We start from the raw sequence: 57,671 nt of genomic DNA on the forward strand, positions 1-57,671 counted from the left end.
GCCAAGTCCTTGCCATAATTTTAGAACATCATTTTCGTTAGCATTTGCTAGATCAAAAACTGTAGGGTAATTAGCGATGAAAGACTCATAATAAGGTAGGCCTTGTTTAACTTGAGTTTGCTGTAAAATTATTTCTGATAACCAGATATAATAAGGGTTTGTTGTTGTTCTCCAAGGGAGATTCCTCTTATTGTTTGAGTACCAGTTGATTAGGTTTTTTGAAAATATCATGAAATAATTAAATAGAGCAGGTAAAAATAAACGTTTATAATATTAAATTTTAGTGAATTAGGTTTGAAATATTGAATATTAAATGCATATATTTGCATCCCTTTTAGAATTAATAGTAACCCAATAAAATATTATAGTAAAAATGACGAAGGCTGATTTAGTAGCAAAAATTTCTGAGAAATTAGGAATTGAAAAAGGAGATGTTCAAGCAACAGTAGAAACATTCATGGAAGAAGTAAAAACTTCTTTAGAAGGTGGTGATAATGTTTATTTAAGAGGTTTTGGAAGCTTTATTATCAAAACAAGAGCTGAAAAAACTGGTAGAAATATTTCAAAAAATACTACCATTAAAATACCAGCTCATAATATTCCTGCATTTAAGCCTGCAAAAGTTTTTGTAGAAGGCGTTAAAACTAATGTAGACGTTAAATAAAAAATTTAAACGAATTATTAATTTAAAAAGACACTATTTATGCCAAGTGGTAAAAAACGTAAAAGACATAAGGTAGCGACGCACAAACGTAAGAAACGTAGACGCGCTAACCGTCACAAAAAGAAAAAATAAATCAAAAAAGTAGTTAGAACAACTACTTTTTTGATTTTAAAAACAACAAGTTCTTTGAAATGAGTTCATCATATTTTTATCACCTTATAGGTGTTTTATGAACTCCACGGATTTAAAATCCTGTGAAAAATAATGTATAATCCATCTGTATAATTTGGCAAGCAATATTTTGTTCATAGTTAGTAGTATTATGCTGTTAACTGAATACCAAAATTGCATGCTAAAGCATATAGATTAAAATTAACACAATGGATAAAGAATTGATCATTCGATCTAGTTCCGATAATGTTGATTTTGCCTTATTAAAAGATGGAAAACTTATTGAATTACAAAAAGACGAGGATAGTAATGACTTTTCTGTTGGTGATGTGTTTATTGCCAAAATTAGAAAAGCTGTTCCTGGACTAAATGCTGCATTTGTTAATGTAGGTTATGAGAAAGATGCATTTTTGCATTATCATGACTTAGGGCCAAAACTACCTTCACTTTTAAAATTCACAAAACGTGTAAGCACAGGTAAGCTAAAAGATTTTTCTTTAAAAGATTTCCCATTCGAAAAAGATATTGAGAAAGACGGCAAAATTGCCGACGCCTTAAAATCTAATCAATCGCTATTAGTACAAATTGTAAAAGAACCAATATCAACCAAGGGGCCTAGAATAAGCTCAGAGCTTTCTATTGCCGGTAGATATATTGTTTTAGTTCCTTTTTCAAATCGCATATCTATTTCTCAAAAAATAGAAGACCGCGAAGAAAAAGACCGATTAAAACGTTTGGTTAAAAGTATAACGCCCCAAGGATTTGGAGTGATTGTACGTACCGTAGCGCAAGGCAAAAAAGTAGCAGAACTAGATAAAGATTTACAAAACTTGCTTAGTCGTTGGACGGCAATGTGTAAAAAGCTGCATAAAGCGCATCATCCTAGTAAGGTATTAGGGGAAATGAATAAAGCCTCGTCCATTTTACGAGATATATTCAATGACACCTTTACAGGTATTACTGTAGATGATGAAGAGCTTTATTATCAAATCAAAGATTATGTGCAGGAAATTGCACCAAAAAAAGAATCAATAGTTAAATTGTATCAGTCCAAAGTTCCCATTTTTGAAAAATTTGGAATTGAAAGACAAATTAAAACCTCTTTTGGAAAGACCGTTTCCATGACTAAAGGCGCGTATTTAGTAATTGAACATACTGAAGCGTTGCATGTTATAGATGTCAATAGCGGAAACCGCTCTAATAAAGCAAATAACCAAGAGGATACAGCATTAGAAGTCAATTTGATTTCCGCTACTGAAATGGCCCGTCAATTGCGTTTGCGCGACATGGGTGGTATTATTGTAGTAGATTTTATAGATATGACCAGTGCTGAAAACAGGCAAAAGCTATTTAATCACCTTCGTGAAGAAATGAAGGATGACAGAGCAAAACACAAAATATTGCCACCAAGTAAGTTTGGTTTGATACAAATTACTAGACAACGTGTTCGCCCAGAAATGAACATTAAAACCCGCGAGGAAAATCCGGACGGTATTATGAATGGCGCTGAGGTTGAAGCACCAATAGGAATCGTGCAAAAAATAAATCACGATCTTGAAAAATTATTTAAAAAAGACTATAACAAGGTGACCTTAAACACACATCCTTTTATAGCAGCCTTTTTAACTAAGGGTATTCCATCTATACGTTCTAAATGGTTTTTAGAACACAAGAAATGGGTAAAGATTTTACCAAGAGATGCTTACACATACTTAGAATATCATTTTTTTGACAAAGATGGTAATCAGATCAAATAAAGAAAAACCCTTACTTGAAAAAGTGAGGGTTTTTTGTTTTTATAACTAATACTAAATTGAGAAAATTGTATTGTCTTTCTCAAAAATATAAGCACTGATTATTTGTGTTTTAACTTAATTATGATGACTTATAAATCATGAAAAGTGAATATAATCACTACCACCAGACTAAAAATATTTTTTTTATGACACCAGTCTTAAATTTTACCCAAAGTAAAGACGAATATTGTTGTTCAAAAAAGCCTTTAATAGTCGTTTTAAATTCAATAAAACTTTGCCAATTTACATTGGGATGCGGGATTAACAACCAATCAATTTTTTTAGGAATATAAAACTTGCAATCTGTAAACTGATCAAGGTCATTAGTATTGATATAGTAACCAACAATGCAATCGTTATTTAATGTATGCAGTACATGTTTAGTATTGTTAAATGGTAAAAAAAGCTGCGCTTTAAAATACACCCGTTGTTGCATATTTTTACTTGATACTCCAAGGTTTTTTAAGTACGGTTTACAACTGTCTGAGTAGAGCAATGGTAGCTGTTTGTGTTTCAGTTTAATGAGTTTCTCGGTTAATGAATCTTTTCTATTTGGTCCAATAAAATGGTCAATCTCAGTCTCGCCTACGGTGGCGTCATACAAATAAAATTTATAAATAATTTCAAGGTGTATGGGCTTGTTGTTGAGTATTAAAATACAGTCCAATTCGCCCATGGTGCGCCTCTCTTGTTGTACCTGAATGTTTTCCGCTAAAACAGAAATATTATCTTGCTGTTTCAACTCAAAGGATACGAGGCGCTCTACATATTTTCCAAGACGAAGATTGTTTTCAATGTTAAAATTGGGTTGAAAGGGGATGGATTTTAATTCCAATTGAGTCAAACCAAAAACGGCATCATTATGCCATAAATATGGGGTGTCTAAAAATCCTTCGTACCGATTTCTAATCATTTGCTCTATCCTCTATTAAACCGTCAGCTTTTTGAGTTAACTTCATCTTTTTCTGTCGAAAAAGATGAAGTTAATATAGTTAAATTTCAATTTAGTATAATTAGTTTTAAAACTGAGATTTAAGTTTTTCTAACGCTATAGGGAGTATTCTTTCAACAAATTTACTGTATGCTAGTGCTGAGGGGTGCAATCTATCTGAAGCTACAAGTGCTGTATTATTTAATCCATCTCTTGTTATATCTGTAATGTTTACATAGCTAACGGAGATAGATTCGCAATAGTTTTCAGCAAAATTGTTATACCTGTCAATTCCATTTGATATATTGACATTGCCTTTCCCAAATGGTGTAAATGCATAATCTGGAATAGATACAACAATAACCTTATCTTTTTGACTGTTGGCTAGCCGTGTTGCAGTATTTACAAGTCTAATAAATTCATTTTCGAATAATGAAAAAGGTCTTCCTTGAAATTGATTGTTTACCCCAATAAGTAATGTTACTAAATCAAAATTATCTTTTGGTTTCTCAGCATTGATAGCTGAAATAAGGGAAGATGTTGTCCAACCTGTTTGTGCTATGACTTGTAGCTCAAATTCAACCTTAGTATCAAATTCAGATTTTAACGCGGTTTTTAATTGTTCTGGGAATTTACAAGTGTCGCATACACTTTCTCCAATGGTATAACTGTCACCCAAAGAAAGGATTCTAAACGTTTTCTTTTCATCTTCACTAGATGCTGTGCCTGTTTCTTCTTGGTCTTTGTTGGTTTCAGTTTTTGTTTCAGAATATTCTATTGTTTCATCAATTTCAGTATTTCCAGAACATCCAACCCACAACAACAAACCTAAGCTAAGATATAGCAAGGTAGATTTCAATTTCATTTTTTCTTTTAAAGATAAGACTTTGAGATGAAATTAAAAATTAATAAGTAGTTAAGACTTGACTTGCTCTTAACAATAGTATTAGATTTTACCTAAGGGTTTGTAGACCATAGAGCAGCACTTTTAAGCATAGCTCTTCTAGGAAGCTTCAGGCCTGCTAGGATTAATTCGGCAAAATCATCAGGTTGTAATACATTTTCTGAACCTTTTTCCATCATCCCTAACTCAAGTGTCAGGTCAGATTCTATGGTGCTTGGTGTTAAGGTGTTCACTCTTATGTTGTTTTTTCTAACCTCTTTCATAAGAGATTCAGACATTCCAATAACTGCAAATTTTGAAGCACTGTATCCTGATATATTAGGATTTCCGTTTAGGCCAGCGGTTGAGGAAACATTAATAATATCGCCGGCATTTTGACTTATGAGGTGTGGTAGCACTTCTTTCGTAACATAATACATGCCCATTACATTTACCTGTATCATTGCGCTCCACTCTTCTACAGGCATATCATTAAACGATCCTACGGTACAGATACCTGCATTGTTTACCAAAATATCTATCCCGTTTAAAGTGTTTATTAATGCTTTGATATTCGTTTTAACGTCTTCATAATTTCCAACATCAAATACAGCATAAGTGGCTTTAACACCTAAGGCTTCAATTTCAGCAACTGTTGCTTTTAAAGTCGCTTCGTTTCTACCAGTTATTCCTATGTCTATACCTTCTTTTGCTAAGGCCAAAGCTGTAGCTTTTCCAAGGCCTCTACTGCCGCCAGTTATGATGGCTTTTTTGTTTTTTAGATTACTCATTGTTTATCTTTTAATATGTTTATTTTTTAATTCTCAAAAGCTTTAACTAATATCTTAATTTACCCACGGATTAGGTGTGTTTTTAGTTTTAGAAGTTAGCCTCAATCCAAACACCAGGAATAACCGCATTGTCGATTAAACCTGAACCGCCAGGCCGGATATCATATTGAACAGCAGGTTGCAGCACAAAATGATTTGTAATCTGAAAACGATAGCCTAACTCTAATACAATTTCTGATGATAACTCATTCTCTTGTAAGATAGCCCACTCATCACTAAAAGTGCCAATAGTAGCAAAAAATAATATTCTATCCTGCTCTCTAGATTTGATTAATCCTTTCCAGTTGACACCTAAGCTACTTTGAAACGGTACTTTAGCGATTTCACCTTGCTGTGAGTAAGCCATGGTAAGAAAAGAATATAATCCATCTATAAGTTCTATATCAATATGCCCATAAAAACGTGCAAAATGTTCGGATTCACTTCCATGATCAAAATTAGAAAAAGTACCAAAAGCTTGATGCGTTCCTAAGTAAATTCTGCTATTACGACCTGCAATTTTTCCGAACCAATCATATTGAAAGAATATAGATAAATCATCCGAACTTCTAAAAGCAAAGTCTAACCCATGTTGCGTTTCGTCAAATACGTCTTTCCCCAATTGATATGCACCCAATTGAAATTGGTGCTTAGAACTAGCATTATATTTAAGCCTTGCCCCCCATGTTGGAAATGGAAAAGTGGTCATTAATCCATCTAACAACAAGGTTCTTATGAGGCCATTTACTGTATTATTAAGTGAATAATAATACAATGCAGAAACAGAGAAATCGTCGGCAGCAGTAGTACGACCAATTTTTAAGGAAAATTGTTTTCCAAAGTCTTTTTCAATACCTAAATCATACAAAAAAGTACTTTGTCCTCCAACGACATTCAATGGCTCAAAAACTGAACCAACCTCTTTCTCTAGCCCATTACCATGCCGGTTTATAATAGAAATTTTTCCTCGCGTACCTTTCCATCCGAACATTTTATCAAAATTAAATCTAAGTCCTGTATAAAGTTGCCCAGCGTAATTACTGGTTTGTTCCAACCCTCCCGAAACATTAACTGCTGCAATTGAGGCATAAGATAAAAAAGGATCGATGCCATTTTTTTTCCAATTTCCACTCTGGATGCTATCTGTTTCTTTTGCTTGCCCCAATAATATGTATGAAGAAAGAACAAAGAAGATTGAAATTAATTTCTTCATTTTATATCAAACTGCGTTTTAGGTACACTAGCGACTTTAAGATTCACTTTTTAAGCACCCTAGGAATTTTTAGCGCCATTATTCGATTTAATGATTTCTAAAACCTAACAAATAAGTAGTTAAAAATTATTTGTTAGGTTTTAAATCTAATTACGTAAGCCGTAATATTCATTTTACTTTTCTGCCCAATAATCCATGACTACAGCATCGGCAAAAAATGCAGCATAATTATTTAAAAGTGCGATATGAGCCTCGTGAAATAAGTATACTTCTCTGGCATGTTCGTCATTAAATGTTATCACAAAAGTATGGGTTAGTCCTTTGGTGTGCCCTTCGGTACTGTCATTTAATCCCCATTCAAAATCGGCAACTGTAGGTATTTTGTTTTTCAGGTCTATAAAAGCATTAACGGCTGCATTTATTTGCTCTTCAGAGGCATCTTCTTTATATTTTAGATGCACAATATGTTTTATGACTTTATCTCCTCTATCAATTTTAGGGGCAATTTTATAGCTAGCAACTTTTCGTAAATCTGATCTAAAAGAACCAGCAATAAGGAAGTTATCGTCACCAATTTTATGAGACCTTAAGCCGTAATAAATAGAAAATCCAGTTTCTAAATAATTTATTGGGCTTAGAATGCCTTCTTTATCCAATTTGAGCAATTGAATACTAGCATCATCTCTTGTCCCTACTGCTAAAACAGCTTCGTTATTATCTGTTGAAACAATTTCAATTCTGGTTTGTCCTTGAAGTTTTGTGTTTTCATCATCTTTTAGAACAAAATGCGGGATTAAAGCCCCTTTTTTATCCACTTTAAAAACACTTACACCATCACCGTGATAAACAAAGTCTGGTCTTTTAATAAAACCACCCCTCTTGTAATATTTATGATGCCTGTGACCAACCACCACATAATGATTTCCATCTAAAGTTGCACCGGTTACGGGGTATGCACCTGTTAAATATCTATCAGTGGTATTGTCACTTATATTATTAACGTTCTTAAACTTTCCGTTGTCGTAAACTCTAAAACTACTTACGCCATTATCTTGAAATCCACCAGTATATAAATACGTTTTTCCTTTAATTTTGTGAACAAACATACCTATGATACCATCTGTATGAATAGTCTCATCATCTTTCATAGACATCACATGAGTTAACTTTCCATCATCATGTATTTTAAAACTACTTAAACCAGGTGTTTCTTCTAAACCACCAATAAATAAATATGATGCTGATTTCATATGAATCACTTGCAATGTAATGGCAACACCAAGATGTGTTTCATCCGTATCTTCAACTAGGGAAACACGTTCTAAAGCGCCGTTATCTAAGATCTTAAAAGTTTCAATAACGTTTCCGTGCTTGTTGGCCACAAAAAGAAAATCTGTACCATTAATATTATCAGCAACCATACCTCTTGATGGTCCTTTTTCCATATGAAGCTTATGATTGCTAATTGGAGTAAGTTTCCCGTCTGCATCTAAGCTGTAAACATCCACATCACCAATACCGCCAGCATATACGTAGTGAGAACCATCTTTTTCATAGCTTGTAACAGATACGGTATTCTTGCCAGATATGTTTTTAAAATCTTTTCTGTAAAGCATTAAGTCATCAATGTTTTGCCCAATAGATATTTGAGCTATTAGCAACGCAACAAGAAAAACACCTTTTTTAATAGTCTTCATAATTTAAGTCTTTATTCTATCCTTTTTAAAAGTAATCATTTAATATAAAATGGCCTTGGCTCCTGCAGTAGCAATAGCTCTATCTTGATCAATTGTGCCACCACTTACGCCAATAGCTCCTATGATTTTGCCTTCTTTATTTATAATAGGCAATCCACCAGGGAAAGAAACTAAACCATTATTGGTTAATTCAATATTGTAAATGATTCCTCCAGGTTGTGTTAATTCGCCAAGTTTTCCGGTGTCTATATTGAAATAACGCGCTGTTTTTGCTTTTTTAATAGCAACGTCTATACTACCAAGGTAAGATTCATCCATTCTAATGAATGCTTTTAGATTGGCTCCGGCATCAACAACGGCTATATTTACTAATACTTTGGACTCTTCTGCATTTTTCTTTGCAGTCAGGAGGGCTTTTAGGGCTTCGTCATGTGTAAGGTCATTTGTTATTTGAGCATGAGATGCATTTGATGATATAGCGAGTATCATTACAAAGGCATATATTTTAGCGTTTTTGAGTATGTTCATAAAACCTGATTTTGGATGTTCTCTGCAAAAATCAGAAAAGATGAAGAGAATAAAGTTGAACAAGTTCAACTCAAAGAAAATAATTGAATTTATGCCTGTTTTTTTATTTTGCTTAAAAATTCATGTGTAATACCTAGATAACTTGCTATTTGTTTATCCGTTAGTTTTGTTGCTATATTGGGGTAGGTACTAGTAAAATGAAGGTAGCGTTCTCGAGCGGAATAGGTGTTATTTCGAATTAAACGACGTTGCCAAGCCACCAAAGCCTTTTGAGACATGACTCTGAATAGTTTCTCTACAATAGGAAGAGATTCATAAAGAGCTAACTTGTTCGTTCTATGTATTAAAAAAACTTTGCTGTCTTCTAATGCTTGAATATTTAAGTGGGAAGGTTTCTGATTCATAAAACTATCGATGTCCATAACCCACCAGTCTTTCGAAGCAAAATAAAGTACATTTTCGTTGCCTTTTTTGTCAATGGTAAAAACTCTAAAGCAGCCTTCTATGACAAAACCTTCAAACTTATAAATGTCTCCTTGTGTTAATAAGAATTCTTTCTTCTTTATAATTTGTGGTTTAAAGAAACTACAAATAGTATCGAGCTCCTCATTACTAATTTCGACGTATTTTTTTATGTTTTCTTTAAGTAAGCTGTACGGCATTTTGGAATCCATTAAGTATTAAACTAAAGTATAATATTTTATTGAGATTTTAATTGCCATGGTGAGCGAACTCAAAACATATAAATCATGTTTTCACGCCTAAAGTATGTTTTTTTTGAATAATTGATAAAATTAATAAAAGTGATTTCTTGGAAATAGAATAAAAAAAAGCCCCTTTTAGGGGCTTTTTTAATTTTAAATTAATAGTCTATTTTTTGTACAAAGGATCTAAACCAATGGTACCTACTAGACGCTTTAAGTAATCTTTAGATTTAAAATCACTATACGTTTTTTTAGTAGCTTCCAAACGTTCATTTAGCTGCAGATCACCTACTAAAATATCATTGTGGGGATCGTTTATAAACGCTTCTAAATAGTCTATTTGAGAAGCATAATAAGTTATATCCTTTTTCTGTTTTAGTGCTAATCTCTCTTTATACCAATCTGCATTGATGACATAATCTCTATCAAAATATTGTCTTAATTCTGGATCACTGATGTCTTTGCCTTCATAATGTCCATATGCCATAATATTTAATAGAATTTTTAAAGGTGGAATAGCTGCTTCAATGCTTCCATCTTCAAAATAGTTTAATGCCACCTTCTGTTGTGCTTCAACTATATTGTTTATACCGTCTACATAATCTTCTAGATTTTGTAATTCTGGCTTTAACATACGTTCATTAAAAACAGCAGTAGGTTCGTCAAACAATCTATTTAAGCATAATAGAGAAAATGTTTTTGTAATTCTATAGCCTAAACGACTAGCTAATATTTTCTCACCATTATGTTCAAAATCTTCAAGTTTTTCTAGAGAACCATTAGCAATTAAATTTGCGGGGTCTCTATCTTCTGGTGCCATTCTAGCCCAGATTTCCGGAATTAATAAACTAACATCATGATCAATTTTGTTTTCAGCACCAACATAACCAGCTGCGGTACTAAACCCATTAGACTCTGTTAAAATATGAGATAGTAAAGCATTGTTTAAATCGGTGGTTGGCGTCAACATATTAAACGGCGCCTTTGTTAATGCCCCTTCTGATCCAGCGCCTGTAGTTGAAGGCGATTTACCAGTTAAACTACAAATGAAGTCCATAAACAATTCAGGGGTTTCCTGATAGTGAATTGGGTTATAAACAGCTAATGGTCTAATACCTGCTTCTCTATCTGCTGGATTATTTCTTCTTCCGGGTAAAACAGCATTTACTGTATGAATTACAGGGTCACTAAGTTTAATCTTTCTCTTTAAACGAACACCCATGTCAGAGATGTATGATGCTTCGGTTTCATTATAAAATCTATTAGGTTCTAAATAACGAGGGTTTTTAGTTGGTAATCCATCTTCTATAATTCTAGGGTGAGATGGCAGTACAAACTGTATATTGTCATCATCGCTATCAATTATTTCTTTGATAAAGTCTTGAACGGGCTGCGTATACTTATCATAACTAATGGTGTCTTCATAGATTTCAATGGCATCCTGTTTAGTCAACATTTCATAATTTGTCAAGAATCTTCCATCTGAAATAATATCTAATTCAGCACCTTTGTCATACCCTCTAACAATGGCTTCATCAGGTCTTTGGAACAAGTGGGCCTCGCAGTTAACCAATACTTTTACACTAGAATTACTATACTCTGGATTTAAATCTTTGAGTAGCTCTTTAGGTAGCGTTATTGATGCAGTAATATCGTCTTCCGTTTGGATTTTTTCACTTGCAGAGAAATCTGAACGTAATTTATTAAGCATCCAATTTCCTTGTTCGTTGAACCCAATTCTCACATAACTACCTACTACAGGGTTGTTGTTGTAAAGTAGAGATGTTCCTTCAACACCATTTATAATATCTACAGACATCATGTCCTTCCAGTTAAGTTTACCTCCATGGGCTTGTCTAAATAGTCGTTTTACAAATAAGACTAAAGAGCGTATATGGACAGGGATGTTTTCTAGCCATTCATTAAACTCATCGGTGTTTTCGTCAGAAGGCGTTAGTAATTTTACAACAGAACCTAATGTTCTTTCTTCACTTAAAAATGATCTTGATTTTGGTCTGTTAGGGTCCTTATCTTTCCATCTTGTGGAATAATTAAATTCAATAATTTCATCGGCTTTTTTGAAATCTTCCTCAATATTATGAATGTTAAATCTTCCGTAAGTAATAGCATTCTGCATAGACTTAGAAATCTCAGATTTACCACCTCCTGAAACGGTACAAGGTTTATGACAAAATACACCTTCTGGATAGGTTTCTACAATTCGCCATAGGTCGATAGATTTATGTTTTTCTAATCTTAGTTTGTTTCCAGAAGGATGGACATAGGTTTTAAAAGGTGATAATTTTAGTTTTTGTTCCTTACCTTTAAAGTTCCATGTGATGCTATTTGTATTCGTATTGAAATAAGACGATTCCGGAATATAAACTATGTTAGGATAGTTATTGTCAACCGCATAATTTTCTGGTTTAACAGTAATGCGATCTCCTAGCAAAGTTTTAACATCTTCAAAGGTGTGGTCTAGGCCATAATAGTGATTATAGTCATTACAATTTACGGTGTCACCCATAACCCTTCTTGCATAGGCTATAGCGCCTCCTGCATGTTCTTCTTCAAGCATGCCATAGAGATTCGCAGAATAGCTAATCTGTGTTTTTATTTCTTTCTTAGAATATCCATAATAATTATCAGCAATAATGGTTACTACTACACCACTTTCATCTCTACAAGTGATTTTAAAAGCACCACCATCATTATAAAGTTCATTTTCCTCTATCCAACACATGCCATCTTTTTTCTGACGGTCTGTTGCATCGTCAAAATGTGGAAGTCCTACATCTTTCTTTTTAAGCTTTAACAAATGAGGTGCAAGAATGATGCATCCTGTATGCCCGGTCCAATGTTCAGGGTCTAATGCTGCATCATTATGTGCTAAATTAGGATTACCTGCATTGCCAAAAATGTTTTCAACGAAGTCTAAATTACTCACTAAAGAGCCTGGAGCAAAGAAACGAACTTCTAATCTTTTTTCAGAAATAACACCTTTTACTTCTGGGCATACCACTGGTCTTAGCAACATAGAGACCATAGTTAAGGCTTTCTCCTTTTGATTTGATGTAAACGGAAGTGTATTTAACTCGTCAGTAGGTTTAAAGGCTGCATTGATAAAATGAGCCAAAACCACTTTAGGAACTTCTTTTTTATCTAAGGGCACAGGAAGGGGACCTTCAACAATATGAAAGGTGCCTTTCGTTGTTCTTTTATCGTGTAAAGGATTGTTTAAAATGCCTTGCTTTAGTCGTTTAGAATTCACTAAATCACTTTCAAAAGAATTCCCATCAGGAGGTAAACTCGCTTCACGCGCTTGTCCCTTTTTTGATAGAATTAAAGTGTTATTGGGAAGTTTAAATGACTTTTCTATGGATACGTCCTTTAAATAGTTGTCAATAAAACTTTGAATTCTTGAATCAGCAGGTGATAAGTGATTTGCTAAAAGTCTTGATTTCTCTCTAAGACTCATAATAAGGGCCCGAGTAGTTTTTTCAAATTCTGGATCACAAAACTTTTCTTGGCTATCTTCTTTGTCTTTAAATACTGGCTGTCCTATAGCAGCTAATTGTAAATTGATAAATTGAACAATGTCTTTTCTTGATTCTTCCATATTATTAAAAGTTAGAATACCCATAGTATTCTGGTTCGCTTACAAATTTAGTATGTGATTTCAGTAAAAAACCTGTCAAAAGTCAGTCTACCGATAATTTTATTCGAAATCGTTTGAGTAAAAACTATTTAAATGCGTTTAATCCAGTAATGTCTAATCCGGTGATTAGTAAATGTATATCATGTGTTCCTTCATAGGTTATAACACTTTCAAGGTTCATTGCATGACGCATAATGCTATATTCTCCGGTAATGCCCATACCTCCAAGTATTTGTCTTGCTTCTCTTGCAATATTTAGGGCCATATGCACATTATTGCGTTTTGCCATTGATATTTGAGCAGAAGTTGCCTTGTTCTCATTTTTCAAAAGCCCAAGTCGCCAGGTCAAAATTTGCGCCTTCGTAATCTCCGTAATCATTTCAGCTAATTTCTTTTGTTGCAGTTGAAATTGACCAATAGGTTTGCCAAATTGTATCCGTTCTTTGCTATACCGCAGTGCTGTATCATAGCAATCCATGGCTGCACCAATAGCGCCCCAAGCAATACCATATCGAGCAGAATCTAAGCATCCAAGTGGAGCGCCTAATCCTGATTTATTGGGCAGTAAGTTTTCCTTGGGTACTTTGACGTTATCAAATATTAATTCACCTGTGGCGGACGCTCTTAAAGACCATTTACTATGTGTTTTAGGTGTTGAAAATCCTTCCATTCCGCGCTCTACAAGTAGCCCATGAATACGTCCGTTTTCATCCTTTGCCCAAACAACAGCTACATGAGCAAAAGGTGCATTACTAATCCACATTTTGGCTCCGTTTAATAAATAGTGGTCCCCTTTATCTTTAAAATTAGTAATCATGCCTGCTGGGTTGCTGCCATGATCGGGTTCTGTTAAACCAAAGCAACCTATCCATGCACCACTGGCAAGTTTTGGTAAGTATTTTTGTCGTTGTAGTTCATTACCATACTTCCATATAGGATACATTACCAATGAAGATTGTACAGATGCCGTGCTTCGAATTCCGGAATCACCGCGTTCAATTTCCTGCATGATGAGACCATAAGAAATTTGATCGAGCCCAGCGCCACCATATTTCATAGGAATGTATGGGCCAAAAGCTCCAATCTCGGCCAAGCCCTTAGTAATATGCATTGGGAATTCTGATTTTTGGGCATAGTCTTCAATAATGGGAGATATTTCTTTTTTTACCCAATTTCTGGTCGTATCACGTACTAATTTGTGTTCATCAGTAAGTAATTCATCCAGGTTGTAGTAGTCTGGAGCTTCAAATAAATCAGATGCCATAATAACAAAATTAAAGTGCTGAAAATGAAAATAATTATTAAAAAACAGCTTTTGTTGTCAAATAATCATTTTATATCACTCAAATTTAATTAATCTTTATTGAATGTGTTACATTTTTAGATAGAATTCTTTTGTTAAATTAATGTATTCAGGAGTGTATTGATGCCTATCAAATTCAATAGTTAAGTCTTCTTTGATAATGTTCTGTTTATTATAGGAGAATTCAATGAGACTTCTTTTTATTTCAGAAGAAGGGTTTCCTTTTACATGTAAAATTTTATGAGCAAAAAGTCCCAATTTAGAGGCAATACTAATAAAATATGATTCCTGATTATAGGGAATTACAACAGCGAACACACCGTTTTTATTGAGAAGTTTTGAAACACTTTCCAATAAATGTTCAAAAGGCATCGCTTCTTGAAACCGAGCTAAATCACGCTGGTTATTTTTTGTTTTATAATCTTCGGCGAAAAAAGGAGGATTGCATATGATTAAGTCGTATTGATCATCTATCTCATTTGCAAATTCTTCTAATGACGCATGGTAGCAAAAAAGACGGTCTCCCCATGGCGATTGCTCAAAATTGTCAACACATTGCTCATATGCTAGATTATCAATTTCTAGGGCGTCTATTACTTCTGCAGCACTGCGTTGGGCAAGCATTAGCGATAGAATACCCGTGCCTGCACCAATATCTAAAATCGAAAAGGGTTGGTTTTTAAGTGAAGTCCAAGCGCCTAAAAGTACAGCATCAGTGCCAATTTTCATGGCGCATTGATTTTGGTTTACTTGGAAATTTTTGAACTTAAATGGTTTTGAAGACATAGTGAGCATTTGAAATTCAAAACTAGTAAATTAAGGTTTAATTAGCACTTCGAATATTGTGGATTTGTCTTACATTATTTGTGTTTCATGTAATTTATCATCGGTTAAGCGCGAATTATTACGATTAATTTGGTATCTTAATGTTCTGATTACAAACAAACTAAACTAAACGAGCTTGTTTTATACTCAAAAACCCCCAGTATTATGAAAAACACAAAACTAATTATCTCACAATTAAATGAACTTTTAGCTCTAAATTATTACGCAGAAAAAATATACTTAGATGCCTTAAATGAAGTAGAAAATGAAGATTTAAAGCATTTTTGCCGAGCTATGGCCTTTGAGCGTATTGAATTTTGCAGGTTTTTAGGAGCAGAAATTCTGCAGTTAAAGGGAAATCCTAAATATCCTGATCATATGAGACATGAGTCAAATATGCTTCAATCTAATTTTAGGTATACCATTTGTGTTAATGATAATAAGGCTATTATTGACGAGCTGATTAGAATTAAAACATGGAGTATTGAAAAATATGAGGAAAGCTTTAAGAAAGTGGGTTTTCCAGAGCACATTTTTACGCTCCTAAAAAATCAGAAATCTATTCTTGAACAAAGTTTAGCTTCTGTGCGCTCCAGCAGCGGAACGTTTAATCAATTTTTGCGCACAGCCAATTAGGACAATTATATTTTTACTGACCTCAAAAGTGTGAGTACTATTTTTTTGTTAAAAAATTAAGAAGTTTACCTTTGAAATAGCGTTAAAATCTGGCAATTTGTATTAAACTTTGTTAAATAAAACTACAGCTCGTTATCCCAAATTAATTTTGTGAAAAACCTTATTCTAATGTTTGGCGTATATAAACTATAGAGTAAGTAAAATAATGAGTTATGAAGCGATTTGATGTTATTATAGAAAAAATGAATGATTTGTTAATCATGAATGATGAGGCTGAAAAAATATATTTTGAACTTCTTGAAAAAACAAGTGAAGAAGAATTGAAAATTATTTTTAAAGAAAGTAGTTTAGAGAGAAATGAATTTGGCAAGAACTTGAAACTTGAAATTTTAAAGCTCAATGGTGAACCCGAATATTCGAGAAAAACGAAAAGTGATTTATATAAGCACTGGATGAATCTTAGAAACTTTCTTTTATTTGAAGATGATAAGAATTTGTTAGAAGAAGTCTATAACTTAAAAGCTATAAGTGTTAAGAAATACAATGAACTGCTTAGTGAAATGAGTCTGCCGTTGTCTACCTGTAAATTACTATTAAGACAGCGCGATACTATTGAAGATGGTATGGTGCTTTTAAAGCGACATAAAGAGGCCTATGTGGCATAAAATCGTGTGCTTTAAAAGAGATGCCTTAAATAGTTAACTATTTAAGGCATCTCTTTTTTTATAAATATAAATCAATTAATCCCTCCGGCGTTTTAACGAGAATAGTTTTCGTTTCTCTATCTACCTTAATAATGAACTCATCATTCATTGGTATTAAAATTTCAACACCTGACCGGTCTATTTCAAACAGGGCTTGTGCTGTTGAGTCATTAATGGCTTTTATAATGCCCACTTCTCCATAATTTTGGTCATTAACGGTAAAGCCAATAACTTCATGGAAATAGAATTTGTTGCCTTCAAGTTTAGGGAGTAAGTCTAAAGGTAAATACAATCCGCTTTTCATGATTGCATCGGCATCAGCTTCGCTTTCTACATCTTCAAATTTGATGCGTAGCAGCTCAGACTTGTGTAATTGAGAACTTTCTACAAAAAAAGGAATCAAGTTGTTACGAAGCTCTAAAAAAATGGCGTCTAAATGTTCGTATATTTCCGGCTGATCGGTATCTAGTTTGGCAAGTACCTCACCTTTGAAACTATATTTTTTAACAATTTTGCCTAGATAGAAGCAGTCTTTTTTTTTCATAAAAAGTTAAATTATTATTTCAGCAAAGAGCGATGTCTTTAAGTATAAAATTTGGGTTTTAATCCATACGTTTTATAACGGCTGCTTGGTAAATATATTTAAATATTTTGAACAAAAAACTCCGATAAATAAATACCGGAGTTTAAAAGTATAAAAAAATGATGTTTTTTATTCTTCTTCGTTTGTAGCTTCAGTTTCAGCTGTTGCTTCTTCTTCAACTACAGGTGCAGCTGCAGCAATTCTTGCTTCATTAACAGCTTTTTCAGCTGCTAAAGCATCTGCTTTCGCTTTAGCTTCTGATTCAGATAAACCATCAGCTTTAGCTTGAATTTTACCTGCTTTCTCCTCTAACCAAGCAGTGAATTTAGCTTCTGCTTGCTCTTCAGTTAAAGCACCTTTTCTAACACCACCAGCAAGGTGATTTTTTAGTAAAGCTCCTTTATAAGATAAAAGGTTCTTTGCAGTGTCAGTTGGTTGCGCTCCATTTTGTAACCATGTTACAGTACCATCAACGTCTAACTCAACAGTTGCAGGGTTTGTGTTTGGATTGTAGATACCTAATTTTTCTAAGTATTTACCATCTCTTTTTGAACGTGCATCAGCTGCTACGATCCAGTAAAAAGGTTTTCCTTTTTTACCATGTCTTTGTAATCTAATCTTTACTGGCATAATAATTAATTATTTGAGGTTCTCGACCTCGGTTATTAATGAGGGCGCAAAGATACTATATTTTTTAATATAGAAGTCTTTTTGTGGTATTAAAAATCAGGGTTTTAATGCTTGTTTTTCAAGGTATTGAAAATTAAAATAGCAAACAAACAGGCGAAGGTGTTTCCGTTGTGTTTAAAAAGGATAGCTCTCCCGTATTTTTATCCACTGAGAAAACACTAATGTTGTTGCTCTTTTGGTTAGCTACCAATAAAAATTTTCCAGAAGGATCTAATGCGAAGTTCCTTGGCCAGTCCCCGTGAACAGTCATATTTTGAATTTTGTCTAGAGTTCCTGTGTCAAGATTTCTTTTAAAAACAGCTATGCTATTTTCGCCTCTATTAGAGCCATAAAGAAAACGTTCATCCTTTGAAAGATGAATGTCGGCACATTTGTTTTCTCCTTTATAGGTTTCTTCTAAAGTAGAATCGTAGTCAATTTGCTCAAAACCAGTATCTGTCCTTTTAACCGAAGTTATGGAGCCACCGTATTCATTTATGATGTATACGTAATTGCCGTCTTGAGATATTACAAAATGTCTTGGCCCAGGATTTCCTTCAATGTGTATTATGGATTTAGATACCATTTCATAGGATTTGTTCCCTTTCTTATATTGATAGAGTCTGTTTCTCCCTAAATCTGCCACAAATAATTCATCTTTGTAAAACTTAGCAGAGTGGGCACGCGCCGGACTTTGGCCTTCAATGTTGTGGTTAAAAGTTTGATGTGCTTTTTCTAAACGTCCATTTTTATTAATGTCATAAATAGACACTGTTCCTCCGCCATAGTTGGAAACTACTGCTCTGTTTCCGGTCTTGTTTGTTGAAATATGACATGGTCCTTTTCCATTACTACTTACAGAATTTATAAATTCTAATGTACCATCAGATTTTAATTTAAAAGCAGTAGCAGCACCTGTTTCTCCTTCTCCAACGGCATAGATGTATTTCTTGTTAGGCGAAAATGCTAAAAATGACGGGTTTTGAACGGCTACTGCAAGTTTTTGATTCGATAGCTCGCCTGTTTCTGTGTTGAAATCAAATTTATAAATTCCTTCACTCATTCCGCTGGTGTAAGTGCCAACATACATTGTGGTATTTTGAGCGATGCAGTTGAAAATAGATAATAGAACTAATAGAGCCGACAAGGAAGATTTCATTTGAAATGACGTTTAAGGTTTAAATGTAAAATAAATAAACCAATTAAATTAGTAATCATTATGAACTTTTTTGTTCACAACTCTTCAAAACTTCATTTTAAAAAAGTATAAATTCTACCTATTTTTATAGGCTCGTTATTTTTGAAGCAACAAATAGCTAGAACAACAGATAAACTTACTGCATGTACTTAATTTTTGACACTGAAACTACCGGATTACCAAAACGTTGGGATGCACCCATTACAGATACAGATAATTGGCCAAGGTGTATCCAAATTGCATGGCAACTGCATGATGCAATGGGTAAATGTATCGACAGTCAAGATTATTTGGTGCAACCTGATGGTTTTAATATTCCCTATGATGCTGAAAAGATTCATGGTATTTCTACCGAATTAGCACAAGAGCAAGGGGTGCCTTTGAGTGAGGTTTTAGAGAAGTTTAATGAGGCTTTAGGTAAGACCAAATTTGTTGTTGGGCAGAATGTAAAGTTCGATTTGAATATTATGGGAGCTGAATTCGTTCGAGAGAATGTTGAAAACCCATTGCAAGAACTCCCCGTTTTGGATACTTGTACAGAGCATACAGCCAGTCTATGTGAAATACCAGGTGGGCGATATGGTAAATTCAAGTTGCCAACCTTAACAGAGTTGCATGAGTTTTTATTCAATCAGCCGTTTGCAGAAGCGCATAACGCCACGGCCGATGTTGAGGCTACTACCCGCTGTTTTTTAGAGTTAATTCGTTTAGAAGAATATACGAAAGAGCAGTTGGATGTTCAGCCGGAATATTTTGAGAATTTCAAAAAGGAAAATCCGAATAGTATTCAGCTTATTGGTTTAAAGCACATAAATCTTAAAAAAGAGAGTGCTAAAATTAGCGAGCGGATAAAAAAAACTCAGGAAGTTGAAATTTCATCCGAAGAAATAAATCAAAACGCATCTGATTTAGCAGATGTAGATTTTGTACACCTACATAATCACTCGCAATTTTCGGTTTTACAATCTACCATGGGTGTTGCCGATATTGTTTCTGCAGCAGCCAAGTACAATATGCCTGCAGTGGCCTTAACAGACCATGCTAATATGATGGGAGCGTTCCATTTTGTGAATGCGGTAAACAAACATAATAGCAGTGCCAAAGCGAAAATAGCCGAAGCCGAAGCACAAGGAGAATCTACTGATGTCAAGACTATCAAGCCTATTGTAGGATGTGAGTTTTTTGTTTGTGAAGATCATACAGATAAATCTAGAAAGGATAATGGTTATCAAATTGTATTACTAGCGAAGAATAAAAATGGATATCATAATTTGGCGAAATTATCATCTCACGCTTTCGTAGATGGGTTTTATTATGTGCCTAGGATTGATAAAAAACTCATTGAAACCTATAAAGAGGATGTCATTGTATTGACAGGAAATTTATATGGTGAGGTGCCAAGTAAGGTTTTGAATGTTGGTGAAAACCAGGCTGAAGAAGCTTTGCTTTGGTGGAAAGAAGCGTTTGGAGATGATTTGTATGTCGAGTTAATGCGGCATAATCAGGATGATGAAGATCGTGTTAATCCAACGTTGATAAAGCTTGCTAGAAAGCACGGCGTAAAACTAATTGCGTCTAATAACACCTATTATCAAAATCAAGAAGATGCCAATGCACATGATATTCTTTTGTGTGTAAAGGAAGGAGAAAAACAAGCCACGCCAATAGGTCGAGGGCGCGGATATCGTTATGGATTACCTAATCAGGAGTATTATTTTAAGTCTCCTGAGGATATGAAAGAATTGTTTAAAGATGTGCCCGAGGCTATTACCAACGTTCAAGAGGTTGTAGGTAAGATTGAGGCCTATCAATTAGCTCGTGATGTATTATTACCTGCTTTTGATATTCCAGATGAATTTAGGCACGACGAGGATTTAATTGATGGAGGTAAACGTGGAGAAAATGCCTATTTAAAGCATTTGGTGTATGAAGGTGCTAAAAAACGTTATGAAGTACCTTTATCAGAAGAGGTGGTTGAGCGTCTTGATTTTGAATTAAATGTTATTGAAAATACCGGTTATCCAGGATACTTCTTGATTGTTGAAGATTTTATTCGAGAAGCGAGAAATATGGACGTTTCTGTGGGGCCAGGAAGGGGGTCTGCAGCGGGTTCAGTGGCGGCATATTGTCTTTGGATTACAAATATCGATCCTTTAAAGTACGATTTACTTTTTGAGCGTTTCTTGAATCCAGATCGTGTAAGTATGCCCGATATTGATATCGATTTTGATGATGAAGGTCGAAGTCGAGTTATGGATTACGTGATTGAAAAATATGGTGCAAATCAGGTGGCTCAAATTATCACCTATGGTACTATGGCTGCAAAATCCTCAATTAGAGATACTGCTCGTGTACTTGATTTGCCACTGTTTGATGCTGATAGAATTGCTAAGTTAATTCCAACCATGTCCAAGCTAGGTAAGATTTTTGGCTTAGATGAAAAGGAACTTGGAAAGAAATTTAGAGCAGAAGATTTAGAAAAAGTTAATGAGCTTTTAAATATAGCTGACGGAAATGATTTGCCAGCAGAAACCGTAAATCTTGCAAGAACCTTAGAAGGATCAGTAAGGAATACAGGAATTCACGCTTGTGGGGTTATTATCACTCCAGATGACATAACTAAATTTGTTCCTGTTTCGGTAGCAAAAGATTCAGACTTATATGTGACACAGTTTGATAACTCGGTGGTGGAAGATGCCGGGTTGTTGAAGATGGATTTCTTGGGTTTAAAAACACTAACCTTAATTAAGGATACCGTTAAAATTGTCAAGGCCAAGCATGATATTCAGCTTGACCCTGAAAGTTTTCCGCTGGATGATAAAGAAACGTATGCATTATTTCAACGTGGTGAGACGGTTGGGGTGTTTCAATATGAATCTCCCGGAATGCAGAAGCATTTACGTGATTTAAAGCCTACTGTTTTTGAAGATTTAATTGCCATGAACGCGTTATACCGTCCAGGACCAATGGAGTATATTCCAAGTTTTGTTAGACGAAAACACGGTGATGAAGAAATAGAGTATGATTTGCCGGCTATGGAAGAGTACCTTAAGGAGACTTATGGTATTACGGTTTACCAGGAGCAAGTGATGTTACTTTCTCAAAGTCTTGCTGATTTTACTAAAGGTGAGGCCGATGTTTTGCGTAAGGCGATGGGGAAAAAACAAATTGCTGTTCTTGATAAAATGAAGCCTAAGTTTATTGATCAAGCCAGTGCTAACGGTCATGATGCTAAAATCCTTGAGAAAGTATGGAAAGACTGGGAGGCCTTTGCTAGTTATGCTTTTAATAAATCACACTCTACCTGTTACGCATGGATAGCCTATCAGACCGCATACTTAAAGGCGCATTATCCTGCAGAATATATGGCTGCAGTATTGTCTAATAATATGAACGACATCAAACAGGTTACTTTCTTTATGGAGGAGTGTAAGCGTATGAAATTAGATGTTCTAGGTCCCGATATCAATGAATCATTCTACAAGTTTTCTGTAAATAAAGATTATGCGGTACGTTTTGGTATGGGAGCAATAAAAGGTGTTGGGCATGGCGCTGTAATGACCATTGTTGATAACAGAAAAAAGGACGGACCTTATAAATCTATTTTTGATTTTGCTAAACGCATCGATTTACGCGCTGCAAATAAAAAAGCTTTTGAGAATTTGGCTCTCGCAGGCGGGTTTGATGGTTTAGGAAATACGCATCGTGCCCAATACTTTCATGATGACGGAGATGGGATTACCTTTTTAGAAAAAGCCATAAAGTATGCCCAAAAGCATAAGGAAAATGAAAATTCTGCCCAAGTAAGTTTGTTTGGTGAAGCTAGTGAAGTTCAGATCGCAGAACCCGAAGTACCGCCATGTGAAACTTGGGGAACAATGGAAACTTTGAGTAAAGAGCGCGAGGTGGTAGGTGTTTACATTTCAGGACATCCATTAGATGATTTTAAAACGGAAATGAAAACCTTCTGTAATGGAACTGTTGGTATGTTCTATAATTTAGAACCTTATGTAAATAGAGAAATTATTTTTGGGGGTGTTGTAACTGATGTGCAACATCGTGTAAGCAAACAGGGTAAAGGTTGGGCTTTGTTTACTGTAGAAGATTATACCGATAGTTTTGAGTTTAGGGTGTTTGGAGAAGAGTATTTAAAATTTCGACATTTTTTGATGCAAAATAGCTTTGTGTTTGTTAAAACTTTTGTTCGAGAAGGTTGGACAAATAAGGATACTGGTAAAAAGAGTGACCCAAGATTACAGTTTAATAGTTTCCAGTTGTTACATGATGTCATGGAGCAGTATGCTAAAAAACTATCCATTCAAGTAGATATAAAAGACCTTGATGAGCGAAAAATATTGAATTTGAAAGATTTACTTCATATGCATCCGGGTAATCAAGCTTTGAGTTTTCTAGTTTATGATACTAAAGAAAAAGTAAAATTGACTATGCCAAGTCGAAGACAAAAAGTCAAAGTATCTCAGGAGTTATTGAATGAGTTAGAGACTCAAAATGTGCGCTACAAGTTGAATTAAAGGCAAAACTAGGGCCTTATAATGTTAAATTTGGATTATTATTAGCTTTAATTATTAATTCAAAAATAGTGGATGTGTTTTTTTTTGTGGTTGGTTTTTTTTTGTAATTTAAAAAAAAATTGATTGAGACCCCTTGTTTTCTAATGATAAAGACTATTGTAGCCTGCATTTTCCTTTTAACATTAAAGACTTTTAGTCAATCTGCGCAGTCTAGTGAGGTTGATGCATTGCTAGTATTTGATGCTGTGTTAGGTTCAAAAAATACAGGTTTAATTAATGGGGTTGAATATATCAATGCCTATAATACAAAGGAAGGATTTGATCAATATTATAAAACATCTAAGTTTTTGACAGGGAACTTAGTCTATGATAATCAACATTATTTTAACGTAAATTTATTATATGATATCTACTCTGATGATTTAATTTATGGATTTTATGAAAATGACTTAGTCTTATACATAAAACTTGTTAAGGATAAAGTGAGTTGTTTTACTATAGACAATAAATCATTTGAAAAGCTTACAATTAATGAAAATGAGAAAGCTGGTTATTTTGAGATAGTTTATCATGATAATGAGGTTGTGCTTTACAAGAAACACCATAAAAACATTTCAAAACGTATTGATTTAAAGCAGGTGTATTATGAGTTTATTGAGAAGTCTTCTTATTTCATCGAAATGGATGGCAGCTACTTTAAAGTGGATAATAAAAGCAGTATTACTAAGCTATTCCCTGATAAAAAGAAATTAATTAATTCGTATTATTCTAAAAATAGGTTTTTACTCAAAAATAATCTTGATCAATTTATGGTTAAGCTTTTTAGGGATGTTATTTTGAGTTAAAATTTAGGAGCCTTTAAAAAAAAGGATTAGTTTGATGTCATAAAGCATATAATTTGTTTAATTCAAATCATAGGTATTTATTTAAATTAAGAAGCAGATATGCTTTTTTATTATTTGTCCTCTTTGCCCAATGGGCCATTGCTCAAAATAAAACGAATAAGATTACCCTAGAAGTAAATGAAGTTAGCAGACTTGAAGTTATCGAGCTGATTGAAACTAAAACGAATTATGTTTTTTATTTTGTGGAAAGTTGGTTGGGGGAAGAGCAGGTGTCTCTGCAGTTAAATAATGCTTCAATTGAGGACGCTTTAGAAAAACTTTTTGAAAACACTCTTATTAATTATTTTCTATTAGATGATTCTAAAGTTATTCTTACACAAAATAATTTAATAAGAGATACTTTGCCTCCGTTGTTTCAGGATTCTTTAGGAGTAAATCAGCCACCATTAACCGAAAGCCCCATTATACTTTATGAAGACAATAGCGCCGAACTAGAAGATTATAGCATCCAAACGGTTCGCATAGGAAAAGAACGTCCTAATGCTAACAAAGATACTTATAAGTTAGAGGGTATTGTACTTAATGCTAAATCCAATAAACCACTTCCAGATATAGTTATTGTTGCTAGTAATGGGGCTAATGCTATTACTGATAATGAAGGGAAGTACAGTTTAGAATTGCCTGTTGGTGTTAATTTTATAGAAACAAAATCTTTAGGAATACAGGATTCAAAAAGACGCGTAGTCATATATGACGATGGTGCGTTGAATTTCGTTTTAAATGAGTCTGTAGAGCAATTAGATGAGTTAGTAATTCAAGCAAATGTAGACCGTAATGTTAAACAGGCTGTAATAGGCGTGTCTCAAATTAAGATTGAAGAGATTAAAAATATGCCTCTTATTCTTGGTGAACGGGATATTTTAAAGGTTGCAACTACGCTTCCGGGTATTACAACTGCCGGAGAAGGTTCTTCGGGGTATAATGTTAGAGGGGGTAAAACAGATCAAAATCTAATTTTATTAGATGATGGTGTTATTTATAATCCATCGCATTTTTTTGGTATTTTTTCCGCCATAAATCCTTTTACATCTGGAGAGGCTAATATTTATAAAGGAAGTATTCCAGCACAGTATGGCGGTAGGTTGTCTTCTGTGATTGATATTAAGACCAAGAAGCCTAATCCTGAAAAATTTGGAGGCGAGGTGTCTATAGGGCCTGTTACTGGTAATGTGACTCTTGATATACCCATAATAAAAGAAAAATCGTCATTGCTAATAGGAGGGCGAGGCACGTATTCAGATTGGATATTAAAATCATTAGATGATAAGCGGTTAAATAAAAGTAAGGCCTCCTTTTATGATGTCATTGCCAAGTATGATCATGAAATTAATAATGAAAATAGCTTAAGAGCTACAGCATATTATAGTAAAGACAATTTTAGTATTACTTCAGATTCATTATATAGTTATAGTAATTTCTTAGCATCTGTTGCTTGGAGTCGAAGAATTAATAGTAAAAATTATTTAGACGTTATTCTTGCCAATAGTAATTATAACTTTAACATAGCATTTGAGCAGGGCTTAGATCGAGACTTTGATTTAGGCTATCAAGTGAATGAAACTGAACTGAAATTAAAAATGAGATATCTCCATAGTAATAAGCATAAGTTTAATTATGGGATTTCTACTAAATTATATAATATAAATCCAGGAAGTATAGATCCACTAGGGAGTAATTCGTTGGTAGATCCATTAGTTATTCCAAAAGAAAAAGCTTTAGAGTCTGCGTTGTTTTTAGCTGATGATTTTGAAGTTAATGAGAAGTTACTCTTCAGTCTAGGTTTAAGATATTCTTTTTATGCTTTATTGGGTAGCTCCGTTCAAAGGATATATGAAGATGGTCTACCTTTAAATGAAGGCACCTTAATAGGAACTAAAGCGTATGGTAATAATGAGGTGGTTGATACTTATGGTGGGTTAGAATTTAGATTGTCAGGAAGATATTTTTTAGCCGATGATTTATCATTTAAAATGGGCTACAACAGTACGTATCAATATATTCATACCCTTTCCAACAATACTACGGTTTCACCAACAGATACTTGGAAATTGTCAGATAGTAATATTAAACCACAACAAGCACAGCAGATTTCAGCAGGACTTTTTAAGAATATTGATGGTAATAGGTACGAGTTAAGTATAGAGGGCTATTTTAAAAAAACCGATAATATTTTAGATTATAAAGTTGGTGCTAATTTGTTACTTAATGAAACTATTGAAACCGAGGTGTTACAAGGCGAAGGAAAGGCTTATGGGGTTGAATTTTTATTAAAAAAGAATCATGGCCGATTAAATGGATGGCTGGGCTATAGTTATTCAAGGTCATTAAATAAATTAGATAGTGCATTTGCTGAAGAGAAGATTAATAATGGCACGTTTTTTCCTTCTAATTTTGACAAACCCCATGACTTGAGTTTGGTGGCTAATTATAAATTAACCCAACGTTTTAGTTTGTCTACGAATTTTGTGTATCAAACAGGTCGTCCCATAACATATCCAGTAGGAAGCTATGTGGTTAATGGTGCAGAACGTGTTTTTTACAGTGATAGAAATAAATTTAGAATACCAGATTATTACCGATTAGATTTAGGTCTGAATATTGAAGGCAACCATAAAATAAAAAAGTTTGCACATAGTTTTTGGAATATATCAATCTATAATGTTTTGGGAAGAAACAATCCTTATTCTGTGTTTTTTGTAACTGAAAATAATGAAATAAAAGCCTATCAAAGTTCAATATTTTCTTTACCTGTTCCTACAATAACCTATAACTTTAAGTTTTGATGTATGAAGAACTCTAAGTGTAAAATAATGATTTTTATTAGCTTTATAGGCTTGCTTAGCTGCGTTGAGGAATTTGTTCCTGAAAGCATAACCTTTGAGGATTTGTTGGTGGTAGAAGCAAGTTTAACAAATGAAATTAAACATCACGAGATGAAATTATCAAGAACGTTTCAGTTTTCAGAAGAGCCTGTGGTGGAAAACCAAGCTAGAGTTCGTGTTATAGATGATATGCAAAATGAATATGTATTTAATGAAACCGAATCAGGAACCTATGTGTCAGCTATTGAATTTGGAGTAGTGCCAGAGCGTATTTATACTTTAAAAATAGTTACCAAGAATAATAAATCCTATAGTTCTATAGCAGTGAAACCCCCAAGTGATACTGCTCAAATTTCGGATGTGTCATTTGTGAATGATACGAATTCTGACGGTATAGAAGGCATTTCAATTTTAGTTGATAGCTATGATCCGACAGGGAATTCTGAGTATTATAGATATGATTTTGAAGAGACTCAAAGAATTGTTGCGCCATTTTATGCAGACAATGATATGGTGATTGTTTCTGATACGCCTCCATTTAAAGTAGAATTAAAGCGCCGGACGGAAGAAAAAAGAACATGTTATAAAACAACAATTAGTAAAAGTCAAATTGTTCAAACTCAAACTAAATTTTTGGCAGAGGATAGAGTAACAAAATTTCCAGTTAAGTTTATTTCAAAAACAGATTCCATAATTCGCGACCGGTATAGCATACTTGTCAAACAATATGTGCAAAATTTTGAAGCGTATACATATTTTCAGAATCTTAATGATTTTTCAAGTTCAGAAAATGTGTTTTCAGAAAATCAACCTGGATTTATTGAAAGTAATATAATCTCAGATACGAACCCCAATGAAAAGATTTTGGGGTTTTTTGAAATAAATTCTGTGTCAGAAAAGCGGCTGTTTATTGATCATCAAGAAGCTTTTCCTAACGAAAATCAGTTGCCTTATTTTGTGGAATGTGCAACATCGACCCCATACTTAACAGATCCAGAAGACCCTAGTAAATCCCCTTTAATTGAGATGATAAAGGATGATGTGATCAGGTTTTGGTTAGTGAATGAAGATTTTTTTGGTAACCCCATAGAGAATCCTCCATATACTGTAATTAATACGCCCTGCGGAGACTGTACGTTTTACGCCTCTAACGTAAAGCCTGATTTTTGGGTTGATTAAAAAAGATAATATGAGAAAAGTATTTTATATCGTTTTTTTCTTTTTTGTGCAATTAACGTGTTTGGGACAAATTGAACTGCCTTTAAAAAAGGTGGCCCAAGAACAGGTTTTTGTACATCTTAATACTAGCTTTTTAATTACTGGAGAGACTTTATATTATAAAATCTATTGCATAAATTCTGAGACTAATAAACTAAGTGGTCTCAGTAAAATTTCCTATGTTGAACTTGTTGATGCGTCATTAAATGTCGTTGCTAAAAGTAAAGTTCGGTTAAATCAAGGTTGTGGTTATGGTGACTTTTTTATACCCACATCTTTGGCCTCAGGAAGTTATAAATTATTAGCATTTACAAGATGGATGCGCAATGAGAATCTACTATATGAACACGATGTCTTAATTATAAACCCCTTTATTGAAAATCAATTTGAAAATAAAAAGAATAAGGAGTCTACAGATAATTTCAATTCTGAAAGTGCTACGATACAAAACAAAATAAATCCCATTTTTTCCCTTGAATTGCCAAAGACCGTATACCAACCTAGAAAGGAAGTTAAGTTTAAAGTTAAATCTTTAACAGGATTAACTATGGCTGGTAGGTATTCAGTATCCGTAAAAAAGAAGTTGCCATTTAAAGTGCCAAAATTGAAAACTAGTGTTAATTATAGTGATATTTATAAAAATAATAATGGACTTAAAGAGAGAGAGGCTTTTTTACCAGAATTTAGGGGAGAGTTAATAGAAGGGGTTTTGGTGAACCAAGTTACAGGAGAGCCTGTTAGCAGTCGAAACATTGCTTTATCCATTCCTGGAAAAACACCTTTGTTTAAGAACTCATTTACCAACCAAAACGGACAATTTTTTTTTAACATACTAGATACTTACAATAGCGATTCTGCACTTGTCTATACTCTCGGAACTAGTAATGAAGCTGAGTCTAATTTAGAAATTAAAATAAAAAATGATCCTCAAATGGATTATAGCTTCTTGGCCTTTAGGAATTTGGATTTTGATGAAAATGATGAATCTTTTCTATTAAACGAAGTTATTAATAACCAGATAGAAAATTCGTATCTGAGTGTAAAGCGAACTATTATTCAAGATGAAAAACCCCCTGAGCTTTTCTATGGTTCAGAGGTTAAAGATTATTATTTGGATGATTATAAAAGATTTGCAACTTTAAAAGAAACCTTTGTTGAGGTTATAGAAAATGCTTGGATTGCAAAAAGAAATAACGACCATTATTTTGAGACAAAAAAAGATACAAAGAAATCAGATTACCGCTTACCAACTTTGCTTTTTATGGATGGAATTTTGATTGAAGAACATAAAGATATCATAGAATATAAGGCCTATGATATTGAAAAAATTAGTGTTTTAATTGATAGGTATATTTATGGATCTTTAATGTTTGATGGTTTGATTTCTATTAAAACGAAAAATGGGGATTATAAAAAGCCTTCAGGTTCTTTTAAAGAGATTAAATTAACCAAGCCCGTATCAAACAAAGTTTATTATCGTCCTGATTATTCCAAACCCGAGACCAATAAAAGAATTCCGGATTATAGAAGTCAGCTATTATGGGAGCCAAACCTTGAGCTTAAGGCGGATAATCAATATATTAGTTTTTTTACTTCAGACAATTTGGGTGATTATATAATAAACGTTGAAGGATTTACGCATGATGGGGCGCCTGTTTCTATAAAAAAAGAAATTTCAATTGAATGATTTTAGTAAAACTCTAAGTTTTTAAAAGGTCATTTAAGCGTCTTTTGAATTTAAATAGTTACCTAAATCACGTAATTTATCATCCCAGAATTGTTCATAGAATTTTAACCATTTATTTACGTCTTGCAGTGCTTTGGGTTCGGCATTACAAAAGCGCTCTCGACCTTGAGTGTTAATACTAACCAAACCGGCATCCGCAAGCGTTTTAATATGTTTTGTTACCCCTTGTCTCGTCATTTCAAACTGATTTGAAATTTGCGTAATTGAGAGAGCTGTACTTGTGATAACCAAGGCATGAAAAATATCACGTCTTGTTGGGTCTGCTATAGCTTTAAAGAGCTTTGTTATTTTATCCTGCATTAATAGTTTCTTTTAGATAGCTTATTAAACCATTAATACAATTATCCCATCCACCATTAAAACTTTCAAACATGGCAATGGCAGTTTCGCCGGCATAGTTAGCGATTCCTGAATGTTCTAGTTTTAGTTTTGTTCCAGAAGCTGTAGGTGTAAGTTTCCAGGTTACTATGGTTTCGGTTTTAGTATCTGCTACTATCCAAGAGTAAACAAGTTTGTAAGGAGTGGCCACTTTAACTTCGCCGCTTATTACAGTACAACCTTTTTCGTTTGGTTCTGCAGTAAAGGTATATTGGTAACCTTTTTCAGCTTTAAAATCAGCTTTAATAAACCAAGTTGAGAGTTCTTCAGCTTTTGTTATGGCATTCCAAACTTGCTCAATACCATGATTAAATACAACTTCTTTTGAGATGAGATCTTTCACAATGATTCTGTTTTTTAATTAATATGCAACTTTATGGTTGCTAAATTAAATAAAAATTTCCAAATGAGCAACAAAAGGGTTGCGTATATTAAAATATTGAATTCATACATTAAATTATCCAGAGGGTTGCAACGCAATTTATGAGTCATAGTCTCATAAGTTTGCACTTAATTTAGAATGGACTTAAGGCCATCGTACCAAATTAAAAAATGAAATAAAACCAATTGATGCCATTATAGGGAAAACAAATTGTTGAACCGTAAGCTTTCGAGAATATTTTGACTAATTTTGTATAAATAAAATAAATTAAGAATATATTAAAATATAAATATTATGGCATTAGAGATAACGGATGCGACGTTTGAAGAAGCGGTATTAAAAAGTGATAAGCCTGTATTAGTTGATTTTTGGGCAGCTTGGTGTGGACCATGTCGAATGGTTGGACCAATTATAGAGCAAATTAGCGAAGAATATGAAGGTAAAGCCGTAGTAGGAAAAGTAGATGTTGATGCTAATCAGGAATTTGCTGCTAAGTATGGGGTTCGTAATATTCCTACTGTTTTGGTTTTTCAAAACGGAGAAGTTGTTGGTAGACAGGTTGGTGTAGCACCAAAAACTGCATACACAGAAGCTATAGACGGTTTACTGTAAGAGATATAAATTTTAGAAAAAGAAAAATGAAAAGGTTTGCCGTTTTGGTGAACCTTTTTTTATTTTAGACTAAAATTAAATTTTATGAGCGAAACAAATAAAGTACAGGATGCTATTGATAGTAAGTTAATTGAGCAACGTAAGGTGTTTTTGTGGGGGCAGGTTGATGATGCATCAGCTAAGCATGTCATTGATAGGCTGATGTATTTAGATGCTTTAGAAACCAAGGATATTCAATTATATATAAACAGCCCGGGTGGCTATGTGACCTCAGGGTTTGCTATTTACGATTGTATAAAATCTTTGAATAGCGAGGTGGCTACCATTTGTACTGGTTTTGCAGCATCTATGGGGTCAATAATATTATCGGCAGGGGCAAAAGGAAAACGTTTTATTCAGCCACATGCCCGTGTTATGATTCACCAACCAAGTGGCGGTGCTAGAGGGCAGGCGAGTGATATTGAAATTACGGCCAAAGAGATTATATTGACTAAAGAATTAAGTGCTAAAATACTTGCTGATAATTGCGGACAAACCTTTGAGAAGGTGATGAAGGATTTTAATCGTGATCATTGGATGGGGGCAGATGAATCTGTGTCCTACGGTATCGTAGATGAGGTGATTTAATCGGTTCAAACTTATACTAAAGAGAGGTCTATGCCAGATGCTAAACCTCTCTTTTTGTTTATTTAAATGTGTTCAATATGAAAGTATGTATATATGTTATTCTAGGCTTTATCTTGATGACTTCTTGCGCAAAAAAATCTGAGCGAATAGATTTATTAAGTCCTGGTATTTCACTCGAATTAGCAAAATACAGAAAACAGCAGGTATCAAATGTTGTTTATAATTTATCATTTAAAATACCTGAGCTAAAAGTTGAACCTATTGCCGCAATTTTAGATTTAAGTTTACAAATTAATAATTTAAATCAACCTTTATACTTAGATTTTAATGCGGATAGTTCGCATATTAATAGTGTTTTTGTAAATGAGAAACAAGTTGAGATTAATCATCAACAAGAACATATCATCATTGATCCAAAAGATTTAAAAATTGGAAATAATGAGGTGTCAATTAACTTCAGGGCAGGCGAATTATCACTTAATAGAAATGATGACTATTTGTACACGCTTTTAGTGCCAGATAGGGCGAGTACCTTGTTTCCTTGTTTTGATCAGCCAGATATCAAAGCGCACTATATTCTTGAGGTAACCGCACCTAAGGATTGGCAGGTATTGTGTGCTTCTAATATTGAGATGTCAGAAATACAAGGGGACTTCGTTAGGCATAAATTCCAGAAGTCTGATTTGATGAGTACCTATCTTTTTTCATTTGTAGCTGGGGTTTTTAACAGTACAAAGCAGAAATTAGGTGATTTAAATATGCTGATGCTGTACAGAGAAAACAATGAAGAAAAGCTTGCAGCTAGTGCGACTGAGATATTTAATCTTCATCATAAATCGGTAGGTTTTTTGGAAGCATATACGCAATATGAATTTCCCTTTAAAAAGTTAGATTTTGCCGTAATACCCGGGTTTCAATACGGTGGTATGGAGCATGTAGGTGCCATACAGTACAGAGAATCGTCCTTGTTTTTGGATGATAATGCGACACAAAATCAGAAATTAAACCGTAGTAGACTTATTGCCCATGAAACAGCGCATATGTGGTTTGGGGACTTGGTGACTATGAAGTGGTTTGATGATGTTTGGCTCAAAGAAGTATTTGCAAATTTTCTCGCAGATAAAGTGACTAGTCAATCGTTTCCGGATGTGAATCACTATTTAAATTTCATGACAGATCATTATGAAAGAGCATATAGTGTAGACAGAACCCTAGGCTCAACCCCTATAAAACAACCACTAGATAATTTAAAAAATGCCGGGACACTCTATGGGCGTATTATCTATGACAAGGCGCCAATTATGATGCGTCAATTAGAGGCTTTAGTTGGAGAAGAGTCTTTTAGGAAAGGCATGCAAAATTATATTAAGACTTATGCCAATGGTAATGCAGATTGGAATGATTTAGTGGCTTTATTGGATGCTGAAACTTCTGAAGATTTAATGCAATGGAGTGATGTTTGGGTAAATAAACCCGGAAGACCTTTAATTTCAAATATCATTACATATAAGAATGATAGTATTGAACGTTTTGAAATCGCTCAACAAGCTGAAGATGGCAGTGGTAATGTTTGGCCGCAAACCTTTGAAGTTGGACTGGTTTATGAAGACGCTGTTAAGGTAATGCCTATTAAGTTAAATGCTAAAAAGCAATTGTTTGTAGAGTTTGTTGGATTGCCTAAGCCCAATGCTATAATCTATAATTATAATGCCTTTGGTTACGGCGTATTTCCTATAGATTATTTAGATGTTAATACAATACCATCAATTAAAAATGATGTGGCTAGAGGTTACAGTTATGTGAATTTATATGAAAATATGCTTTCTGGTAATATTGCCCCTAAAAAGGTGCTTGATGTATTTATAGAGGGTGTTGCCTCAGAAAAAGAGGAACTTGTTTTAGACGTAATTAGTGGAAAGATAGCCTCATTGTTTTGGCATTATATTTCAGAAGAGCAGCGTGCTTTAGTGGGTGAAAGATTAGAATCTATAGTTTATAAACAATTAAATGAAGATCGCTATACTACAAGTTTTAAAAAAACGCTTTTTAGTTTATATAAGAGTGTCGCTTATTCCGCAGAGGGCAAAGACGTATTATACAATATATGGAACAAATCCTTATCCATAAAAGGGTTAAATTTGGGAGAGCATGATTATACAAACTTAGGAGTAACTTTGGCTATTTATAATCATGAACATTCAAAAGATATACTGCAAAGTACCTTGGAAAACATTAATAATCCTGACAGAAAAAAACGCTTTGAATTTTTGTTGCCGTCATTGTCAGGTGATGAAAAAGTAAGAGAAGCCTTTGTATTATCTCTGGCTAAGGCTGATGCTCGAGAAAAAGAAAGTTGGGTAGCGACTAGTTTGAATTATGTTAATCATCCGTTAAGGCAAGAAGCTTCTCAAAAGTACTTAAGAATGTGCTTAGAATTGATTGAAGAAATTCAGTTAACAGGGGATATTTTTTTCCCTAAAGCCTGGCTCAATGCTACCATTGGAAATTATACCTCTGATTATGCCTATGATGTTCTTGAACAATTTATGGCAGATAATCCAAATTTTCCGGACGTCTTAAAAAATAAACTATTACAAGCTTCTGATGGTGTTTATAGAGCGAAATTAATTAGAGAAAAACACAAATGAATTTAAGTCGAGAACTTAATAAAACAGAGGGTTTTAAAAACCTTGAACTTCTTGCCAAACAAGTTGTTGAAGGTTTTATTGCCGGGATGCACAAAAGCCCATTTCATGGTTTTTCGGCTGAATTTGCTGAACATAAAATATATAATCAAGGTGAAAGTACCCGACATATTGATTGGAAATTATTTGCTAAAACAGAGAAACTTTATACAAAGCGCTATGATGATGAAACCAATTTAAGGTGCCATATTATTTTAGATAATAGCAGTTCAATGCATTACCCTGAGTTGTCAGCTTTTTCAATAGACAATCTAAATAAAATTGCTTTTTCAGCATTAGGAGCGGCTTCATTAATGCAGATATTAAAAAAACAACGTGATGCTGTAGGATTAAGTATTTATAGCGATAGTTATGATTACTATGCCCCAGAAAAGGGGAGTGAAAGGCATCATCAAATGCTCTTAAATCATTTAAGTCAAGCAGTGCGGTCTAGGCACCATAGTAAGCAAACGGAAACGTATAAGTATTTACATGAAATAGCAGAAAAGATTCACAGACGGTCTTTAATTTTTTTATTTACAGATATGTTTCAAACCTCAGAAAATAACATTAAATTATTTGAGGCGCTAAGGCATTTGAAGTACAATAAACATGAAGTGGTATTGTTTCATGTTTTTGATAAGGAGAAGGAATTAGAATTCAATTTTGATAATACACCTAAGCGCTTTGTTGATGTTGAAACTGGGGAGCATATGAACTTATATGCAGATTCAATAAAAGAAAACTATAGTAAAGCAGTTGAAGATTATTTTGCTGCCTTACGATTAAAGTGTGCTCAGTATAAAATAAAATATGTAGAGGCTAATATTAATGAGAATTTTAATAACATCCTCACAGCCTACATGATAGAACGCCAAAAATTTGGCTAGAAAAAATAAAACATAAAAAACTTCAAAAAAGGTTTGAGATATTAAAAAAGGCGTGTATATTTGCAACCGCAATAATGCAACGGTCTGGTAGTTCAGTTGGTTAGAATGTCGCCCTGTCACGGCGAAGGTCGCGGGTTCGAGTCCCGTCCAGACCGCAAAAATTGCAAAAATAAAGCTCTGAGAAATTAGGGCTTTTTTTGGCAATAGCAAGAAGTTGTGTTGTTCCTAGAGGAATCTAGGATGTAGTTACCAAAGTAATTTGGTATCCAATGGAAAGCTTTCCTTTTTTCTGTGAAGAAAATGGGGATGCTTTTTTGTTTTATAAAGGATTTTTTTGCAAAAATCGAAATCTTATTTTAATTCACACATAACTTTTGAGATTGATTCTATTTTTGCTTAAACACAACAATTGCCCTTGATCTGTAACGACCTATGAATCTCAACTTCGAGGATTTGATCGTATTCATTTATTGCCCAACCAGACTAAAACAGTTAAGCTTGTTATTCATCCGGAGGATTTAGAAATTTTAGACAAAAATATGAATTGGACAGTAGAATCTGGTAAGTTTAATATTTCGGTTGGAAGCTCTTCGGTGGATATTAAATTGACTCAAGATATTGAAATATTAAAATAAGGAAGAAATAGATTTTAAAAATGACAAATTCCGGGAACTGGAACAACTTGTGTGGCAGTATCATGAAGGGTTTCCTGGATCTCAACTTGGCGAATTGTGAAAACTTATGGATATAATTTTTAAATGTTAAGATTTCATTAATTATTGAAGGTTACACCTGTTAGAATTGAAATTCGATACATTCATTAATCAAAAACTTAGTATGTTTGTTAAAGCAAAATGTAATAAATAAAAAGTGTATGTCTAAATTATTTACCCTTACTGGGAAAATTCAAAATTATGCCTGGGGTGGTACTCAATATATTCCCAATTTATTAGATTTGGAGGCTGGGGAAGAGCCTTGTGCTGAGTATTGGCTTGGGGCCCACATAAATGCACCTTCAATTTTGGATACAATAGAAGGCGAGCAATCTTTAGATGATTATTTGAATTTAAACCTCTCTGAACGACTAGGTGCTGACATTGCTGAAAAATTTGGGCGATTACCTTTTTTGTTTAAAGTCCTGGATGTTAGTGATATGTTGTCTATTCAGGTGCACCCAAGTAAAATAGAGGCAGAAAAGGGATTTAAATATGAAAATGAAAAAGGGATTCCTCTAAACGCATTTTCTCGAAATTATAAAGATGATAATCATAAGCCTGAAATAATGGTGGCTCTCAGTGAATTTTGGCTTTTACATGGTTTTCTGCCTAAGGAAAAGTTGATTCAGGTGTTAAAAAGTATTCCGGAGTTTAGCAATCTATTATCAGTTTTTAATGAAACAGGATATTTTGGTTTATACAAGCAGGTCATGCAACAATCTGATGAGGAAAGCAATGCATTATTACAGCCCATTATTAATCGCATATTACCGCTTTATAAAACAGGTAAGTTAGATAAGTCTAATCCCGATTACTGGGCTGCTAAAGCGGTGGATACCTCAGAAAATAAGAAGTCTTTAGATAAAGGCATTTATTCTATTTACTTTTTTAACATAGTAAAAGTTAACAAAGGGGAAGCTGTATTTCAAGATGCCGGTATTCCGCACGCCTATTTAGAAGGTCAGAATATGGAATTAATGGCCAATTCAGATAATGTTTTACGTGGAGGTTTAACACCAAAGCATGTGGATGTGCCAGAGTTGTTAAAACATGTAGTTTTTGAGGAGACTGAACCAAACATTATGTTAGGAGAATTACAGGATGATGGGCTAGAACGCATTTATAAAAGCCCAGCGCCAGATTTTGAACTTAGTCAAATTAGTATATGCGCAACAGATAAGTACATGTCAAAAGCTATGACTGCTCAAATTATTATAGTTATTGAAGGTCATGTGGAAGTTTCTGAAGGGAAGACGGTATTAGCATTAGGTAAGGGGCAATCTGCTTTTTTATCAGCAGACAGCGCTTATACTGTATCAACTCCTAACTCAGCAATTCTTTATAAAGCGACAGCACCTTAAATATGTATGAGGACGATTATTTGAGTTTATATTATATAGATTCTGAATAACTCGTTGTAATTTTTTGGCGGGCTTATTTGGTTTGATTGTAGGCATTTTTTCTTGCACTTTAATAAAAGTACATGTCTCAAATCTCTACCAACTACAATGCTAAACAAAGGCGTTGCTCGAAATACTTCTGACGATTTAATAAAACGGTTAGATCCCGAAGTGCTGAATGTGCATCCTGATTTCGTGAAACTAGGGTTGGAACTAAATGAGCCAATGAGGAAGGTTAATAGGAATAGCTTTCGTGTTAAATGCTATGATGCCCGCCATTTTCTAATTTAGGCGAAATTATGAAATCGATATTGTTATTAATTTGAAAAGCCTACTACAGGAAGGAATTCAGAGAGCACGGTATTAGATGCTGTGCTTAATTTGTGTTTAAAATAAATAATTCCCAAAAAGCTTTCTGTTCAATATTAGACATTAATAAATTCTGAAAACTTAATAAACCACCATAATGATTTTTTTCAATTCAATATAGAGATCAATGGTAGTATCGAGTTGGTTTTTAAATTACCCAAAGTGCATGTTTTTTTTCTACATACCATGTGTTATTCTTCTTTTTTATGATTAGAATAGATGCTTCTCCGCAGTCATTTCCGCAGATAAATGAAAAATACATCATTCCTCTACTTTTATCATTATTAAGAATAAACTTTGATAAACTCAAATTTCCAACATCAAATGTATTTAAAGTATCTGCTTGTTTTAGAGATAATTCCTTTAATTTAACGAAATTAGATGTCAATAGTTTAACTGGTAAGTGATTCTTTTTTTTAATTTGTATGGCAACCTGGTCTATGTTAAACTCTTCAGGACTTTTTATAAATGAAATATCGATTTCACTACCATTGAAATTATCATTGATAAATAAAGTCCCCTTTAGTGAGTCATTTTTAATGATTTTTTTCTTTAAAGTTTTTAATTCTTGTTGGTACGCTATAGAGTCTATATTTTTATGAAATAAATGATTTATTAAAAGGTGGATTGATTGTTCTCCTAAATATCTATTATATAAATGAGTGTCAACTAAATCATTCAATATATTATTGTAAATTGCTATAGAATCTACTATTGTTACTGAACTAGGTACTTTTGTTTTCTTTGCTGTGGTATTTTCTTTGCATGAAAATACCAATAGCATTAAAATTAAGACCATAACTTTTTTCATCTATTCCCTGTTTAATATTAATGATGGTTAATGCTGAGGAATATCTTGCTCGTAAATAGAATACTCAAATATCATACCGGCTTCTTTATGAAATTTTGTTTCATCTTGAAGAATATGGGGATGCTTTTTTGTTTTAAAACAGCTTTTTGAAGTTTATTCTGTTTTTTCTGTTTCTGGGTAGGTTGGTGTAATCATAATATGGGCTCTGTGTGTGCCAGGATTCATGATCCATGGGTGTCCTGCAGTAAGTGGTTTGTCAGGTAGCCCTGTTGTTTCAGAGGTCGCAAACGGGATATAAACCACATATCGTACTTTTTGATTTTCAATACGTTTTGTCTCTTCGTTAATGTCTCCTTTAAGCACAATTAACGTTGAATGATAAGGGAGGTTTAAGGTGCTATTTTTTACTTCTTCCTCTCGGATATCAAATATTTCTTTGAAATTTTTTCCTTGGGCTTTTAATTCACGACCACGCGCCATAAATTCATCTAAATCTTTATGGTATGCTGCTACTTGAAAATGATCATTCTTCGGGTCGTCGGCAAGACAAACATATTGGTTTGTGCCTTCTCTTAAAACGATAAAGTTTCCGTCGGCATCATAACCGTATACTTTAGCCTTTTCCCTATACTGTTCCTCTAAACCTAAAACAGCAGTTTCTAGTTGCCATGTTTTGGATGGTATTTCATTTTGAGAATACATGGTTAAGCTAAAAGAAAATAGGATTAAGGTAATACATTGTATGAGCTTCATAGCACGGAATTTTAATTGAGAATATCTATATAATAAAACTAAGCTTTTAAAGTTTTCTTCTTAAATGTACAATTTTTTATAAGTTCAATCAAATAGGCCATCGTACGTATAGGGTTTAAGTATCAGGTATATTTGTTTTAACCATTTTTATTAGGTTAGAAATTACCACTGACAAGTTCTAATTATTATTTGTTTACAATTCTGATGATGCTCAAATCATCATGCAGTATATAGCCGTTTTTATGTAAGGCTTCAAATTGATCTTCTAAAAATAAATTGCCGTTTTCTGTGGGGGGTTGAACCAAAAACAGATGTCTTAGTTTAGTCAATTCCTCATGACTTTTAGTGGCTTTAATTAGTTTGTCAATACCATCAGTGGAGATGGACACATCGTTTACATTTTTAAAATTCCAAGTTTGTATAACATCATCTTTGATAACATCAAATTTTTCACTTAAATGGTAGCCCAGAAAGTTAGGTGTGTTATTTTGATCTATGTTGGTGATTTCCCCATTAATAGCAAACAGACCATCACCACTCATTTTTATACAAGCATTTAGGTCTTTTGTATTGTAAATAAGAAGGTTTACAGTTGATAATAACTCTTCAGTGGTTAGAAAAAAGAGTTTTTTTGTTTTTTTTAAATCATCAAATAATTGATTTAAAATAAAGTCGGCCACGTCCTCTAATGCCATGGTACTCAAGTCAAAATCCTCAATGATTGCTTTCATCTGAGGCAGCATTCTACAAGATTTATGAATGGATTTGCTATAGAGGACAGACGTAAATTGACTGTCTTTTGCGGAAGAGCAACCATCCATAACTGCACATACAAAAATGTCATCTGTAAGCTGAAAAGAATAGAAAAAATCTTCCGAAAAATGCGGATGATGGCTACTGCGTTTATGAATAGATAGAATTTTCATTAGTGCATGGTATTTACATGTGTTATACAAGTAACAGGGCAAAAAAGGCCAAAATACCCTAAAATGATTTAGGAATAAATGTCATAATTTTTCCACCAATCGAGAGCATCTTTTCGCGTCCAAGGATTTTTTTGGTTTAACTTTTCAAAAAAAACAATAAGTTCATCAATACCACTGGGGCGCTTATTAGGGTCAAATCGAATACAGGACGCAAGAAATTCACTAAGTTCAATAGGCACATCTTTTCTTTCAATTAAATTATTTCTAAAATCGCCTTGTAATGTTTCCTCACCCGTTAGCATTTTTTGGGAGACTAATTCAAGTAAATATTGCCCACTAAATAAATACATGCCTAAAGCGCCTATGGAATAAATATCAACCCTTAAATCAGTGTTAAAAGGGTCTCGGATTCTTTCAGGAGCCATAAACATTGGGGTGCCTCCAATTCTATTGATTTGAGTTTGTTGAGATAACGATGCATCAACATTTTTCACCAAACCAAAATCTAATAATTTTACTACGTCATACGCCCCACCTTGATTACAAAGCATGACGTTCATTGGTTTTATATCTCTATGCGCAAAACCTTTGTCATGCGCTTCTTTTAAAGAAAGGCATAAATGATATAACACATAAATGCCACGGGCTAAAGGAATTTCATTATTAGAATTCACCACTTTATCCAATGAAATTCCATTTAAAAATTCCATGACATAGTAGAAATTATTGTTCTCGGTAGTACCATAATCATATACTTTTATGGTGTTGGGGTGAGAAAGGGAAGATGTAATTTTCACTTCTTTTTCAAACCGATCTAACATGTCAGTATTCGCAAATTGGTTTTTTAAAATTTTTATTGCTACAGGTGTTTTAAGAAAGGTGTGTTCGGCTTTAAAAACTTCACCAAACCCACCCTCACCAAGTTTTTCTCGCAATTTATATTGACCTATTATACTAAAGTCATCAACCTTTTTGCCAATTCTAGCAATTCTCACATTTGAATTAAAGAGCAAAAACGAGAGCACTAAAATGATAATAAAAAAGATAAAAAAAGTATATCTAAAATAAACTAAGGAAGCTAATGCTTCATCAAAATCTTCTTCGGTTATAACGCCAAAATTATGCTCAGGATACCATAAATACGCACCAATAACCTCAATGCCTCTATAATCTCTATATGGTTTCATTAAGCTTCCATGGTAAATGGAATCTCCAAGTTTAATATGATTTAATGCATTGTCAACAATTTTGGTGAATGGCATTTCTACACTAGACAAAGTAGGTTTTGCACCATGCATGACATTGAGTCCTGGATCTTTCAATTCAATGTTATAAATTGTTTCTAGCAAGGTGTCTTTTAGTAAATAGGTTTTGCGTAAATCTTCAGTAAATCTTCCGGAGGAAATCATTTTACCCTCATTGTTGAAGGCGTAAGTTTCACTTGTAGCACCATGTTTTGAGGTGTTGAAAATTTCTGAAAATCCTTTTTTTGCAAGATTAGAACCTGCTAAAATTGCTATAACATTATTATGTTCATCAATAATGGGGCATAGAAAATTAATCCAAGTTTCATCCTGCATTTTTAATTCAAAATTGTGAATTAAATCATAATTATTTATGGGAGGTAGAAATACGGTCTCGCCATTTTTGGCTTTTAAATAATCCTTATAGATTAATTGACCGAGGTCTATATTAAACATTTTAGAAATCCCTGTTGAATCTATTAATCCGGACCCTAAAATAGATTTTGGGCTACTATTACTTAGAATGGACATAATAGCATAACCGTTATTCTTAGCGGTTTTTAAGAGCCATTTTGTAACGTCTCTGGAGACATCAGATTTTTTTAATAAAGCATAGGTCTCATCAATATTCTCTAAACTATCAATGGCTTTAGCCATGGCAATAAGCTCTGAGTCTTTTGATAAGTTTTCAATTTTGTTATTCTCAGTTGCAATCCATCGTTTAAATATTTCAGAGGTGGTGTTTAATAAAGCAATTTTTTCTTCTCTTTCAGATTCTAAAATGTTATCTCGAATATATAAGTTTGAAATTACGCCTAAGCCAAAAGTAACTAAGAGGAACAGGATTACCAGGATTAATCTATTTCTTTTGTTTCCAAAAAGTAATTTGGTCCAGTTCGTTACAATTTTGGTGCGAAAAACGGAGTCCTTTCTTCCAACTAATTTGGTGATTTCTTTTAAGGTAGTATTGTTCGCCTCTTTTTCAATGGCTTCTTCACCATGAATGTCATGGTACAATGACAAGACTTCCTTTTCAAGGTCTTCATCAGTACCACAGGCTTTTTTAATTTTGATTATAGCCTCGTCAAAAGGAAGGTCTATAACCTTAGCTATAATACTCGATATTTTATTATGTTGTTCCTTATCCATTAAATATCGCTACGCATAAATTTTTTCAACCATGCCTTAGCTACTTTCCAATCAATTTCAATGGTTTTTATAGAAACACCTAGCTCATCTGCTATTTCTTGCATTTTCATACCACCAAAAAATTTCAGTTCAACCACTTTAGCTTGCCTTTCATGAAGTTTTTCCAGGTGTTCTAAAGCCTCATCAAGAGAAAGCATAATTTCATCTTTTTCTACGGAATACGTTAGACCTTCCTCTAGGTCCAAATGGTATTCTCCTGACCCTCTTTTTATGGCATTTTTTTTACGAGCATGGTGCACCAAAACACGTCTTATAGCTTGTGCGCTAACGGCAAAAAAGTGGGAACGTCCTTTCCAATCTATTTGATCTTGATCAACAAGACTCATATAGGCTTCATTTACAAGTATGGTGGGTTGTAATGTGTGGCCGGGTCTCTCTCTTCGGTATAGCTTTTCGGCAATTTCATGCAGGTTGTCATAAACCAAAGGATATAAGTCTGCCGACTTATTATTTGTTCCTATGTTATGTAGTAATTGAGTGACTTCATGCTTTTTGTTTTTTGACATGTTATTGAGGTTTATAAATAATGGTATAGACATAAAAGTAGAAAATTTAATTAATTTTATACTGAACTTATTGATTTAATTGATGGATTATAAGTATTGTGGAAAAAAATATTAATTCTAATTAGGGTTTTTCAGGAGGTATTGCCCTGTTGTATATGAAGGGCAAAATTTGGTCTTTTTAAATTTTAAAATAAACAATTATGAAAACTAGAATAACAACCTTTTTAATCGCATTTTTATTCATCCTAACAGCAAGTGCTAAAAATATTCTTGTTAATAAAAGTGATGGTACTTCAGAAAACATAGCATACAATCATAAAACCCTGTTAAATAAAGGTTTGCAAAATGATAAAGGAAGTATTATCAGCTTTCAAGAAATTAGTGCAATTAGTACTTCAGATTTTGATGCTTACGATGAAATACTAAGAAAAACCCAAAGAAGAGCCACTCATGTAAAGGTTGAGTTTACAGGAGATATGAATAAGTATGCTGCACGTTTAGAAAAATTAAAGCGTAATAGAGACGGTGCCGATGTGACACGTGGTGTGGGAGGTATCATGTCAATTATTGGTGTTTTATCTGGAGATAGGGAGCTAACGGCAGCCGGCATCGCTGTTAATGGTGCGGGATATATAGCTAGAAATATCAATGATGATAGAACTGCAGATACACAAACGGCCATGTTAAATGAGCTTGATAATCGTACTAAGAAGATTGAAAATCAACCAGAATCAGAAGAAGATCAATTACGTAAAAACTACGGAGATGAAAATGTTGATGGATTAAAGGAATTAATGAGCCATAATTATGAAAAAGCAACTGCTTATGCTAATGTAGGCGAACTTTCAAAAGATGCTAATCATAGGTTATCTGCGATGTGGCTGAAGGCTTTGATTGCCGCTGATCAAAATTTAGAAGTCGAAACAAACAAGGCGTACAGTAAAATAGTCACTTTTGATCCAGAAATCAAGAATATTCAAGAAGCGGAAAAGGAAACAACGAATTTATTAGCTGAGTTGGAAGCGTTAAGAAATTAGTAATCTGTAACTACAGGGTATAATGTGAAGAAATCTAATTGCCTTGAGTTAAAATTTATAAAACCTAAAGTAATTACTACTTTAGGTTTTATATTAGGATGTTATTTAAAGATTTTATTTTTTTGGCCAATTACTCCACATACTGCAATGACCAGCTTTATCTGTTCCTAAAAGATCTCTTTGTCCTAATGAGTACCCTGCGTTCATTATAGCAAATGGTGCATATTGTATTTTGCCATTTTTCTTTGTGAAAGACTTTCCAAAATGGGCTTGACTGAGACCATGCCCTGCCTCATGTATTGCTACAGTCTCAAAATCTATAATGCCATTGTCCATGATGTCATTGGGTTCATCTTGAAAAGGCATACTATCATTAAAATAGATTTCTTTAAAAGCTACATCGTTTTTGCCATTGTTATCAAGATCGGTAGGCGTTCCCTCATTCAGAAAAACCCATGTAAACGTAACAGCAATGATATTATTACCACCATTTGGCCGCAATGTATTGAAAAACGCTTTTGGCAGATTGCCACCAAATAAGATAGATCCATATACAACATTAAAAGCCCCTCCAAATCCGCGTACTTTTTGGGCAATACCAACATCGCCAAAAAGATTAGGTGTCGTTACTAAGATGTTTGCAGTGTTCAGGCCTTTTGAACATGATACTGAACCCCATGTGTTCATGGCGTTGTCTATAGCCCCGAGTGTTTCTGCGCCAGACATGCCTGATGTAGTTGCTAATTCTGTGCCATCCACCCAATATAATAGATTGGTGCCGGGAAGGTAATTTCTCGGGTCATCTGGAATCCAATCAGAAAGTAATTGCTTATTTCCAACAGCCTTGAATCTATAAGTTATACCTGCTTCTTTATGACCTAAAAGTTCTACAGTGCTAAGTTGAAGGTTCTCTTCTAGAAGCTCACTGTTTATAGCGGCAACAAAATCTTCCAGGGTAGTTTTTCCTTCTGTACTTTTGCTATAAATATTGGTGTTAGTAGTGTTGATATTCAATAGGGGGATTTTGTCCAGATTAAGAGAATTAACTTCCTCGGTAGGTGAATTAGATATGTCATTCTCTTGGCAGGCCATAAAGAATAACGCGACTACGAATAAGCATTTTACAAGTGTTTTCATAATATTTAGAATTTAGATTAATAGTTGTCTCAAGATGCTCAATTAACCCATGCAACACCTAACACTGCTGTCGCAAATAATTCTATTTTTTTTTGAAAGACTTACAATTTTGATGTATTTAAACATTTAATTAAATGTATTTCAGTGTTTTGAGGGTTCTCATTGTAGTGTGTTGTGAAGCGGTGTTACTATCTTCTTTTTATTTGGAAAATAACATTTATCCAGAGGTCTTATATTCATAGAAAATGAATTGGCTGCTTTTTTGTTATAATTAGTGGTTTTGTTTTTTTAAGTAAATTAAATAACCCGAATGAAATCATCCGGGTTGATACTATCTTATTGCTGGAATAAATCCCACTCATAGGTTTCTCCATCAAGTTTTACTTTAAAAGAGATGTATCCATTCTTGACCATACCTTGCATATCAAAATGTACCTCAGTAGTTGCGTCTTTGCAATCACCCATAAAGAGTCGGGTTCCAGGTGGAGGGGTGTTTTGACCATCTGTTAATGTTGTTTTTACATGTACAATACCGTGGGCATCGGGATTAGTAGTTGGGCCTACGCCTATACGCCATAGATCTATTTGGCCATCTCCATCAATATCCCTTTTATCATTAATTAACCCATGTAAGTTCTCTTTAAAAAAACCTGTTCTGTTTTCTTCACACCAGTTAGAATATTTTAATTTGAGCACTCCAGTTGACCTATCTGCAATAAGAACTCTGGGTTGCTTTATATTCCATTTCGCATGACCCCAATCACCATTTACATGAATTCTATCTTGGCCGTCTACTGGATAATCATATACCATAACTAAGTCTGTATCTGGTATCCAGAACGCTCCAAAAATCCTTGCGGGTGTTGTATTAGCATTAGACGAATACACGAAAGTCCAAAATGGTTTTTCATCTTTATTGGTACTTTTTTTATGAGTTGATTTGCTGTTTATATTGTATACCTCATTTAAATAGTCATAAAGAACAGAAGCTTCAATTTCGGAATGAGATTCTTGCTCGACACTTTGTGGTTCATTTTCACTTTCAGTAGTTGAACACCCGAAAATTATCATGGCTGTAAGTAAAAAACTAAATTTAAATAATTGATTTTTCATAATTTATTGGTTTTAGATTAATAGTGATGTGAAGGTGCCATTAAAACACATGCAACACCTAATACATATGTTGTAATTGATTCTTAATTTTTTTTAAAGGCTTACAATTATGTTGTATAATCCAATGTAACCATCTGTAAATAGGTTGCTTATGTGAATGGTGTAATAACAGTTAATTACTAAGTATTACTTCTGCTATTTGTAATTATTTACTCTTGAATTAAAAAAAGCACAAGTATTTTGTAGAAAATAATAATATTTGTTTTAATCTTTTATAGTAGGTGGAGTGGAAGGCAAATAAGGTTTTATTTGGTTTTGTGCTTCTTCTAATTGTTTTTCTCCTCTTTTAATTGATGCCTGTAAATATTCCAAATCGCCTTCAAAAAGACCAGCTTCTAAATCTGCTCCAATATAAAGTACAAAATTCCAAAAAAGCCAACCGTTGGCAGCTTCAAATTTGTCAATGAATTCATTGGATTTTTCTATATCTCCCAAAGCTGCATGAAGAAAAAATAACTGATAATAACTTAAAGGTGTGTCTAGACTTTCTTTAGAGCTTAATAAGGTGTTATATAAATCAATTTGTTTTCTCAATAATTCTTTTCCGGCTTCTATCTGCCCATCGCGGATTAAACACATGCCATAACCCCAATAAACCGTTCTTGATGCTAAAGAATTTACGCCTTCTTTTTCAACTTGATTATAGCATTTTTCCCAGTATATTTTTCCTTTTTTAAAATCTCTCTTATGCATGTGTAGTGCTCCTAATAATGCATTGCGCTGTTGATTATCCTTAAGTAGATTTTTATTAACATAGTTAAGAGCGTCATTATACCTTCTAAACTGTATGAATGAATACACTCTATCTCTTCTAAACCTTTTTACAGTCTGTAATTCAAATATTTTATCAAAATAATAATCTACAAAGAATGAGTTGTTTAGTGTTCTGTAAAACTCAAGGTAGTGCGTATAGAGCCCTATTAGCTGGCCTCTAGATTGGGCGTATTTTTCTGCCTCTTTAAGGGTTAATATAGCTTCTTTGTAGTTGTTCTTTCTTTTATAAATGCGAATTAAATTTAATAAAGCACCCACATTATTAGGGTAAATTGTTAAACTCTTTTCGTAATCTAAAATCGCTTTATCGTCTTCATTTATTAACAAGAAGTAATTTCCTCTTATATTATAAGCTAATGAATTATTTGGGCTTAATTCTAAAGCTTTATTTGTTAAATGAAGGACTTCATTTATATTGTTATTATCGCCTACATAGTCTCCATATCGTTCAAAAGTAGTGAATGCGAGACCGATATAAGGTGAACTATATAATGAGTCACTTTTAATAGCTAGTTCATAAGACGTTTTGGCTTTGTTAATTAATTCTAACCAAACATCATGTTTTTGAAAAGCGCGGTTGGCTTTAAACCTATATTCCTCACCTTTTAAAAAATACTCATAGGCCGTTTTATTTTGTGTTGGAATGGCACTTAATTCATTTTGCAAATTTGGAGAAATAATGGTCTCAAGATTGCTAGAAATGGATTCTATTACATTAGCTTGAACCGTAAACATTTCTGAAACATCTTCATCATAGCGGTCAGACCAAAGAATTTTGTTATCATCTACTCTAATTAATTCAGCTGAGATAATGGCGCGATCTTTTATGCGCTGAACATGTCCTTCAATAACATAATTTACTTCAAGTTCTTTAGCAATGGTTTTTAAAGGTGTTGATGAATTTCTGTAGCGTTCTACGGAACGTCTTGAAACTACTGTGAACTCAGGTATTTTTGATAATTGATCACGAATTCCTCCCATGATGCCATTACAAAAAAATAAATTTTCTTTATTAGTGCTATTATTTACAAATGGTAATACGGCTATAGATTTTTTGAGATTTTCATCAAGACCATTAGCCTTGTTGACAGTTTCATTAAATATTATTAAACCAACCAGAATCAATACGGGGATAATTGCAAGTATTTTTTTTGAAAACGTTTTTTTTGGAGGAGAAATAGTTCTTTGATTTTTCACTTCTCCAGGAGGATAACCATAAAAGTTATGAAAACAGGTATTGAAATAAGTTGGACTTGTGAAACCAACCCGGTAAGCTATTTCTGAAGCCGTAAACTCATTTTTTTTAAGGAGTTCCATCGCTCTTTCTAGGCGATATTCTCTAATAAACTGGCTTGTTGATTTACCGTTTATATCTTTTAATTTTCTATGTAATTGTGACCTGCTATATCCTATTTCATCAGCTAGCTCTGAAACTCCAAAATTTTCGTTTTCAAAATTAACTTTAAGAATACTTGTCAATTTATTAATGAAAGACTCATCTATGGACAACTTCTGGTTCATTATAAATTTTAATTACCGGTTAAGACCTAATTATTCTTTCTGGGCTATTAAAAACTGAGAGCCTTTCTTTCATACAGAGCTACTCAAATATAAGCATAAAAAAGTAATCAGAAAAAGTTTACGAAAAAAGAAATGCTTAAATTTGAAGTTATTAAAGGTGTTTCAATCATACTATTTACTGAGATTTCTACTTCATAGATATACGAAGTTATTTGCCATACTATGCTGTAATTCTTATGGAAAGAGCTTTTAGTTTTCTGGCATACTTTCGTATAGCAGTTTGTCTTTAAAAGGAAAAGATGTTTTGCAATGTCTTACGGCTACGGTAAGATTTATTATTTCTGTTGTATTAAAAGGCATTACAGGTTAATACTTACTATTAGCGTTTTGAATGTTTTGGTTCTCTTTATTTTGAAAAGAGCTTTACTAACCATAATATCAAGTAAAGGCCAACACCAACACCAAAGAATAAAACGCTAATAACAAAGGCAATGCGAATATGCGATGTTTTCCAACCTAATTTTCCACTTAACCACTCTGAAACTCCTAAAATCATATAACACTATTAATTAGTTAATAAACCAAATATAAGTAATCCGATTATTTATCATTGGGGATACATACTTTTTTATCAAAATAGGTGTTAATTAAATGCGTGGAATACCCCATAAATAAGTGGACATGTATTGCTGTTAAGTTTTATCAGGTCCTTATAAATCAGTAATGCAAATGCATGCCGTATTTTAATTAAATTGGACCTTTTTTTATATCTTTAAATATTAGCATGTATTTATACAATTTTAAACGCTTGAAGTGTGTTAATATTTATAATTTCGCGTCTAGAATTAATATTATAAATTAATGAATATAAACAACCCAATTGGATCTTCGGTTTTTCTGAAAGCGGTTATATTGCTTTTTTTATTCTGTACCATTAATATTTTTTCTCAAACTAAACAAGAATCAAAGGAAGCATGTGCGGTAAAATCATTACCAGAGCTTTTTAAAAAGAAAGATTCTGTTCTTACAATAAAGCCCATTAAGGATAGTTTTTTCTTGTTGATTCCCGTTATCGGGTCATCTCCAGCTACAGGGTTTCTATATGGGTTTGTAGGTCAATATACTTTTAAGGGAAAGCGCAGGGGAGACAGGTATTCTTCAATTAATGCAGGCGCAACATATACCACAAATAATCAGCTTTTGGTAAATGTGAAGAACACTGTATTACTAAAGCATAATAAAATTTATTTGAATGGTGACTGGAGGTTTTATCTTTTTACGCAGTCTAATTATGGTCTGGGGTCTGATATAATTCCACCCATGCGAAAGGATGATGGTTTTGTTTTAAGCGACTTAGAACAGCCCATGAATTATGATTATCTGAAATTTCATCAAACCGTTTCTTTCCGAATTAAGGAGAACTTTTATATTGGTGGTGGTTTGCATATTGACGGCTATACTAATATTTCAGATAAACTACTGGATATTGATAATGATGTGTTTACTGAACATTATAAGTACAGCGAAAGATATGGCTTCAACGCAAATGAATACTACGTGAGTGGTGTAAGTCTTAATTTTGTTTTTGATTCTCGCGACAATCAAATAAATGCCAATAATGGGTGGTATGGTAATATAAATTTTAGATCTAACCCGGATTTTGGCAAGAATCAATCAGCAAGTTCAGTGCTGTTTACAGAATTTAAATATTATGTCCCATTAAGCAAAACCAATCTTCAACATGTGCTCGCTTTTTGGACCTATGGGCAGTTTTTAACTAATGGTAATTTGCCTTATTTGAATCTTCCAGCACTTGGCTGGGATAAAACAAGTAGGGGCGGACGTGGATACGTGCAAGGTCTCCTTAGAGGTCAGAACTTCGCATATTTGGAGACAGAATATCGCTTTCCTATTTCCTGTAACCAATTAGTAAGTGGTGCTGTGTTTGCCAATTTCACAACAGCTAGCGATAAAGATAGAAATGTTAAGCTTTTTAGTGCAATACAACCTGCTGTTGGGGTAGGACTGCGTATACTCATTGATAAGTCAACCCGTACTAATTTGGTTTTAAATCAAGTTTGGGGGCGACACTCTGATGCATTTTATTTAAATGCTGGTGAAACTTTTTAATCCTGCTATAAGTAACATTTAGGTAATGGGGCCAAACTGGATTCAGGTGAAGATTTCTATTTTATCTTATAAAAAGTCTTAAGATAGGCTAGCAAATGAAATGTTTCAAATGATTTAAGATAGAAAGTACTTGACGACTTATTTGAACGCCATTCTTTTCATATTTGCTTTTTATACTTATTTCGAAATTTAATAGGTTGTTTTCGTATGATTTTTCAAATATCTGCAGGCAGATGCCGGGGAAATAAACTGTTAATCCTTTCTCATTGTCCTGTAAATACAACTCATATTCTGCACTTACCCAATTTAAAAACCTATTAAACTCAGCCTTATTTAATATGGTTTCTTGGTGAACCATGGTAAATGAATCCGTTGGTTTATTTGAAATTCTTTTATTTTTATTAGTCTTCATATCAATCATAACCTATACTTATTGGGGTTCATCATGTCTTAGTATATTGAGTGAATTATTCTTATTCAATATGATAAAATGAACTTGACCTTTAATTTTAATTTTTTTAATAGCTTGTGCCTCATGATGATTTAAGGCGTTTAAATCGTGGGTAATGGTAAACCCGCCGTCTTCATTTCCTAACAAGATATACCCTGCAGATGCATCATATCTTATGGTTTCAACTTCGGCATCATAGATATTACCAATGCCAAATACATCCATTATCCCGTCATAATTTAGATCATGAATCTCAAAGCCTAATGTTGGACTAAATTGCGCCTGCACAGGAAGATCAATTATTTCAAAACCGCGTTTGCCATTATTTTTGATAAGTACCGTATTGAAGTTGTTGGCCTCATAATGATAGGCGTTTTTTAGCTTATCTGCACCATATATATCGGGTAAGGTAGATGCCGCAAAGGCTTTATACGTCTTAAGTTTTTTGTTAATAAATGGTGTTTGTTGAGACGAACATTCTTTACCTCTAACAGGAAGTAAATCACCTGTTTTAGACACCTTACTCAAAACAACATCAAATGATTTGTTACCATCTAAATAGTCGGCATAAATATGTAATGGTTTTTCAATAGTAGGATGAAATTTATTGTTATTGCCCCAATTTCCAATCAAATAATCTTGGTCTCCATCATGGTCAAAATCAAAGTCCTTTATGGACTGACACCAGCCAACAAAACCATTTAACGTTGTATTTGTTTTTACTGTAAATGCATTTTCGCTGTTCTCAAATATTTGAATGCCCATCCATTCTCCAACCACTATTAAATCCAAATCACCATCTAAATCAAAATCAGAAAATAGACCATCATTAGCCATACTTAATTGGTTGACACCGGTTAACTTTTCGGATGTGACGTCTTTTAAAATGCCATTATGGTTTTCTAATAATTTGGATGGGTATGCCAAAGGATATTTACCAGATATGACACCTCCTGCCAAAAAAGCATCTAAATCGCCGTCCTTATCATAGTCTGCAAATAGTATTTTCTTTGAATGCATTAGGTTCTTAGCTAAAGACCCCTTGCTATAGCTGCCTTTACCGTTGTTAATGTATAGTCGGTCTTGTAATAAGGCATTATTCTCGGGAATTTCATACCCTCCTGAAGTCACGTAGATATCTAAATCACCATCAGAATCTATATCCACAAAAGCGGCGTCTGTATCTTCATAAGCTTTGTCTGATTGGAATAGCGCTTCGTTTGATGATTTAAAAACGCCGTCTTTATTTTGAATATAAAGGGCTCCTGATTCACCTTGCGCGTTTCCTAAGAATAAATCGTCTAAACCATCGCCGTTAACATCTCCAATGGCCATTGGAGCGCCTTTCTCTGATTGCTTTTGTGGTAATAATAATTGTAGTTTAAAATCATCAAACACATTTTCTTTTTGTACATAATCTATACCAATGTCAGCAGGTGTGATTTTTTTGAAATAGCTAATAGGTTGGGTCTTAGCATTAGTAGTGTGAATACTATTGGTATGCTTTAAGGATATGGATTGATTAACAGCTACATCCCTTAAAACTTGGGTCTTTTGATCGGGCCATGTAATGGATATGCTATCTATTTTTTTGTTTGAGCCCAAGCCAAAATGTAATTTATTGGTAACTGAGGACTGATATCCCCGGCTAAGAAATAAGGTTTTAGACTGTGCTAGTGCATTTGAATAAACCGAAACTGTGCTACCTATACCAAATCTGTTTTGTTCTGAACCTTCCAGACTAAATTTAATATAACTGCTTTCTGTATTGTTTTTATACACTGAAGCCGCCTCGCCCTGGTTATTCGTTACCAAATCTAAATCACCATCATTATCCAAATCAGAATACACTGCGCCACTTGAGTTTACATTTTTCTCAAACCCCCAAGCTGTAATTTGATTTTTGAATCTTAAGTTTTTAGTATTTTGAAATATGTAATTATTCAATTTGGCTGAAGGCATCATATTTATAGCTTCATCTAAAGAGACCTTTTTTCGATTTTGAATATTGCTACGCATTTGGTTTCTAAAGTCTTGATTGGATAAATCGTTTTCAATACCATTAGTTACAAAAACATCTTTATAACCGTCATTGTCAAAATCAGCAATAAGGGGTGCCCAACTCCAATCTGTTTTAGAAACACCTGCTAATTGCCCTATGTCACTATAGGTACCATCGGCATTATTGAGTTGTAACATGTTCGACATGTATTGGTGGTGGTAGCCACTTTCAACTATTAAATTGAAGTTGTCTGTGCTCATTGTTGCCATATTTTCTTTGCTTCTTATATGGTCTTCAGCAAGCATGTCTAAAACAATCAAATCCGGTAATAAGTCATTATTGATATCTGCATAATCAGAACCCATACTATTTGCCGAAATATGTTTAAATCTTGATAATGCTTCGTCTTTAAAAGTCCCGTCACCTTGGTTTATATAAAGGAAATCAGGTTCTAAAAAATCATTGGCAACATAAATATCAAGTAAATTATCATTATTGAAATCCCCAATACTTGCACTTAGACCCCAGGCCTTATTTTCTAGTCCAGCATGTTTAGTAATGTTGGTAAAAATATGCCCATCATTTCTAAACAGCTGATCGGAGTGATAGGGTTCTTTAGAGTCTTGAATTTTTGGGTTTATTATGGTGTTGTTTTGAAAATCGGAGCGGTGATTGACTAAGTAGGCATCTAAATCCCCGTCATTATCATAATCAAAAAAGTAGGCCTGTACAGAAAAACCAAAATGATCTAATCCGTACTTTTTGGCTTCTTCTTTAAACGTTTTGTTTTTCTGATTGATGTATAATTTATTTTTTCGCTGATTATGATTTCTTAAAGAACCCGATTTACAGACATAAATATCCAACCAACCGTCATTATTTATGTCTACCATAGACACACCTGTTGTCCAGCCCACTTTGTCTTCCACTTGGGCTTTTGTAGTAATATCTTGAAATTTGAAATCTCCCCCGTTTAAATACAGCTTATTTGACTCTTGATTTGAGGTGAAATATAAATCTTCAAGACCATCATTATTAATGTCTCCAGCAGCAACGCCTGCCCCATTATAGATATACGCGTAGTTAATGAAGTTAAAATATAAGTTCTCTTTTACTGAATTGGTAAAATGTATATTACTTTGGGAATTATCAATAAGTTCAAAAAGAGTACTGCTAGAGTTTTTTGCCTTGTCGACTTTTGTACATGCGTTTAAAACGAATAAAACAAGGACAAGAATGCTACTTTGAACGATTGATATGGATGCATTGTTTTTTTTAAAGGCCATATAATTGTTGTCTTATAGCTCAATTTAATTCAATTTGTTGTTTTATAATATTATCAATAGGACTTTTAACAAATTTTGCAGAATTAATCCCTCGTTCTTGAAGTGCTTGTTTTATAAATTCTTGCCCGTAATAAGCTACCGAGCCCACAAAATGAATGGGTACATGTTTTAATGTTTCTCTGTATTTAAGCACATGATTTTCAACAAAGGTCTTCATGCCTTCATAAATCATATTTTTGCAAAAAGGATGGGTACGATTCTCAAACAGAAAAGGAGCAAAGGAAGCAAGGTATTTATTCGGAGTTTCAGATTTATATAAATTCTTGATGATTTCTTTTTCCGCCAATTCAAATTGGTTTTCGAATAATAAGCGCAATTCCTTTGGCATTTTTTCGTAATAATAAGCTTGAAGCAGTACTTTTCCAAAGTAATTGCCACTGCCTTCGTCCATTAAGATATAGCCTAATGAAGGCGTTTTTAAATGGATGCTTTTTCCATCAAAATAACAACAATTAGAACCTGTACCCAAAATGCAAACAACAGCTGGTTCTTTAGTTGTTGCTAGTACCGCTGCCATGGTATCTTCACTGGTTTCAGCTTTAGCATTTTTAAAGAAAGATTCCAAAATAGTATTCACTTTTTTTTGACTGCGTTTGGTGCCGCAGCCAGCTCCAAAAAACTTAATTTTAGTAATTTGGTCTTTGAATTTGTTTAAATCCTCACATTTAGAGATGACCTTTTGGAATTGCTTTTTTGTTAATATAGCCGGGTTAAGTCCTTTTGTCTTTATTCTAATAGGTTCAGAAGCACTACGCTCGCAAAGAATCCAGTCGCATTTTGTAGATCCGCTATCGGCTATTAATATCATAATTTATTATTTAGTAAAATGAGTTTGGCTATAATTTGTAAGTTGATTTAAGCTTTCTAGTATGACTAATTCAACATCTACTACCGGTGTTTTTAATGCAGTGAGTGTATTATGAATTTCGTCGATTTGAGATGAAGTAATAAACTTGGTTTTAATTGCTTGAGCCAAATGTTTTGAAACGCTAGAAAGGTTTTTTGACAAAGGTTCTAACGGCGCTATTTTGGGATTTAAGGCCAAGGCTGAAAATTGCTCATAATTGCTAGACCATTTTTCTAAATAAGACAGAAGGCTATCAGTATTTTGTGTGTCAGGGGTTTTTATGAAGTTCCCAACAGCTGTATTGAAATTTGAGGCATCGTGGGCATCTACAACACAGGCGTCAGCAAATAGGTTGAAAGGGGAAAAGGTTTTATATTCAATACCATCCTTGTTTCTAGCATAAATTTTTAATGGCTCACAGATTTTTGTAAGCGTAATTAATGCTGCTATATCTTGATTATTAGTCATACTTCTTAGAATGACATCCCGGTTTTTAATATGGGTAAGCCCTAACGATTCCAATTGAAATGAAATGGTTGCAAGGCGTTTTTTCATGTTTTCAATGTCATTGACTTCCTTGGTAGACCAAAATCGTTCAGCTATGGCTGCTGTCCTAGGCCATATTCTAGAATCAATAGTTTGTGGTGTTACTAGTTCACTCCACATGGTGGCTTCACCTCCTAAAATTTTTGAACGTTCAGCATCCGTTAGGGTAACATCTCCAATAGGATCTACAGTGTAATGATGTTCTACAGACTGCATGCGGTCTATATAGTATCCATTAGATAGTACAGTTTGGTAGCCTTGCTTTGCTGCTGCAATTAATGAGCCACCATTTGCTAGTCCTTCGTTTTCACCTCGCCAGGAGTGTATCACAGCCGTTGTTGGCATGTTTGGGGTCATAATTTCATCCCATCCCATTAATTTTTTGCCCAACTTGTTCAATATTTTTTCAAGTTTAATATTGAAATAAGTCTGTAAATCATGATTGGTTTTTAGCTTATGTTTTGATTTGAAATTTTGAATATCTTTATTTTCATCCCAATGTTTTCCTTCATTTTCGTCACCACCTATATGGAAATATTCATCTGGGAATAAGGGCGTTATTTCTGTGAATAAATTTTCAAGAAATTCATATGTACTATCTAGAGTTGGATTTAGAGTGGGGTCAAATACTCCTGAATTGCGCTCAATGGAATACGTATAATCTGCTTTACTTCCTAATTCAGGGAAAGCAGTTAAAATAGCAGAGGCGTGCCCTGGAACATCAATTTCTGGAATAACGCGAATACCTAAGTTGTCAGCATAGGCTACAACCTCCTTAATTTGTTCTTGCGTATAATATAATCCATCGGTTGCTAATTCTTGAATTTCTGGGTATACTTTTGATTCTATTCTAAAGCCTTGGTCATCTGTGAGGTGCCAATGAAAAACATTCATTTTTACTGCGGCCATAGCCTCCAAATTACGTTTTAAAACATTAATAGGTTGAAAATGTCTTGACACGTCTATCATTAAACCTCTCCAAA

The 57,671-nt window shown here is 33.7% G+C and carries 45 protein-coding genes, 1 tRNA gene and 1 pseudogene (2 of these 47 only partly in view); 18 read left to right on the plus strand and 29 right to left on the minus strand.

Features of this window, described 5'->3' with window-relative positions; translation table 11 throughout:
- Positions 1-231: the start of an A/G-specific adenine glycosylase gene (gene mutY / locus IE051_RS12385; protein WP_189361117.1), read on the minus strand. 813 nt of this gene lie to the left of the window's left edge; the window shows 231 of its 1,044 coding nt (coding positions 1-231); it begins with the start codon at positions 229-231; its stop codon lies off the left edge, out of view.
- Between the two features lie 142 nt (positions 232-373).
- Here mutY and IE051_RS12390 point away from each other — a divergent pair, with 142 nt between their 5' ends.
- Together IE051_RS12390 and IE051_RS12395 are read left to right on the plus strand one after the other, a co-directional pair.
- Positions 374-664: an HU family DNA-binding protein gene (locus IE051_RS12390; protein ID WP_055442767.1), complete on the plus strand. Its 291-nt coding sequence runs from the start codon at positions 374-376 to the stop codon at positions 662-664.
- 380 nt (positions 665-1,044) lie between these two features.
- On the plus strand, positions 1,045-2,592 hold the full coding sequence (locus IE051_RS12395) for an Rne/Rng family ribonuclease (protein WP_189361118.1): 1,548 nt from the start codon (positions 1,045-1,047) through the stop codon (positions 2,590-2,592).
- 157 nt (positions 2,593-2,749) lie between these two features.
- Here the strand turns inward: IE051_RS12395 and IE051_RS12400 are convergent, their stop codons facing one another.
- From IE051_RS12400 to IE051_RS12445, 10 genes are all read right to left on the minus strand, one after another.
- Positions 2,750-3,544 carry a DUF1853 family protein gene (locus tag IE051_RS12400; RefSeq protein ID WP_189361119.1) on the minus strand — a complete coding sequence of 265 codons (795 nt, stop codon included), beginning with the start codon at positions 3,542-3,544 and terminating at the stop codon, positions 2,750-2,752.
- 106 nt (positions 3,545-3,650) lie between these two features.
- On the minus strand, positions 3,651-4,427 hold the full coding sequence (locus IE051_RS12405) for an SGNH/GDSL hydrolase family protein (RefSeq protein WP_189361120.1): 777 nt from the start codon (positions 4,425-4,427) through the stop codon (positions 3,651-3,653).
- A 92-nt stretch (positions 4,428-4,519) separates the two neighbouring features.
- Positions 4,520-5,236, minus strand: coding sequence for a 3-ketoacyl-ACP reductase (locus IE051_RS12410; RefSeq protein WP_189361121.1), 717 nt, complete (start codon positions 5,234-5,236; stop codon positions 4,520-4,522).
- 88 nt (positions 5,237-5,324) lie between these two features.
- A complete protein-coding gene (locus tag IE051_RS12415; RefSeq protein ID WP_189361122.1) occupies positions 5,325-6,488 on the minus strand; it encodes a carbohydrate porin in 1,164 nt (387 codons plus the stop codon).
- A gap of 173 nt (positions 6,489-6,661) precedes the next feature.
- The gene (locus IE051_RS12420) at positions 6,662-8,185 is read right to left on the minus strand and encodes a Dabb family protein (RefSeq protein ID WP_189361123.1); all 1,524 of its coding nucleotides are present in this window, start codon (positions 8,183-8,185) and stop codon (positions 6,662-6,664) included.
- Positions 8,186-8,224: 39 nt separating this feature from the next.
- Positions 8,225-8,713, minus strand: a complete 489-nt coding sequence (locus IE051_RS12425; protein WP_189361124.1) for a GlcG/HbpS family heme-binding protein — start codon at positions 8,711-8,713, stop codon at positions 8,225-8,227.
- Positions 8,714-8,802: 89 nt separating this feature from the next.
- On the minus strand, positions 8,803-9,387 hold the full coding sequence (locus IE051_RS12430; RefSeq protein WP_229796801.1) for a Crp/Fnr family transcriptional regulator: 585 nt from the start codon (positions 9,385-9,387) through the stop codon (positions 8,803-8,805).
- A 196-nt stretch (positions 9,388-9,583) separates the two neighbouring features.
- Complete coding sequence (locus IE051_RS12435; protein WP_229796802.1) at positions 9,584-13,060, minus strand: PPi-type phosphoenolpyruvate carboxykinase family protein; 3,477 nt, start codon at positions 13,058-13,060, stop codon at positions 9,584-9,586.
- Positions 13,061-13,160: 100 nt separating this feature from the next.
- Positions 13,161-14,339, minus strand: a complete 1,179-nt coding sequence (locus IE051_RS12440) for an acyl-CoA dehydrogenase family protein (RefSeq protein WP_189361125.1) — start codon at positions 14,337-14,339, stop codon at positions 13,161-13,163.
- Positions 14,340-14,447: 108 nt separating this feature from the next.
- Positions 14,448-15,107 carry a tRNA1(Val) (adenine(37)-N6)-methyltransferase gene (locus IE051_RS12445; RefSeq protein ID WP_229796803.1) on the minus strand — a complete coding sequence of 220 codons (660 nt, stop codon included), beginning with the start codon at positions 15,105-15,107 and terminating at the stop codon, positions 14,448-14,450.
- Between the two features lie 261 nt (positions 15,108-15,368).
- On the opposite strand from IE051_RS12445, the gene IE051_RS12450 reads away from it, so the two are divergent.
- Entirely contained in the window at positions 15,369-15,839 is a 471-nt protein-coding gene (locus IE051_RS12450) for a DUF2383 domain-containing protein (RefSeq protein ID WP_189361127.1), read from the plus strand.
- Positions 15,840-16,051: 212 nt separating this feature from the next.
- Complete coding sequence (locus tag IE051_RS12455) at positions 16,052-16,504, plus strand: DUF2383 domain-containing protein (protein ID WP_189361128.1); 453 nt, start codon at positions 16,052-16,054, stop codon at positions 16,502-16,504.
- 58 nt (positions 16,505-16,562) lie between these two features.
- Here IE051_RS12455 and rimM read toward each other — a convergent pair whose 3' ends face one another.
- The 3 genes from rimM to IE051_RS12470 form a co-directional block, all read right to left on the minus strand.
- A complete protein-coding gene (rimM, locus tag IE051_RS12460; RefSeq protein WP_189361129.1) occupies positions 16,563-17,087 on the minus strand; it encodes a ribosome maturation factor RimM in 525 nt (174 codons plus the stop codon).
- A 168-nt stretch (positions 17,088-17,255) separates the two neighbouring features.
- Positions 17,256-17,756: a 30S ribosomal protein S16 gene (locus IE051_RS12465; RefSeq protein ID WP_189361130.1), complete on the minus strand. Its 501-nt coding sequence runs from the start codon at positions 17,754-17,756 to the stop codon at positions 17,256-17,258.
- 133 nt (positions 17,757-17,889) lie between these two features.
- Complete coding sequence (locus IE051_RS12470; protein ID WP_189361131.1) at positions 17,890-18,954, minus strand: lactonase family protein; 1,065 nt, start codon at positions 18,952-18,954, stop codon at positions 17,890-17,892.
- Between the two features lie 182 nt (positions 18,955-19,136).
- Between IE051_RS12470 and dnaE the strand changes: the two genes are divergently transcribed.
- From dnaE to IE051_RS12495, 5 genes are all read left to right on the plus strand, one after another.
- A complete protein-coding gene (dnaE, locus tag IE051_RS12475) occupies positions 19,137-23,525 on the plus strand; it encodes a DNA polymerase III subunit alpha (protein ID WP_189361132.1) in 4,389 nt (1,462 codons plus the stop codon).
- Between the two features lie 143 nt (positions 23,526-23,668).
- Complete coding sequence (locus IE051_RS12480) at positions 23,669-24,370, plus strand: hypothetical protein (protein ID WP_189361133.1); 702 nt, start codon at positions 23,669-23,671, stop codon at positions 24,368-24,370.
- 53 nt (positions 24,371-24,423) lie between these two features.
- Positions 24,424-27,213, plus strand: a complete 2,790-nt coding sequence (locus IE051_RS12485) for a TonB-dependent receptor (RefSeq protein ID WP_189361134.1) — start codon at positions 24,424-24,426, stop codon at positions 27,211-27,213.
- 27 nt (positions 27,214-27,240) lie between these two features.
- A complete protein-coding gene (locus IE051_RS12490) occupies positions 27,241-28,431 on the plus strand; it encodes a DUF4249 domain-containing protein (protein ID WP_189361135.1) in 1,191 nt (396 codons plus the stop codon).
- Positions 28,432-28,441: 10 nt separating this feature from the next.
- The gene (locus IE051_RS12495) at positions 28,442-30,157 is read left to right on the plus strand and encodes a hypothetical protein (protein WP_189361136.1); all 1,716 of its coding nucleotides are present in this window, start codon (positions 28,442-28,444) and stop codon (positions 30,155-30,157) included.
- Positions 30,158-30,190: 33 nt separating this feature from the next.
- Here IE051_RS12495 and IE051_RS12500 read toward each other — a convergent pair whose 3' ends face one another.
- Together IE051_RS12500 and IE051_RS12505 are read right to left on the minus strand one after the other, a co-directional pair.
- Positions 30,191-30,517, minus strand: coding sequence for an ArsR/SmtB family transcription factor (locus IE051_RS12500; RefSeq protein ID WP_189361137.1), 327 nt, complete (start codon positions 30,515-30,517; stop codon positions 30,191-30,193).
- On the minus strand, positions 30,507-30,938 hold the full coding sequence (locus IE051_RS12505) for an SRPBCC family protein (protein WP_189361138.1): 432 nt from the start codon (positions 30,936-30,938) through the stop codon (positions 30,507-30,509). The genes IE051_RS12500 and IE051_RS12505 overlap by 11 nt, the downstream gene beginning before the upstream one ends.
- 333 nt (positions 30,939-31,271) lie before the next feature.
- On the opposite strand from IE051_RS12505, the gene trxA reads away from it, so the two are divergent.
- From trxA to manA, 7 genes and pseudogenes are all read left to right on the plus strand, one after another.
- Positions 31,272-31,589, plus strand: coding sequence for a thioredoxin (gene trxA / locus IE051_RS12510; protein ID WP_189361140.1), 318 nt, complete (start codon positions 31,272-31,274; stop codon positions 31,587-31,589).
- An 84-nt stretch (positions 31,590-31,673) separates the two neighbouring features.
- Positions 31,674-32,216: a ClpP family protease gene (locus tag IE051_RS12515; protein ID WP_189361142.1), complete on the plus strand. Its 543-nt coding sequence runs from the start codon at positions 31,674-31,676 to the stop codon at positions 32,214-32,216.
- A 77-nt stretch (positions 32,217-32,293) separates the two neighbouring features.
- On the plus strand, positions 32,294-34,864 hold the full coding sequence (locus tag IE051_RS12520; RefSeq protein ID WP_189361144.1) for a M1 family aminopeptidase: 2,571 nt from the start codon (positions 32,294-32,296) through the stop codon (positions 34,862-34,864).
- A complete protein-coding gene (locus IE051_RS12525; RefSeq protein WP_189361146.1) occupies positions 34,861-35,790 on the plus strand; it encodes a DUF58 domain-containing protein in 930 nt (309 codons plus the stop codon). The genes IE051_RS12520 and IE051_RS12525 overlap by 4 nt, the downstream gene beginning before the upstream one ends.
- An 81-nt stretch (positions 35,791-35,871) precedes the next feature.
- A tRNA-Asp gene (locus tag IE051_RS12530) sits at positions 35,872-35,945 on the plus strand.
- Between the two features lie 276 nt (positions 35,946-36,221).
- Positions 36,222-36,425: pseudogene (locus IE051_RS18680) on the plus strand (fibronectin type III-like domain-contianing protein); the annotation flags it as partial.
- Between the two features lie 239 nt (positions 36,426-36,664).
- Positions 36,665-37,867 carry a mannose-6-phosphate isomerase, class I gene (gene manA, locus IE051_RS12540; RefSeq protein WP_189361148.1) on the plus strand — a complete coding sequence of 401 codons (1,203 nt, stop codon included), beginning with the start codon at positions 36,665-36,667 and terminating at the stop codon, positions 37,865-37,867.
- A 556-nt stretch (positions 37,868-38,423) separates the two neighbouring features.
- Here manA and IE051_RS12545 read toward each other — a convergent pair.
- The 5 genes from IE051_RS12545 to IE051_RS12565 form a co-directional block, all read right to left on the minus strand.
- Positions 38,424-39,086 carry a hypothetical protein gene (locus IE051_RS12545; protein WP_189361150.1) on the minus strand — a complete coding sequence of 221 codons (663 nt, stop codon included), beginning with the start codon at positions 39,084-39,086 and terminating at the stop codon, positions 38,424-38,426.
- Positions 39,087-39,239: 153 nt separating this feature from the next.
- Entirely contained in the window at positions 39,240-39,839 is a 600-nt protein-coding gene (locus IE051_RS12550; RefSeq protein WP_229796804.1) for a hypothetical protein, read from the minus strand.
- Positions 39,840-40,024: 185 nt separating this feature from the next.
- On the minus strand, positions 40,025-40,765 hold the full coding sequence (locus IE051_RS12555) for a protein phosphatase 2C domain-containing protein (RefSeq protein WP_189361152.1): 741 nt from the start codon (positions 40,763-40,765) through the stop codon (positions 40,025-40,027).
- Positions 40,766-40,833: 68 nt separating this feature from the next.
- Positions 40,834-43,158: a serine/threonine-protein kinase gene (locus IE051_RS12560; protein WP_189361154.1), complete on the minus strand. Its 2,325-nt coding sequence runs from the start codon at positions 43,156-43,158 to the stop codon at positions 40,834-40,836.
- On the minus strand, positions 43,158-43,724 hold the full coding sequence (locus tag IE051_RS12565; RefSeq protein ID WP_189361156.1) for a sigma-70 family RNA polymerase sigma factor: 567 nt from the start codon (positions 43,722-43,724) through the stop codon (positions 43,158-43,160). Before IE051_RS12565 ends, IE051_RS12560 begins: the two co-directional genes overlap by 1 nt.
- Before the next feature lie 200 nt (positions 43,725-43,924).
- Here IE051_RS12565 and IE051_RS12570 point away from each other — a divergent pair, with 200 nt between their 5' ends.
- Positions 43,925-44,761 (plus strand): hypothetical protein, encoded by an 837-nt coding sequence (locus IE051_RS12570; protein ID WP_189361157.1) that lies wholly within the window; start codon positions 43,925-43,927, stop codon positions 44,759-44,761.
- Positions 44,762-44,875: 114 nt separating this feature from the next.
- On the opposite strand, the gene IE051_RS12575 is transcribed toward IE051_RS12570, so the two are convergent.
- From IE051_RS12575 to IE051_RS12590, 4 genes are all read right to left on the minus strand, one after another.
- Positions 44,876-45,898 carry a hypothetical protein gene (locus IE051_RS12575; protein WP_189361160.1) on the minus strand — a complete coding sequence of 341 codons (1,023 nt, stop codon included), beginning with the start codon at positions 45,896-45,898 and terminating at the stop codon, positions 44,876-44,878.
- Between the two features lie 336 nt (positions 45,899-46,234).
- Positions 46,235-47,011, minus strand: coding sequence for a hypothetical protein (locus IE051_RS12580; protein ID WP_189361162.1), 777 nt, complete (start codon positions 47,009-47,011; stop codon positions 46,235-46,237).
- A gap of 264 nt (positions 47,012-47,275) precedes the next feature.
- The gene (locus IE051_RS12585) at positions 47,276-49,366 is read right to left on the minus strand and encodes a helix-turn-helix domain-containing protein (protein WP_189361164.1); all 2,091 of its coding nucleotides are present in this window, start codon (positions 49,364-49,366) and stop codon (positions 47,276-47,278) included.
- Positions 49,367-49,772: 406 nt separating this feature from the next.
- On the minus strand, positions 49,773-49,922 hold the full coding sequence (locus IE051_RS12590) for a PspC domain-containing protein (protein WP_189361166.1): 150 nt from the start codon (positions 49,920-49,922) through the stop codon (positions 49,773-49,775).
- A 305-nt stretch (positions 49,923-50,227) separates the two neighbouring features.
- Here IE051_RS12590 and IE051_RS12595 point away from each other — a divergent pair, with 305 nt between their 5' ends.
- Positions 50,228-51,496: a BamA/TamA family outer membrane protein gene (locus tag IE051_RS12595; protein WP_189361168.1), complete on the plus strand. Its 1,269-nt coding sequence runs from the start codon at positions 50,228-50,230 to the stop codon at positions 51,494-51,496.
- 88 nt (positions 51,497-51,584) lie between these two features.
- On the opposite strand, the gene IE051_RS12600 is transcribed toward IE051_RS12595, so the two are convergent.
- The 4 genes in view from IE051_RS12600 to IE051_RS12615 are tightly spaced (at most 19 nt apart) and all read right to left on the minus strand, a layout consistent with a single transcriptional unit that may run on beyond the window.
- Positions 51,585-51,908, minus strand: a complete 324-nt coding sequence (locus IE051_RS12600) for a hypothetical protein (RefSeq protein ID WP_189361171.1) — start codon at positions 51,906-51,908, stop codon at positions 51,585-51,587.
- An 18-nt stretch (positions 51,909-51,926) separates the two neighbouring features.
- A complete protein-coding gene (locus IE051_RS12605; RefSeq protein WP_189361173.1) occupies positions 51,927-55,235 on the minus strand; it encodes a VCBS repeat-containing protein in 3,309 nt (1,102 codons plus the stop codon).
- Positions 55,236-55,254: 19 nt separating this feature from the next.
- Positions 55,255-56,103 carry an N-acetylglucosamine kinase gene (locus tag IE051_RS12610; protein ID WP_189361175.1) on the minus strand — a complete coding sequence of 283 codons (849 nt, stop codon included), beginning with the start codon at positions 56,101-56,103 and terminating at the stop codon, positions 55,255-55,257.
- Between the two features lie 6 nt (positions 56,104-56,109).
- Positions 56,110-57,671, minus strand: the 3' portion of a protein-coding gene (locus tag IE051_RS12615) for a beta-N-acetylhexosaminidase (protein ID WP_189361177.1). 490 nt of this gene lie beyond the right edge of the window; 1,562 of the gene's 2,052 nt are visible here — the last part of the coding sequence; the start codon falls outside the window, past its right edge — the gene reads right to left on this strand; its stop codon occupies positions 56,110-56,112.

The organism is Algibacter mikhailovii, assembly GCF_014651495.1.
Taxonomy (GTDB): domain Bacteria; phylum Bacteroidota; class Bacteroidia; order Flavobacteriales; family Flavobacteriaceae; genus Algibacter_E; species Algibacter_E mikhailovii.

Bases quoted from the DNA above. Each gene is read 5' to 3' on its own strand.
- IE051_RS12390 (WP_055442767.1), top strand. From the start codon at position 374: ATGACGAAGGCTGATTTAGTAGCAAAAATTTCTGAGAAATTAGGAATT.
- IE051_RS12395 (WP_189361118.1), top strand. From the start codon at position 1,045: ATGGATAAAGAATTGATCATTCGATCTAGTTCCGATAATGTTGATTTT.
- IE051_RS12400 (WP_189361119.1), bottom strand. From the start codon at position 3,544: ATGATTAGAAATCGGTACGAAGGATTTTTAGACACCCCATATTTATGG.
- IE051_RS12405 (WP_189361120.1), bottom strand. From the start codon at position 4,427: ATGAAATTGAAATCTACCTTGCTATATCTTAGCTTAGGTTTGTTGTTG.
- IE051_RS12410 (WP_189361121.1), bottom strand. From the start codon at position 5,236: ATGAGTAATCTAAAAAACAAAAAAGCCATCATAACTGGCGGCAGTAGA.
- IE051_RS12415 (WP_189361122.1), bottom strand. From the start codon at position 6,488: ATGAAGAAATTAATTTCAATCTTCTTTGTTCTTTCTTCATACATATTA.
- IE051_RS12420 (WP_189361123.1), bottom strand. From the start codon at position 8,185: ATGAAGACTATTAAAAAAGGTGTTTTTCTTGTTGCGTTGCTAATAGCT.
- IE051_RS12425 (WP_189361124.1), bottom strand. From the start codon at position 8,713: ATGAACATACTCAAAAACGCTAAAATATATGCCTTTGTAATGATACTC.
- IE051_RS12430 (WP_229796801.1), bottom strand. From the start codon at position 9,387: ATGGATTCCAAAATGCCGTACAGCTTACTTAAAGAAAACATAAAAAAA.
- IE051_RS12435 (WP_229796802.1), bottom strand. From the start codon at position 13,060: ATGGGTATTCTAACTTTTAATAATATGGAAGAATCAAGAAAAGACATT.
- IE051_RS12440 (WP_189361125.1), bottom strand. From the start codon at position 14,339: ATGGCATCTGATTTATTTGAAGCTCCAGACTACTACAACCTGGATGAA.
- IE051_RS12445 (WP_229796803.1), bottom strand. From the start codon at position 15,107: ATGAAAATTGGCACTGATGCTGTACTTTTAGGCGCTTGGACTTCACTT.
- IE051_RS12450 (WP_189361127.1), top strand. From the start codon at position 15,369: ATGAAAAACACAAAACTAATTATCTCACAATTAAATGAACTTTTAGCT.
- IE051_RS12455 (WP_189361128.1), top strand. From the start codon at position 16,052: ATGAAGCGATTTGATGTTATTATAGAAAAAATGAATGATTTGTTAATC.
- rimM (WP_189361129.1), bottom strand. From the start codon at position 17,087: ATGAAAAAAAAAGACTGCTTCTATCTAGGCAAAATTGTTAAAAAATAT.
- IE051_RS12465 (WP_189361130.1), bottom strand. From the start codon at position 17,756: ATGCCAGTAAAGATTAGATTACAAAGACATGGTAAAAAAGGAAAACCT.
- IE051_RS12470 (WP_189361131.1), bottom strand. From the start codon at position 18,954: ATGAAATCTTCCTTGTCGGCTCTATTAGTTCTATTATCTATTTTCAAC.
- dnaE (WP_189361132.1), top strand. From the start codon at position 19,137: ATGTACTTAATTTTTGACACTGAAACTACCGGATTACCAAAACGTTGG.
- IE051_RS12480 (WP_189361133.1), top strand. From the start codon at position 23,669: ATGATAAAGACTATTGTAGCCTGCATTTTCCTTTTAACATTAAAGACT.
- IE051_RS12490 (WP_189361135.1), top strand. From the start codon at position 27,241: ATGATTTTTATTAGCTTTATAGGCTTGCTTAGCTGCGTTGAGGAATTT.
- IE051_RS12495 (WP_189361136.1), top strand. From the start codon at position 28,442: ATGAGAAAAGTATTTTATATCGTTTTTTTCTTTTTTGTGCAATTAACG.
- IE051_RS12500 (WP_189361137.1), bottom strand. From the start codon at position 30,517: ATGCAGGATAAAATAACAAAGCTCTTTAAAGCTATAGCAGACCCAACA.
- trxA (WP_189361140.1), top strand. From the start codon at position 31,272: ATGGCATTAGAGATAACGGATGCGACGTTTGAAGAAGCGGTATTAAAA.
- IE051_RS12515 (WP_189361142.1), top strand. From the start codon at position 31,674: ATGAGCGAAACAAATAAAGTACAGGATGCTATTGATAGTAAGTTAATT.
- IE051_RS12520 (WP_189361144.1), top strand. From the start codon at position 32,294: ATGAAAGTATGTATATATGTTATTCTAGGCTTTATCTTGATGACTTCT.
- IE051_RS12525 (WP_189361146.1), top strand. From the start codon at position 34,861: ATGAATTTAAGTCGAGAACTTAATAAAACAGAGGGTTTTAAAAACCTT.
- manA (WP_189361148.1), top strand. From the start codon at position 36,665: ATGTCTAAATTATTTACCCTTACTGGGAAAATTCAAAATTATGCCTGG.
- IE051_RS12545 (WP_189361150.1), bottom strand. From the start codon at position 39,086: ATGAAAAAAGTTATGGTCTTAATTTTAATGCTATTGGTATTTTCATGC.
- IE051_RS12550 (WP_229796804.1), bottom strand. From the start codon at position 39,839: ATGAAGCTCATACAATGTATTACCTTAATCCTATTTTCTTTTAGCTTA.
- IE051_RS12555 (WP_189361152.1), bottom strand. From the start codon at position 40,765: ATGAAAATTCTATCTATTCATAAACGCAGTAGCCATCATCCGCATTTT.
- IE051_RS12560 (WP_189361154.1), bottom strand. From the start codon at position 43,158: ATGGATAAGGAACAACATAATAAAATATCGAGTATTATAGCTAAGGTT.
- IE051_RS12565 (WP_189361156.1), bottom strand. From the start codon at position 43,724: ATGTCAAAAAACAAAAAGCATGAAGTCACTCAATTACTACATAACATA.
- IE051_RS12570 (WP_189361157.1), top strand. From the start codon at position 43,925: ATGAAAACTAGAATAACAACCTTTTTAATCGCATTTTTATTCATCCTA.
- IE051_RS12575 (WP_189361160.1), bottom strand. From the start codon at position 45,898: ATGAAAACACTTGTAAAATGCTTATTCGTAGTCGCGTTATTCTTTATG.
- IE051_RS12580 (WP_189361162.1), bottom strand. From the start codon at position 47,011: ATGAAAAATCAATTATTTAAATTTAGTTTTTTACTTACAGCCATGATA.
- IE051_RS12585 (WP_189361164.1), bottom strand. From the start codon at position 49,366: ATGAACCAGAAGTTGTCCATAGATGAGTCTTTCATTAATAAATTGACA.
- IE051_RS12590 (WP_189361166.1), bottom strand. From the start codon at position 49,922: ATGATTTTAGGAGTTTCAGAGTGGTTAAGTGGAAAATTAGGTTGGAAA.
- IE051_RS12595 (WP_189361168.1), top strand. From the start codon at position 50,228: ATGAATATAAACAACCCAATTGGATCTTCGGTTTTTCTGAAAGCGGTT.
- IE051_RS12600 (WP_189361171.1), bottom strand. From the start codon at position 51,908: ATGAAGACTAATAAAAATAAAAGAATTTCAAATAAACCAACGGATTCA.
- IE051_RS12605 (WP_189361173.1), bottom strand. From the start codon at position 55,235: ATGGCCTTTAAAAAAAACAATGCATCCATATCAATCGTTCAAAGTAGC.
- IE051_RS12610 (WP_189361175.1), bottom strand. From the start codon at position 56,103: ATGATATTAATAGCCGATAGCGGATCTACAAAATGCGACTGGATTCTT.